This is a genomic window from Flavobacterium enshiense (assembly GCF_040750275.1).
Lineage (GTDB): Bacteria > Bacteroidota > Bacteroidia > Flavobacteriales > Flavobacteriaceae > Flavobacterium > Flavobacterium enshiense_B.
The window spans coordinates 288,057-345,727 of sequence record NZ_JBDOCV010000001.1; the positions used below are offsets into that span (position 1 = coordinate 288,057).

General features: G+C 38.8%; 48 protein-coding genes and 2 tRNA genes (2 of these 50 cut by a window edge). 23 read left to right on the forward strand and 27 right to left on the reverse strand.

Annotated features, from left to right (window positions below; translation table 11 throughout):
• The 8 genes from ABGT15_RS01380 to ABGT15_RS01415 form a co-directional block, all read right to left on the reverse strand.
• Nucleotides 1–591 carry the 5' portion of a sigma-70 family RNA polymerase sigma factor gene (locus tag ABGT15_RS01380; RefSeq protein WP_026979542.1) on the reverse strand. The gene continues 273 nt to the left of window position 1, outside the view, so only the first 591 of its 864 coding nucleotides appear in the window; its start codon is at nt 589–591; the stop codon falls past the left edge of the window.
• Nucleotides 592–679: 88 nt separating this feature from the next.
• Complete coding sequence (locus ABGT15_RS01385; protein WP_367229624.1) at nt 680–2,410, reverse strand: hypothetical protein; 1,731 nt, start codon at nt 2,408–2,410, stop codon at nt 680–682.
• The gene (locus ABGT15_RS01390; RefSeq protein WP_367229625.1) at nt 2,407–3,612 is read right to left on the reverse strand and encodes a DUF4249 domain-containing protein; all 1,206 of its coding nucleotides are present in this window, start codon (nt 3,610–3,612) and stop codon (nt 2,407–2,409) included. Before ABGT15_RS01390 ends, ABGT15_RS01385 begins: the two co-directional genes overlap by 4 nt.
• 10 nt (nt 3,613–3,622) lie before the next feature.
• Entirely contained in the window at nt 3,623–6,400 is a 2,778-nt protein-coding gene (locus ABGT15_RS01395) for a TonB-dependent receptor domain-containing protein (protein WP_367229626.1), read from the reverse strand.
• A 4-nt stretch (nt 6,401–6,404) separates the two neighbouring features.
• Nucleotides 6,405–7,133 carry a hypothetical protein gene (locus tag ABGT15_RS01400; RefSeq protein WP_367229627.1) on the reverse strand — a complete coding sequence of 243 codons (729 nt, stop codon included), beginning with the start codon at nt 7,131–7,133 and terminating at the stop codon, nt 6,405–6,407.
• Between the two features lie 168 nt (nt 7,134–7,301).
• Nucleotides 7,302–9,470: a polyribonucleotide nucleotidyltransferase gene (locus ABGT15_RS01405; protein WP_367229628.1), complete on the reverse strand. Its 2,169-nt coding sequence runs from the start codon at nt 9,468–9,470 to the stop codon at nt 7,302–7,304.
• A gap of 147 nt (nt 9,471–9,617) precedes the next feature.
• Nucleotides 9,618–9,887: a 30S ribosomal protein S15 gene (rpsO, locus tag ABGT15_RS01410; protein ID WP_023573491.1), complete on the reverse strand. Its 270-nt coding sequence runs from the start codon at nt 9,885–9,887 to the stop codon at nt 9,618–9,620.
• Nucleotides 9,888–9,990: 103 nt separating this feature from the next.
• On the reverse strand, nt 9,991–10,446 hold the full coding sequence (locus ABGT15_RS01415) for a GAF domain-containing protein (protein ID WP_367229629.1): 456 nt from the start codon (nt 10,444–10,446) through the stop codon (nt 9,991–9,993).
• Between the two features lie 71 nt (nt 10,447–10,517).
• Here ABGT15_RS01415 and xrtF point away from each other — a divergent pair, with 71 nt between their 5' ends.
• The 10 genes from xrtF (at nt 10,518) to ABGT15_RS01465 (ending at nt 21,011) form a co-directional block, all read left to right on the forward strand.
• Nucleotides 10,518–11,075 (forward strand): exosortase family protein XrtF, encoded by a 558-nt coding sequence (xrtF, locus tag ABGT15_RS01420; protein ID WP_367229630.1) that lies wholly within the window; start codon nt 10,518–10,520, stop codon nt 11,073–11,075.
• On the forward strand, nt 11,050–11,493 hold the full coding sequence (locus ABGT15_RS01425; RefSeq protein WP_367229631.1) for an exosortase F system-associated membrane protein: 444 nt from the start codon (nt 11,050–11,052) through the stop codon (nt 11,491–11,493). The genes xrtF and ABGT15_RS01425 overlap by 26 nt, the downstream gene beginning before the upstream one ends.
• 35 nt (nt 11,494–11,528) lie before the next feature.
• Nucleotides 11,529–12,386, forward strand: a complete 858-nt coding sequence (locus ABGT15_RS01430) for a restriction endonuclease (RefSeq protein WP_367229632.1) — start codon at nt 11,529–11,531, stop codon at nt 12,384–12,386.
• A 3-nt stretch (nt 12,387–12,389) separates the two neighbouring features.
• Nucleotides 12,390–13,748: an MBL fold metallo-hydrolase RNA specificity domain-containing protein gene (locus tag ABGT15_RS01435; protein ID WP_367229633.1), complete on the forward strand. Its 1,359-nt coding sequence runs from the start codon at nt 12,390–12,392 to the stop codon at nt 13,746–13,748.
• Between the two features lie 60 nt (nt 13,749–13,808).
• Entirely contained in the window at nt 13,809–14,240 is a 432-nt protein-coding gene (locus ABGT15_RS01440; RefSeq protein ID WP_367229634.1) for an HYC_CC_PP family protein, read from the forward strand.
• Between the two features lie 61 nt (nt 14,241–14,301).
• The gene (locus ABGT15_RS01445) at nt 14,302–16,542 is read left to right on the forward strand and encodes a TonB-dependent receptor (RefSeq protein ID WP_367229635.1); all 2,241 of its coding nucleotides are present in this window, start codon (nt 14,302–14,304) and stop codon (nt 16,540–16,542) included.
• A gap of 21 nt (nt 16,543–16,563) precedes the next feature.
• Entirely contained in the window at nt 16,564–16,905 is a 342-nt protein-coding gene (locus ABGT15_RS01450) for a heavy-metal-associated domain-containing protein (protein WP_367229636.1), read from the forward strand.
• A gap of 129 nt (nt 16,906–17,034) precedes the next feature.
• Nucleotides 17,035–17,754 carry a DUF2490 domain-containing protein gene (locus ABGT15_RS01455; protein WP_367229637.1) on the forward strand — a complete coding sequence of 240 codons (720 nt, stop codon included), beginning with the start codon at nt 17,035–17,037 and terminating at the stop codon, nt 17,752–17,754.
• A gap of 125 nt (nt 17,755–17,879) precedes the next feature.
• Nucleotides 17,880–18,788, forward strand: coding sequence for an ABC transporter ATP-binding protein (locus ABGT15_RS01460; RefSeq protein WP_367229638.1), 909 nt, complete (start codon nt 17,880–17,882; stop codon nt 18,786–18,788).
• Nucleotides 18,789–21,011 carry a redoxin domain-containing protein gene (locus tag ABGT15_RS01465; RefSeq protein ID WP_367229639.1) on the forward strand — a complete coding sequence of 741 codons (2,223 nt, stop codon included), beginning with the start codon at nt 18,789–18,791 and terminating at the stop codon, nt 21,009–21,011.
• A gap of 38 nt (nt 21,012–21,049) precedes the next feature.
• Here ABGT15_RS01465 and ABGT15_RS01470 read toward each other — a convergent pair whose 3' ends face one another.
• The 8 genes from ABGT15_RS01470 to miaB form a co-directional block, all read right to left on the reverse strand.
• A complete protein-coding gene (locus tag ABGT15_RS01470) occupies nt 21,050–23,425 on the reverse strand; it encodes a hypothetical protein (protein ID WP_367229640.1) in 2,376 nt (791 codons plus the stop codon).
• Nucleotides 23,426–23,511: 86 nt separating this feature from the next.
• A complete protein-coding gene (gene groL / locus ABGT15_RS01475; protein WP_367229641.1) occupies nt 23,512–25,143 on the reverse strand; it encodes a chaperonin GroEL in 1,632 nt (543 codons plus the stop codon).
• A gap of 11 nt (nt 25,144–25,154) precedes the next feature.
• Nucleotides 25,155–25,430, reverse strand: a complete 276-nt coding sequence (locus tag ABGT15_RS01480) for a co-chaperone GroES (RefSeq protein WP_026979528.1) — start codon at nt 25,428–25,430, stop codon at nt 25,155–25,157.
• 139 nt (nt 25,431–25,569) lie between these two features.
• Nucleotides 25,570–25,950, reverse strand: a complete 381-nt coding sequence (gene secG, locus ABGT15_RS01485) for a preprotein translocase subunit SecG (protein WP_367229642.1) — start codon at nt 25,948–25,950, stop codon at nt 25,570–25,572.
• An 11-nt stretch (nt 25,951–25,961) separates the two neighbouring features.
• Nucleotides 25,962–26,861 (reverse strand): tetratricopeptide repeat protein, encoded by a 900-nt coding sequence (locus ABGT15_RS01490; protein ID WP_367229643.1) that lies wholly within the window; start codon nt 26,859–26,861, stop codon nt 25,962–25,964.
• Nucleotides 26,862–26,941: 80 nt separating this feature from the next.
• Nucleotides 26,942–27,445, reverse strand: coding sequence for an LptE family protein (locus tag ABGT15_RS01495; RefSeq protein ID WP_367229644.1), 504 nt, complete (start codon nt 27,443–27,445; stop codon nt 26,942–26,944).
• Nucleotides 27,446–27,467: 22 nt separating this feature from the next.
• Nucleotides 27,468–28,727 carry a sigma-54 interaction domain-containing protein gene (locus ABGT15_RS01500; protein ID WP_367229645.1) on the reverse strand — a complete coding sequence of 420 codons (1,260 nt, stop codon included), beginning with the start codon at nt 28,725–28,727 and terminating at the stop codon, nt 27,468–27,470.
• A 22-nt stretch (nt 28,728–28,749) separates the two neighbouring features.
• Entirely contained in the window at nt 28,750–30,198 is a 1,449-nt protein-coding gene (gene miaB / locus ABGT15_RS01505) for a tRNA (N6-isopentenyl adenosine(37)-C2)-methylthiotransferase MiaB (RefSeq protein ID WP_367229646.1), read from the reverse strand.
• Nucleotides 30,199–30,411: 213 nt separating this feature from the next.
• On the opposite strand from miaB, the gene topA reads away from it, so the two are divergent.
• The 7 genes from topA to ABGT15_RS01540 all read left to right on the forward strand — a co-directional run bounded on the left by topA (nt 30,412) and on the right by ABGT15_RS01540 (nt 39,958).
• The gene (topA, locus tag ABGT15_RS01510) at nt 30,412–32,898 is read left to right on the forward strand and encodes a type I DNA topoisomerase (protein ID WP_367229647.1); all 2,487 of its coding nucleotides are present in this window, start codon (nt 30,412–30,414) and stop codon (nt 32,896–32,898) included.
• Nucleotides 32,899–32,901: 3 nt separating this feature from the next.
• The gene (locus tag ABGT15_RS01515; RefSeq protein WP_367229648.1) at nt 32,902–34,050 is read left to right on the forward strand and encodes a formimidoylglutamase; all 1,149 of its coding nucleotides are present in this window, start codon (nt 32,902–32,904) and stop codon (nt 34,048–34,050) included.
• Between the two features lie 141 nt (nt 34,051–34,191).
• Nucleotides 34,192–35,601 (forward strand): gliding motility lipoprotein GldK, encoded by a 1,410-nt coding sequence (gldK, locus tag ABGT15_RS01520; RefSeq protein ID WP_367229649.1) that lies wholly within the window; start codon nt 34,192–34,194, stop codon nt 35,599–35,601.
• A gap of 54 nt (nt 35,602–35,655) precedes the next feature.
• The gene (gldL, locus tag ABGT15_RS01525) at nt 35,656–36,294 is read left to right on the forward strand and encodes a gliding motility protein GldL (RefSeq protein ID WP_367229875.1); all 639 of its coding nucleotides are present in this window, start codon (nt 35,656–35,658) and stop codon (nt 36,292–36,294) included.
• Between the two features lie 45 nt (nt 36,295–36,339).
• On the forward strand, nt 36,340–37,887 hold the full coding sequence (gene gldM, locus ABGT15_RS01530) for a gliding motility protein GldM (RefSeq protein ID WP_367229650.1): 1,548 nt from the start codon (nt 36,340–36,342) through the stop codon (nt 37,885–37,887).
• Nucleotides 37,888–37,929: 42 nt separating this feature from the next.
• On the forward strand, nt 37,930–38,847 hold the full coding sequence (gene gldN, locus ABGT15_RS01535; RefSeq protein ID WP_367229651.1) for a gliding motility protein GldN: 918 nt from the start codon (nt 37,930–37,932) through the stop codon (nt 38,845–38,847).
• Nucleotides 38,848–38,905: 58 nt separating this feature from the next.
• Nucleotides 38,906–39,958, forward strand: a complete 1,053-nt coding sequence (locus tag ABGT15_RS01540; RefSeq protein WP_367229652.1) for an NAD(P)/FAD-dependent oxidoreductase — start codon at nt 38,906–38,908, stop codon at nt 39,956–39,958.
• A gap of 10 nt (nt 39,959–39,968) precedes the next feature.
• Here the strand turns inward: ABGT15_RS01540 and ABGT15_RS01545 are convergent, their stop codons facing one another.
• Nucleotides 39,969–40,358 carry a DUF983 domain-containing protein gene (locus ABGT15_RS01545; RefSeq protein WP_367229653.1) on the reverse strand — a complete coding sequence of 130 codons (390 nt, stop codon included), beginning with the start codon at nt 40,356–40,358 and terminating at the stop codon, nt 39,969–39,971.
• A gap of 64 nt (nt 40,359–40,422) precedes the next feature.
• On the opposite strand from ABGT15_RS01545, the gene ABGT15_RS01550 reads away from it, so the two are divergent.
• On the forward strand, nt 40,423–42,327 hold the full coding sequence (locus ABGT15_RS01550; protein ID WP_367229654.1) for an ABC-F family ATP-binding cassette domain-containing protein: 1,905 nt from the start codon (nt 40,423–40,425) through the stop codon (nt 42,325–42,327).
• Between the two features lie 146 nt (nt 42,328–42,473).
• Here the strand turns inward: ABGT15_RS01550 and ABGT15_RS01555 are convergent, their stop codons facing one another.
• The 5 genes from ABGT15_RS01555 to ABGT15_RS01575 all read right to left on the reverse strand — a co-directional run bounded on the left by ABGT15_RS01555 (nt 42,474) and on the right by ABGT15_RS01575 (nt 45,123).
• On the reverse strand, nt 42,474–43,619 hold the full coding sequence (locus ABGT15_RS01555) for a GNAT family N-acetyltransferase (RefSeq protein WP_367229655.1): 1,146 nt from the start codon (nt 43,617–43,619) through the stop codon (nt 42,474–42,476).
• 150 nt (nt 43,620–43,769) lie between these two features.
• A complete protein-coding gene (locus ABGT15_RS01560; RefSeq protein ID WP_367229656.1) occupies nt 43,770–44,258 on the reverse strand; it encodes a DUF1761 domain-containing protein in 489 nt (162 codons plus the stop codon).
• A 104-nt stretch (nt 44,259–44,362) separates the two neighbouring features.
• Complete coding sequence (locus tag ABGT15_RS01565) at nt 44,363–44,815, reverse strand: KTSC domain-containing protein (RefSeq protein ID WP_367229657.1); 453 nt, start codon at nt 44,813–44,815, stop codon at nt 44,363–44,365.
• Between the two features lie 130 nt (nt 44,816–44,945).
• A tRNA-Met gene (locus tag ABGT15_RS01570) sits at nt 44,946–45,018 on the reverse strand.
• A 32-nt stretch (nt 45,019–45,050) separates the two neighbouring features.
• Nucleotides 45,051–45,123, reverse strand: a tRNA-Met gene (locus ABGT15_RS01575).
• Between the two features lie 118 nt (nt 45,124–45,241).
• On the opposite strand from ABGT15_RS01575, the gene era reads away from it, so the two are divergent.
• The 3 genes from era to ABGT15_RS01590 all read left to right on the forward strand — a co-directional run bounded on the left by era (nt 45,242) and on the right by ABGT15_RS01590 (nt 50,483).
• Nucleotides 45,242–46,126 (forward strand): GTPase Era, encoded by an 885-nt coding sequence (era, locus tag ABGT15_RS01580; protein WP_367229658.1) that lies wholly within the window; start codon nt 45,242–45,244, stop codon nt 46,124–46,126.
• Nucleotides 46,127–46,289: 163 nt separating this feature from the next.
• Entirely contained in the window at nt 46,290–47,600 is a 1,311-nt protein-coding gene (gene der, locus ABGT15_RS01585; protein WP_367229659.1) for a ribosome biogenesis GTPase Der, read from the forward strand.
• Between the two features lie 102 nt (nt 47,601–47,702).
• Nucleotides 47,703–50,483, forward strand: a complete 2,781-nt coding sequence (locus ABGT15_RS01590; protein ID WP_367229660.1) for an outer membrane beta-barrel protein — start codon at nt 47,703–47,705, stop codon at nt 50,481–50,483.
• Nucleotides 50,484–50,893: 410 nt separating this feature from the next.
• Here the strand turns inward: ABGT15_RS01590 and ABGT15_RS01595 are convergent, their stop codons facing one another.
• From ABGT15_RS01595 to ABGT15_RS01615, 5 genes are all read right to left on the reverse strand, one after another.
• Nucleotides 50,894–51,691, reverse strand: coding sequence for a TPM domain-containing protein (locus tag ABGT15_RS01595; protein ID WP_437125348.1), 798 nt, complete (start codon nt 51,689–51,691; stop codon nt 50,894–50,896).
• Nucleotides 51,692–52,129, reverse strand: a complete 438-nt coding sequence (locus ABGT15_RS01600) for a TPM domain-containing protein (protein WP_367229661.1) — start codon at nt 52,127–52,129, stop codon at nt 51,692–51,694. It lies immediately after the preceding gene.
• Entirely contained in the window at nt 52,129–52,746 is a 618-nt protein-coding gene (locus ABGT15_RS01605; RefSeq protein ID WP_367229662.1) for a LemA family protein, read from the reverse strand. The genes ABGT15_RS01600 and ABGT15_RS01605 overlap by 1 nt, the downstream gene beginning before the upstream one ends.
• Nucleotides 52,747–52,809: 63 nt before the next feature.
• A complete protein-coding gene (locus tag ABGT15_RS01610) occupies nt 52,810–53,139 on the reverse strand; it encodes a MerR family transcriptional regulator (RefSeq protein ID WP_367229663.1) in 330 nt (109 codons plus the stop codon).
• Between the two features lie 63 nt (nt 53,140–53,202).
• The gene (locus tag ABGT15_RS01615; RefSeq protein WP_367229664.1) at nt 53,203–54,180 is read right to left on the reverse strand and encodes a M23 family metallopeptidase; all 978 of its coding nucleotides are present in this window, start codon (nt 54,178–54,180) and stop codon (nt 53,203–53,205) included.
• A gap of 272 nt (nt 54,181–54,452) precedes the next feature.
• Between ABGT15_RS01615 and alaS the strand changes: the two genes are divergently transcribed.
• Entirely contained in the window at nt 54,453–57,089 is a 2,637-nt protein-coding gene (gene alaS, locus ABGT15_RS01620; RefSeq protein ID WP_367229665.1) for an alanine--tRNA ligase, read from the forward strand.
• A gap of 139 nt (nt 57,090–57,228) precedes the next feature.
• Nucleotides 57,229–57,671 carry the 5' portion of a hypothetical protein gene (locus ABGT15_RS01625; protein ID WP_367229666.1) on the forward strand. 304 nt of this gene lie beyond the right edge of the window, so only the first 443 of its 747 coding nucleotides appear in the window; its start codon is at nt 57,229–57,231; its stop codon lies beyond the right edge, outside the window.

The following is a 57,671-nucleotide window of genomic DNA, read 5'->3' on the forward strand; positions in this document are numbered from 1 at the left end:
AACGTCGTATAAGTTTGAATCTTCTCCTTCCACAAGCGGAGCATCCATGGATAAGTGACGTCCGGAGTTTTTCATGCTCTCTTTTACGTCATTTACAGTCATGTCTAATTCCGCTGCAATTTCTTCGGCTGAAGGGGCACGCTCTTGTGATTGCTCCAACAACGCGTACATTTTGTTAATCTTGTTGATCGATCCGATTTTATTCAACGGTAAACGAACAATACGTGACTGTTCGGCTAATGCCTGTAGAATCGACTGACGAATCCACCATACGGCATACGAAATAAATTTAAAACCACGGGTCTCATCGAAACGTTGCGCGGCTTTAATCAAACCTAAATTACCTTCGTTAATTAAATCGGGTAAGGTTAAACCTTGGTTTTGATATTGTTTCGCTACGGAAACTACGAAACGTAAATTAGCTTTTGTTAATTTTTCTAAGGCTCTTTGATCTCCGGCTTTAATTCGCTGTGCTAATTCTACCTCTTCATCTGCCGTAATCAGGTCTACTTTACCAATTTCCTGAAGGTATTTGTCTAAGGAAGCAGTTTCACGATTGGTTACCTGCTTTGTAATTTTGAGCTGTCTCATTAATTGTTTCTCCTTATCTTTTTAAGTGTTCAGGTTGTTATACGTAAGAAAGGAAAAAAAAGTTACAAGAGTTTTGTTTTTTTATTTTTTACTCAACGGAAAATGTGGATTTTATCGATATAGGTTCGCCTTTTTTTGTAAAGCCTTCTAGAGAGATTTCGAAATTACCTTTAACATCTGACGTGAAAAAGTCGATGCTACTTTCTTGATTTTGAAAGTTTATCTCGGGAATCCAGGCTAATTGATATCGGAAATCCGGAATTCTTTGGTTGGGATTAACACTGTAATCGGGAGCAAAATATTTTTTTTCAATAAGTGGCCGTTGCAAGGTTACTTTTTTAATGAAATCACCGGAAGCGTTGGTTGTGTATGCGAAATTTTTTGTGGTAAAATTAATCAAACCATCAAAAGTTTTGGGTCCGTAAATATAGGTTTTGTTGATTAAACTTACTTTGTAAATATGTTGCATGTCAAGGGTGAATAATTCATCGGTATCTTGGATTAATAAGCCGTCTACCATAACCATGGGCTCGCCAAACGTTTCTCCTTTGGAATTGAAATCTCGCACATGTACAGAATATTTCTCTCCAGTTTTTTTATAATACATTTCGAAAAAAACTTCAACTATGCTTTCCTTCAAGGTTGGAAACCTGCTGTAGTCGTCTAAAATGTATTCAATTTGCAATGGGTGAAAAAACGGATATGTTTTGGACTGTTTTTTCAGGCTATCATTTTTTAATTGGTAATAATTGTTTTCTATTTGACTGGCAATTGAACGTTCTTCGATGTCTTTTTTCATTGAAGAATCAAGGTGTAATTCTGGTGATTCATGCAGTGATTTAAAAGTATTGGCCTCTTTTTTGTCCAACGAAATGATATAATTGTCTCTATTGTTTTCGACTACTTGAAGTACAGCATCCGATGAAGCCGGATCGCGATCTAGAATAAAATTGAATTTCCCCTCATGGTTGGTTTTTGCGATTTTTAAATCGAAATTTTTTCCGGGAAGTGAGAGTGCAACTGTTTTGTCTTTTACGTTTTCGTTGTTTGATTTAGAGCTGATGCTTCCGGAGATAATTTCACCTCTCAGTTCAGGAAGGAAAGTGCTTTTTTTGTCATTTTCAGCTGTTTTCCCATACGCTGAGTTTTGAAACGCTACCGCATTGATTGGCTGTATTACTGGTAAATTGTCAATTTTTCGGACGGAAACAGAGAAATTACCGTTTCTTACATCATCTGTTTTTGCGTTGAGGCGCAGATGAACTTTTTCACGATTCCCAAATTGTTTTTTTTCTGTAATCAGTTCGATTTTATCGTTTTCAGACGGTGTTGCTTCCTGGTTCTTTTTTACGATAGGTATGTCTTTGGTGATTGTGCTTGTTGGAGGAGTTTCATACGGATTGATAATAAAGAGATCCAGTCGCGTTACATTGGCAGCTGTTTTGTTGAGTGTCCAGTTGGTGTATGCGATTAATTTGTAACTTCCTGTTTTATAATTTCCGGAAATGAAAAAATCACCAACTCCGGAGCCGTTGTTGAATCCGATTTTTTGTTTTAAAAGGCTTTGATTGTCTTTGTCTAAAAGTTCGATATAGCCTATTTTACTGATGTTGCTGAAATTTTTGGAAACAGTATTAAGACAATATAATTTGTAATAAAGTGTTTCACCGGTTACTAAGGTGCTGGTGTTGCTGTGTATATAAACTGTTTCCTCAATGAATGGAATCGAGTTAAGTGGTTTTTCTGTATGAGTATTCTGTGCCCATACGGAAGTAACAAACAATAGGGTCGGAATCAAAAATAAGATTAACTTTTTCACTGCCAGAATGGGGGGATTACGTTAGACGAAAATGTAGTACAGTCACCGCAAGGAGGGGGAACAAATACATAGGTCATGCCTCCGATATACTGGTAAAAAAGCATTCTTTGTGTTCTAGCATAACTGATAATATTCCATCCGTCGCATACGTCGTTTCTAGGGTCAAAACAGAATACTAATGATTCTGATCCTCCTTCACAATCAACGAAATAGGGTGGTAAGTGTTCGTTGGGAAATAAATCGGTATAGTTAAAAAAGATCCTTTTTTTAGAAACAGAAGATACCTCGAAAAATCCGACAACTTTTTCTTTAACATTGTTTACGGATTTAATATTTCCGTTAAAAAAGCCGGGCTGAATAGGAGATAATAGTCCGCCATTGCCTGTACTTGATATGTTTTTTAAGTTTTTGTAAAAATTGTACGATTCCTGATTTTGGACATATTGTGTAACCAAAATGCTGTATCGGTGCATTATAATCGGATTCTGCTGGCTGATGAAACGAACAGGATGGTCTACCTGATCCTGCGTTTGACCTACTGTAGTGGTTAGTATAATGTCTTTAGATTTTTCGGTAGTATAGCAAACTCGTGCTTCATAATCACGTGGAACAAAGGCAATGGATTCCTCTCCGGTAGCAATCATTTTAACATAAACCCAATAGGGCGCAATAATTTTGTATGTTTCTTCATATTCGTAGCGGTAAAACTTGGATGAATTGGTAGGGTCATAACTGTGCGCTTTAAGGGAAACACCTCGAACACCTTCAAGCATATCAACAGTGGCGCTAACATCGTTAATCGGATTTGCCGTTGTGAGTTGTTGTTCGTTGGAAGTGTATTCTTTTCCGTCACGAGTAAAAATAAAAAGTTGGTAGCGTCTTTCCGGAACGGCTTGAAACTCCGCTTCGGATTCATATATGCTGTCTTGTTCAATAAAATCGTATCGGGTTCCTGTGTCGTCGAGAACATAAACTGTAGCACCTTCTTCAATAATCGGTCCTTCCTCCTCTAAACGATAGGTTCTGCTGAGTTTGATTTGTTGTTTTTTCAGTTCGTTGGTAAGTGTGGCTTCCACGACCAAGATGTTCTCAAAGGTATTTGTGGTCATCTGATAAGGTTCCGTGCAGCCTGGGGCAATACCGATACAGAAAAGCAAAAAGATTGCTATAGTGGTGAAGTATGATGTGTTTGCCTTTTTCATTTTTAATGTTTTAAAATTTGAAATTATACGTTACCGTAGGTATCGGGATGGAAAATATAGTGGTTTTATAGGCCTTTACTTCTCCATTTTTAGTTACGAAGAAAACGGAATACGGATTGTTTCTGCCTAGTACATTATACACAGAGATGTTCCAGAAACTATGAGCCAGTTTTTTGATTTTATGATTTCCTTCGATGTTAAATCCTAAGTCCAGACGGTAATAGTCGGGAATTCGCAATTGATTACGGTCGCTGTATAAAGTGTATTCGGCATTTCCGTAGGTGTATTTTCCGATGGGATAGGTAATGGGTCTTCCGGTCTGATAAGTAAAATTAGTGGAAAGGCTGTATCGTTTGGTGAATTTGTAGTTCAGAACAGCACTGATATCGTGGGGTTTGTCATAGTTGGCCGGAAAGTATTCGTTATTGTTTACTTTTTCAGATTCGAATTTACTGTCAAGCTTTATGAATGTTCTGGAATAAGTGTATCCAAGCCATCCGTTAAGTTTTCCGGCTTGTTTTTTTATTAGAAATTCAACACCGTAAGCTTTGCCTTTACCTTTGAGAAGTTCCGTTTCAATGTTTTGATTTAAAAGCAGATTGGCGCCTACTTTGTAGTCCAGGATGTCGTTTATTCGTTTGGTATAGCCTTCAAGGCTTACTTCGAAATCTCTTTGCGAGAAGTTTTTATACAGCCCAATCGAAAACTGATCTGCGTTTTGTGGCTTGATGTTTAAATCCGAAAGTTTCCATGCGTCTGTTGGGGACTGTGTGGTATTACTTGAGAGTAAATGAAGATATTGGTATGTTTTGTCGTATCCTGCTTTTATCGATAATTCATCGTTTATAAAATAGCGTACGGAAAGACGCGGTTCAAATCCTCCGTAAGTTTTAATAATTTCGTTGTTGCCGTATTGTCTGGTTTCCACTACTGATTCATCTGCTATTGGTGCGTCTTCCTGATAGATTCGCTGGGAAGTGTTTCCTAAAGCACCGTAGAACGAATATCGAATACCGGCATTAATCAGTAATTTGTCTGATACTTTATAGGAATCGGCAAGATAGATCCCGGTTTCAAAAGCCTTTTCTGTTTCCAGATAAACCGGATTTAAAACACTTTGGTCATCTGTTGGGGAAAGATAGCCGGGATTAATTTTATAGTGTTTTCCGGAAACGCCGTAGGTTAGTTTATGTTTGTCAGTCAAAGCGTAATTGAATTTGAACTGCACTTGTTTCTCATCAATTTTATAACCGAATTCAAAGGATTTCGGCCTGTCTTTCTCTTTGTCATACTCAATGTTAAAGTTGTATACGCTGTTGGAGAGTAGTAGGGCTCCCTGATGTTTCGGGCTGAAGTTATGGCTCCATTTTAGAGAGATGAGCTGGTTGCTGTATTTGTATAGGGAATCTGAGGATACACTGAAGACATCCTTGCTGTAATAGCCCGTTGCATCAATAGTGTTATTGTCGTTTATTTTGTGATTGTATTTTAAGATTGCATCATAAAAAGAGGCTTCACTGTTTTTTAGCGATTTCTCATTCAATGAGCGTAAAATCCAACCCGAATAGGTGCCCCTTGCGCCAACCAATACACTGGCTTTGTCTTTAACTACCGGAATGCTTGCGGTTAAATTGCTGGTAACGGCACCGATGCCTCCTTCTCCGGAGATTTTTGTAGTGTTGCCGTTTTTAGTAGTAATGTCAAAAACCGATGAAAGCCTGCCTCCGTGTTCTGCAGGGATGCTTCCCTTGTAAATATCAACGCTTCCTGTGGTAAATGGGTTTATCGCAGAGAAAAAACCAAAAAAGTGTGCCGGATTATAAATTACTGCGTTGTCGAGTAGTATTAAATTTTGGTCTGTTTTTCCACCCCGTACGTTAAATCCGGCAGAACCTTCACCAGCGGTTTTGACACCGGGAATAGTAGTGGCAATTTTTAAAATATCACGTTCTCCTAAGACCATAGGTATGTTTTTCAGCGCTTCAACGTTTAGTGAGGTTAAGCCCATAGTGGCACTTTTTAAGGTTTCCGTTTTTTTGGCTTTTACAATCACTTCGTTAAGCTGATTGATGTTTTCTGCAACAGAGAAATCCATTTTACCATTGCTGTACAAGATGACTTTTCGCGTTTTTTTCTGAAACAGGAAGCTTTCCGTTTCAAGTATGTTTAACCCTATAGGGAGTTTAATGGAGTAAAAGCCTTCAGCATCTGTGACGGTGGAATGTTCGGAGTTCTTGACTCTTATGATTACATCCGATGCAGGTTTTCCGGTTTTCTGATTTCGGACATAACCACTTAATTCAAAGGTTTTCTGATCGGATGCTTTATTTTCGCGACCGATCATTGCCGGAGTATTATCATTGGCGTCTTTATCATCATGTTCTTTCTGGAAAACAGGAGTGGTTCGAAAAACTGTTGCGCTTTCGGAATCCGATTTGGTTTTTTCAGGAGTGAAATAGTTTTCCGGCAGTTCGTTATAGATAATGCTGTTTTTAGTTAGAATGATTTTGTTATTTGTGATGAAATAATTAAGATTGGTTTTCTCAAACAGTTGTGAAAGAATTTGTTCCAGCGATGCGTTTGTGAAATTTAAAGTGAATGATTGCGGGTTTTCTTTTAGCCAATTTGTGTCTAAGTAGAAAGTGTAAGCTGTGTTTTTTTCTATCGTTTCAATAGCTTTTTCAAGATTTGTCTGATTGAAATCAAAAGAAAAAGTGTTCTTTTCTTCTTGTGCAAAACTGTTTTGAAGGAAGAAAATAAGTATAAGGGTAACGAGGTACTTGTTCATTTGGCTATTGAAGATTGTGGTCTATAACAGTATTGAGGTAGCTGAAGAGTTTTTCATAGAACAAAGGCAGGTTTTCTTTTTCCAATTGGCGGGATGCTAAGTAGAAATCGTTAATCTTTCTTTTGTGTTGGGGAAAGATTTTGATAACATCCTTTCGGGAGCTGATTTTGTGAAAAGCACCTTCTTTTTTTAAGAAATATTCGTAATTGTCGTCAAATTCAATAAGGATTTTAACGTCTTTAATCACCTCTCTTTTGTCACGATGATGGCGGATGTAAAAAGTAAAATTTGAATTGCAGATATTCTCTTCATAATAACCAGTTTTAATGGTGCTCATAGGGAAATCCAGATTATTAAGGTAAATGAATTTTCGCCCGTTTATTTTAAAACAACCGGTTTTTTGTGGTGTTAAATTGAAACTTACTACTTCAGATTCAATGGGTTGCAGGATAAGATTGTCCAGGTATATGTCGTATTTTACGGAGCGATTGAAGTAGTCTTGTCCTTCGTAATTAATCGTTCCTTTGCTGAATTTTTCAGAAGGATAATATTGGTGCTTATTGTTTGAAATCCTGAAAATATTCGTATGATAAACACCATTATTGATGTTGAGGTTTTCTTTTTCAATTGTCTGGTCAAAAGCTTCACTTAAGGTCTCAATTGAAGTTTGAGCTTTTGCAGTGTAAAAACTTAGTAACACCAGTAAGGGTAATGCCAATTGTTTTAATTTCATTTTTGCGGGGCTGGTTGAGTTTTATTTTAGATAAAATAATTCTTACGCAAATTAAGATAAAAACATTTTGAAAAGTGTTAATTTGTTAAAAAAATATAAAAAAAACTTATGTATAAAAAAACCCCACTTCGAAAAGCGGGGTTCAACCTATGAATTAATTAATTGCAATTAACCTTGAGGATTTTCTTTTTTATCGTCTTTCTTGTCTTCTCTTGGAGGACGAGGCAATAAAGCCTTTTTAGAAACTTTTTCTTTTCTTGTTTTAGGATCTACGCCAAGGTATTTTACCATGAAAACATCGCCCATTTTAACTACATCGGCAACATTTTCTGTACGTTCCCAAGCCAATTCTGAAACGTGAAGTAATACTTCGTTTCCTGGAGCTGCGGTGTATTCTACTACGGCCCCGAAATCAAGCATTTTAATTACTTTCACTTCGTATGCTTCACCCATAACTGGTTTGAAGATGATTGAATCGATTTTTGCTAATACAGCTGCAATTCCATCCGGGTTTGTACCTAAAATTTCAACCACACCTTGCTCGTCCACTTCGTTGATAACGATAGTAGTTCCTGTAGCTTTCTGCAATTCCTGAATTACTTTTCCTCCAGGTCCGATTAAAGCACCAATGAAGTTTCCTGGAATAGTTCTGGTAATGATTTTCGGAGCGTGATCTTTAACGTTTGCTCTTGGTGTAGCGATTGTTTCGGTTAATTTACCTAAAATGTGTAAACGTCCGTCGCGTGCCTGTCCTAAAGCCTGTTCCATGATGTCGTAACGCAATCCTTCGATTTTGATGTCCATCTGGCAAGCGGTAATACCATCAGTAGTACCAGTTACCTTGAAGTCCATGTCTCCCAAGTGGTCTTCGTCACCTAAAATATCGGATAAAACAGCGAACTTCTCACCATCTGTAATTAATCCCATGGCAATACCTGAAACCGGTTTCGTCATCTGAACACCAGCATCCATTAAAGCCATCGTTCCGGCACAAACCGTTGCCATAGAAGAAGAACCGTTAGATTCTAATACTTCCGATACAATACGGATCGTGTAAGGACAATCGGCAGGGATCATATTTTTTAAAGCGCGCTGCGCTAAGTTTCCGTGACCAACCTCTCTTCTTGAAGTTCCTCTTAAAGGTTTTGCTTCTCCGGTTGAGAATGGAGGGAAATTGTAATGCAAGTAGAAACGCTCTTCACCTTGTTCTGATGGAGAATCGATTACGTTAGCTTCTCTTGAAGTTCCTAAAGTAACAGTAGCCAAAGCCTGAGTTTCTCCACGTGTAAATAACGAGGAACCGTGTACAGAAGGTAAATAATCCGTTTCACACCAGATTGGTCTGATTTCGGTAGTTTTTCTTCCGTCCAAACGGATTCCTTTCTCAAGGATTACGTTACGAACGGCTTCTTTGTTGGTTTTGTAGAAATATTTTCCAACCAATCCTGCTAAATCAGCATTAGCAGCATATTCTTCTTCGGTAAATAAAGCTTTCGCTTCTTCTTTTACTGCGGCAAATTTCTCGCCTCTTTCACTTTTTCCTGAAGCTTCCTGAGCAATTGCATAGCATTTATCGTATGCCGCTGCTTTTACTTTTTTGTACACTTCTTCATCTTCCACTTCACCTTCATACGTACGGATTTCTTTTTTACCAAAAGCTTCCTGTAATCTTAATTGTGCGTGAATCTGAACTTTAATCGCTTCGTGAGCAAATTTGATAGCTTCTACCATTTCGGCTTCTGAAATCTCTTTCATTTCGCCTTCTACCATCGCAACAGAGTCCAAAGAAGCACCAATCATCATGTCGATGTCGGATAATTCTAATTGCTCACGGCTTGGGTTGATTACAAATTTACCGTCGATACGCGCTACACGTACTTCGGAAATTAAGTTGTAGAAAGGAATGTCTGAAACTGCTAAGGCAGCTGAAGCGGCTAAACCTGCTAAAGCATCCGGCATAACATTATCGTCATGTGACATTAACTGGATCATAATTTGCGTTTCCGCGTGGTAATCATCCGGAAATAGCGGACGCAATACACGGTCTACTAAACGCATGGTGAGCACTTCGCTGTCGCTAGGACGTGCTTCTCTTTTGAAAAAACCACCCGGGAAACGTCCCGCAGCAGCAAATTTTTCACGATAGTCTACTGTTAAGGGTAGAAAATCAATACCTGGATTGGCAGTACGGGCAGATACCGCCGTTGCTAATAACATTGCATCGCCCATACGAACCACGACAGAACCGTCGGCTTGTTTGGCTAGTTTTCCTGTTTCGATTGAGATGGTTCTACCGTCTCCCAAATCGATAATTTCTTGGGTAACCTTAGGAATCATAAAATTTAATTCTTAATTAAACAAAGGGTTTCAGTTGTGTGTTGTTGTGTTGTTGTTGTAGTTGTCTAATACCCAATGAAAAACCAAACTTTTTTCTGTCAAAATATACAAAACAAAAAGAGGCGCGCAGGCACCTCTTCTTCATGATTATTTTCTGATGTTTAATTCTTTGATAATCGCACGATATCTGTTGATATCTTTTTTCTTTAAGTAGTCAAGAAGGCTTCTTCTTTTACCTACTAATAAAACTAGTGAGCGCTCAGTGTTGAAATCGTGACGATTTTTTTTCAAGTGCTCAGTCAAGTGAGAAATTCTGAATGTGAATAACGCGATTTGACCTTCTGCAGAACCAGTGTTGGCTGCTGCGCCTCCGTGTTTAGCGAAGATTTCTGATTTAACTTCTTTAGTTAAGTACATGCTAATATTTTTAAAATGATTATTATGTAAATTGAGACAGTCTCAATACGGGTGCAAAGGTAACTTTATTTTTCAGAATCACAAATAATTTACCGAAACTTACTTAAAATAATTTGGCAACTTCCTGATTTACAAATTCTAAAAATCTTTCGTCGGCTTCAGTGAACGGATCAATGACATGGCTGTCGATATCGATTTGTCCAATGTTTACTCCATCAACAAAAAGAGGTACGACAATTTCCGATTTCACCGTAAAACTGCAGGCAATATAGTTGTCCTGTGCTTTTACATCCGGAACTACAAAGTTAGCATTGGATTCGGCAACTTGTCCGCAAATTCCTTTTCCGAAGGGGATTACGGTATGGTCAGTTTCCGCACCAACGTATGGGCCTAAATGGAGTGTTCTGGTGTTATGATCGGCAAAATAAAATCCAACCCAATTGTAATAATCGACGTTGTCCGTAAGTAATTGACATAAATGTTTAAGTTTTTCATCGCGTGAAATCCTTTCCTGTGAAAGTATTTCGATAACTTTTGGTTGTAACTCCTGAAAGCTCATGTTTTTTTGTTTTCTGCAAAAGTATTGAATCGCCGTCTTTTAATTTTTATATTTTTGTTAAAATCAAATTTGTGAAACAACTCCTGCTACAATACAAACCTTTTTTTATTTTCCTGCTCAAGTTTTTTGTACTTTATGCAGTGTTGTCGGTTGGTTATAGGGTGTATTTAAATCAGTTTGATGCTTCAAAGAATGAGTTAGACGGTTTTACCCAAACGGTTGCCTGGCAATCCAAAGAAGTTATTGTGTTTTTCGGCAAAGAAGCCAATATAGAGCCGAACTTGTTTGAACCTTGTATGAATCTAATATATCAGGGGAAATATGTGGCCCGAATTGTTGAAGGATGTAATGCGATAAGTGTTATGATTTTATTTGCGGCCTTTGTTTTTGCCTTTTCAACACGATGGGTAAAAACGGTAAGTTATATTCTTGCCGGATGCTTAATTATTCATATTTTAAACGTAATACGTATTGCACTTCTGGCTATGGCACTTTACGGTTATCCGGACTACGAACATATTTTACATGGTGTTCTTTTTCCGCTGTTTATCTATGCGGTAGTGTTTGTGTTATGGGTGTTGTGGTTATGGAAATTTTCGGGTTATGAGAAAGAAACTGCTGGAAAATAAAGCGAAGATTGCTGCCGTAATCGCTTTGATAGGAATGTTGGCGTGCGTTCGTTTGTTTGAGCAATCCCTTTTTTACGACCCTTTTCTTGAATTTTTCAAGGGAGATTTTAAGGATAAGCCTTTGCCGGAGTATAATGTCCTAAAGTTATTTTTAGGATTGGTTATGCGTTATGTCGTTAATATGGTGCTTTCTTTAGGGGTTATATACGTGGTTTTTAAAGACAGGCAATTGGTTAAGTTGACTTCATTTCTGTATGCGATATTTTTTGTATTGCTGATGCTTGCTTTTTTCGGTATGCTCTCGTTTTTTCAAAATCCGGATTATATGTTACTCTTTTATATTCGCCGGTTTTTGATTCAGCCGTTGTTTCTGGTGCTTTTTTTGCCGGCTTTCTATTATCAGAAAAAAGTTTCCTGAAAATAATTTCGTACCTTTAAACAAAGGACGCAAACATGAAAGTTGTCAAACAATCTGGGGATATTGTTTATTTCGACCGGGAAAAACTCCGTAATTCCCTTCAGCTTTCCGGTGCTACAAAAGAAAAAATCGAAGATATTTTAGGAGTCATCGAAAGGGAGATTTATGATGGGATGCCAACCCGTAAAATTTATAAAATGGCGTTTCAGTTGCTCAAAAAAACCTCGAAAGTACATGCAGCACGGTATAATCTGAAAGCAGCGGTTCAGGCACTTGGTCCGGCAGGATTCTTCTTTGAAAAGTACATCGCCTTGTTGTTTCAAAACGAAGGATTTACAGCAAAAACCAATCTTATACTCAATGGAAAATGTGTTTCGCACGAAGTGGATGTGGTGGTGAAAAAGGAAGGTTTTGTTTCGATGGTGGAATGTAAGTTTCACAGTAGTAATGAAATCAAATCCGATGTTAAGATTCCGATGTACATACTCTCACGTTTTAACGATTTGAAAGGGAAAGCGCATTCGGTGTTCAGTCAGAGTGATACCATCAGTAAATGTTGGGTGATTACCAATAATCGATTTACTTCTGAAGCGATACAGTTTGGAACTTGCTCTAATTTAAAAATGGTCAGCTGGGATTATCCCGCTAAGCAATGTCTGAAGTATAAAATTGAAGAAAACGGCCTGTATCCGGTAACCTGTTTGACCACTTTAACACAATACGAAAAAGAAAAACTACTAATACGGGATGTTCTTTTGGCTTCCGATTTGATTGGAAACAGTGAATTGCTTTCCGACATCGGAATCAATCGCAACCGCATCAAAAATGTTATTAAGGAAGCTTCGGATTTGTGTGACTACATCGGAAATAATTGTTCTATTTTTAAAGATTAGGAGATGAAAATACAATTTTTAGGAGCTGCCGGAACCGTAACGGGTTCAAAAACTTTAATCGAATCAAACGGTATTCGTATTTTAATCGATTGTGGCTTGTTTCAGGGTGGTCACGAATTACGGCAACAAAATTGGGAACCGTTGCCGGTTTTGCCTTCGAGCATCGATTTTGTATTGCTTACCCATGGGCATCTCGATCATTGTGGTTGGTTGCCACGATTGGTTAACCAGGGATTTGAAGGAAAAATTTATTGCACAAGTCCGTCCAAAGCGATTACCCAATTGATTTTGATGGATAGTGCGAAAATTCAGGAAGAAGAAGCCGAAAAAGCCAACCAAGAAAAATATTCCAAGCACAATCCCGCCGAGCCCTTGTACACCGTGGAAGAAGCCGAAAAAGTGCTTCCTTTTTTCAGGGTAATTCAATTGGAAAAAGAATTTAACCTCGATGCTGAAATTTCAGCCCGTTATTTTTACGCAGCTCATATTTTAGGTGCTTGCTCTATTGAACTCAATATTGAGGGAAGGAAGTTGGTTTTTTCAGGAGATATTGGTCGCGATAATGACGATTTGCTTTTTCCGTCGGTAAAACCCAAAAAAGCGGATTATGTTTTTCTGGAAAGTACGTACGGCAATAAACTGCATCCGGGCAATGATCCTAAAGATGAATTAGCGGAATACATTAATGAAGCCTTTGAAAATGGGGGTAATATTGTCATTCCAAGTTTTGCCGTGGAACGGGCACAAGCCATTATGTATCTCATCTGGCAACTCAAAAAAGAAGACCGAATTCCCGATATGCCTTATATTATCGATACGCCCATGGGAATTCAGATGATTGAACTTTTTACTGAAAATCGCGACTGGCATAAACTCCGAATCGATCAGTGTACTGAAATGTGCAAAATGTTTACCATGATTACGGATTATGAGGATACGATTGCTACCATTTATGACGATCAGCCGAAAGTAGTAATAGCAGCCAGTGGGATGTTAACCGGAGGAAGAGTGCTCAGTTATCTGGAGCGGTATATTGTACGTCCGGAAACTACGGTGGTAATAGTAGGTTTCCAATCAGAAGGGACACGCGGCAGAAAATTGTTGGACGGGGAAAAGGAAATCAAAATCTACGGAAAATATTATCCGGTGGAAGCAAAAGTTGTTGAAATTGAAGGCTTATCTGCACATGGCGATCAAGACGATTTGCTAAATTGGCTCTCACAACTTGAAAACAAGCCAGAGACGATTTTTCTGGTTCACGGTGAAGTGGAAGCGCTACAAACCCTGAAAAGCAAAATTGAAGAAAAGTATCAAATCCGCTGTGAAATTCCTTATCAGGGGCAAATGGTTGAGATCAATTAACGTGTTTTTTTGATTTTGTTTCAGAAAAAGATGTATTTTTGGTTCGATTTTTTAAAACAGATGAAAATAAATAAGCACATAAGTTTTGTTCTGGCAATGCTGATATTGGTTTCCAATGTTGGATTGGCGTTCAATGTGCATTATTGTGGCGGCGAGATGGCCGGTATTTCATTGGATTATAAAAAATACGAGCCTTGTGTCGAACAGAAGGTAGAGCAGGAAGATACTTGTTGTGCTTCATCCGACGAACACAGCAGTTGTTGTTCCAATGATAAAATCGACTTCAAAAAATCTATTTCTGAAGACGTCATTGTAAAAAGTTTCCAGCTTGATTTGGCTGCTTTTACAGTGGTTGACACGTGGAAACCGATAGCCCTTGAAGCGGTTGAAACAGTAATTGCAAAGAGTGATGCACCGTCCTTTTATTGCGACAGTAACGCGCCTCCGCTCTACAAACTCTATTGCCAATACATTTTCTACGACCAATTTTAATGCTTTTGAAACTCTGAATGCTTCGGAGTGAACTTTTATTCAAAACGTTAAAATTAAAATCATGTATAAATATTTTATGATTTTTCTGATGCTGACAGCCCAGGTTGTAGTTGCTCAGGAAAAAGTGTCGGGTACCGTAACCGACGAAAAAAATCAGCCAATGCTGGGAGCAACCGTAGCATGGAAGGACTCCACTGTAGGAACCATTACAGACGATAAAGGACAGTTTGAACTACCCATGAATCCCGGTAGTCATGAAGTTTCTGTGAGTTATGTAGGCTATGAAGCTGTGACTTTAATGGTGCACGAACCAAAAGTAATCAGTGTTCAGTTGAAACCGGTTAAGGCTTTGGATGGTGTAGTAGTGCAGACTAAGCGTAATTCGCTTCAGAAATCTTACACTAAAACGGCTAATGTTGTAACAATGAGCAGTAAGGAATTGTTGAAAGCCGCGTGTTGTAACCTTTCCGAAAGTTTTGAAACCAATCCCTCCATCGATGTGAATTTTTCCGATGCCATTTCTGGGAGTAAACAAATTAAAATGTTAGGGTTAACCAGTCCGTACATTCTAATTGCAGAAGAAAATATACCGTCGGTTCGTGGAGCTTCACAAGCTTACGGTCTGTCTTTTATCCCGGGAACTTGGGTGGAAAGTATCCAGATTACCAAAGGAGCAGGAAGCGTGGTAAACGGGTACGAAAGCATCTCCGGACAAATTAATACCGAATTGATCAAACCGGCAAACGACATTCCGTTTTATCTGAATGCTTACGGTTCTACCGACAGCCGTTTCGAGCTGAATACCCATTTCAACAAAAAAATTAATGATAAGGTAAGCACCAGTTTGTTTGTACACGGCAACACCCGTCTTTCTAAAAACGATATGAATGATGATATGTTTTTGGATAATCCGTTGGGAAAACAAATTAATGTAATGAATCGTTGGCAGTATAACAATCTGGAAAAAGGCTGGGTGAGTTTTCTGAATATTCGTTATATGAAAGACGAAAAGCAAACCGGACAGAAAATGTTCGATCCCGATCGCGATAAACTGACGACGAATCACTGGGGGTCAGAAATCAATACCGATAAATTCGAAATGTCTTCCAAAATCGGGTATGTGTTTCCGGAAACACCATGGAAAAGTATTGGTTTTCAGAACTCGTTTAATTACCACAGTCAGGAATCGTATTTCGGCTTGAACCAATATAACATTCAACAGAACAGTTTTTATTCGAATCTGATTTACAATTCCATCATTAGTAACACCATGCATAAATTCGCCACCGGGTTAAATTTTACGTCCGATGATTATAACGAATTTGTTACTGTCGGTTTACCGATGGATGTAAGCAGACGCGACAACTCTTTAGGCGCTTTCTTCGAGTACACCTATGACAATGCCGATAATTTCAGTTTGGTTGCCGGAGGGCGTTTCGATCTGCACAACCGATTGGGCGCTTTCTTTACACCAAGAATTCATGCGCGTTACAATCCTTGGGAAAAAGCGGTGTTGCGAACTTCGGTGGGCAGAGGAAAACGCAGTGCGAACATCTTTGCGGAAAACCAGAATCTTTTTGCCACCTCCAGAGATTTTACCGTTTTAAATACCAACGGAAAAATTTACGGACTGGATCCTGAAATTGCCTGGAATTATGGTGTGAGTTTTATGCAGGGCTTTCAGTTGTTCGGAAAAAAAGCAGAAGTAACGGTGGACTATTATCGTACCGATTTTCAAAATCAGGCCGTAGTGGATTTGGATTACAGTCCGCAGCAAGTTGTTTTTCATAATCTGGATGGGAAATCGTATGCGAACAGTTTACAGGTCGACTTCAATCTGGACCTGATGACGCATTTTACAGTACGTACGGCTTATAAATTCTACGATATTCAAACGGATTATCTTACTGGTACTTTCGAACGTCCGTTACAGGCGAAACACCGCTTTTTTGCCAATTTGGCGTATGAAACCCATATCAAAGAAAAGGGAAAACAATGGAAATTCGACTTTACGTACAACTGGATGGGGAAACAGCGTTTGCCTAATACAAGTTCTAATCCGGAACCGTACCGTCTGAAAGATTTTTCAAATCCGTTTTCGGTAATGAACACGCAAATAACCAGAACTTTCTCAAGTGTTTTTGAAGCCTATGTTGGCGGAGAAAACATCGGGAATTACAAACAAAAAAATGCTATTTTAGGAGCTGATAATCCGTTTGGTTCGTATTTTGATAGTTCTATGATATATGCACCGGTTTTTGGGCAAATGTATTATGCCGGTATTCGTTTTAAAATTAAATAATCAACACAAAAACAATATACAATGAAAAAATTAGTAATAGTACTTTTGGTTTCCTTATTCGGATTCGCAGTACAGGCACAACAAAAAAAGAACAAAAATGCTAAAGCCGATGTAGAAGTAAACGGCAACTGCGAGATGTGTAAAAAACGCATTGAAAAAGCGGCTTATTCAGTGGTTGGTGTAAAATCGGCAGTATGGCATTCCGATGATCAAATGTTGCATCTGGTGTATAATGAACAGAAATGTTCCACAACAGATGTTGAAAAAGCTATCGCTAAGGCAGGACATGATACCAAGGGTGTAAAAGCAGCGGAGGCAGATTATAACAGTTTGCACGGTTGTTGCCAATACGAGCGCAAATAGAATGTTAAATCCGTCTTAAAGGCGGATTTTTTTTATGGCATTTCTTTTTTACAACGATATTTTTGCAAAGAAAATGATTTTAAATATACTGTTGAAATGTTTTATAAGCCTACTTGCTTTATTTTTCTGATGAGTCTTTTTTTTGGAGTTTCCTTGTCGGCTCAAACCGTAAAAAGTCAAAATAATAATATTTGGTTTCATTATGTCGGGAAGAATATGTTAACCGAAAAACTGTCGTTCACCTTTGAAGGGACGATGCGTTATACTAACGGCTTTTCCGAAAAACAACAATGGTTTGTAAGGCCTTCCGTTGATTATCAATTTACTAAAGGTTTTATGGGAAGTTTGGGATACAGTCATTACAATACGTATGCTTACGGTGATCCGGCGATGAATAAAACCAGTATTCCAGAAGACCATGTTTGGATTCAGGGGACATATATACATAATTCCGGGGATTTTAAATTTATACACCGTTTGCGCAACGAGCATCGCTTTGTGGGCATTGCTAAATATGATGTTGCTTCCGCAGATTACGACATTGATCACTACGAATACAGAAACCGTCTTCGTTATATGTTTATTGTAAATTATCCGTTTACAAAGAAAGAGGGTAAAACCGAGTTGTTCGGAATCTTAGGGGATGAAGCTTTTATTAATATCGGTTCTAATGCCGGTAAAACCTTTTTTAATCAGAACAGACTTATCGGCGGTTTGGGCTATAATTTTAATGCTCAACATCAATTGCAATTGTTATACATTCATCAGAATATTTGGAATTACGGCAATACCATGCAGGAAAGCAATCCAACGGTCAGGATTTCGTACCTGACAAATTTTAAATGGTAATTATTGGTAATTCATTATGATATAAAAGCCGTCGGATATTTTCTGACGGCTTTTTTTGTAGAAAAAATAGTATGTTTGTGGTTCTTAAAATTTTACTTTCAGATTCATAAATTGTAGTGAAAAGCATGAAATATAGTATCCAGACCGATAATCTGAATTTCCGGTATTCAAAATCCAAAAAAATACTGGAGAACCTTTCTATAAATGTTCCTAAAGGGAGTATTTACGGTTTTTTAGGCCCAAACGGAGCAGGGAAATCCACCACAATGCGACTTTTAACAGGGATTATTCCCGACGATACAAATGCCGTAAAAGTATTTGGTACACCGTTAAACGAGCAGATGCCGGATGTGTTTAATAATTTGGGCGCTTTGGTGGAAAGCCCGGCACTTTACCTGCACTTATCGGGTGAAGATAATTTAAAATATATTGCCAAAATAAGAGGTGTAGCCGACGATAAAATCGATGAAGTACTGAACTTAGTCGATCTGGAATTTGCCCGTAAACAAAAGGCAAAACAGTATTCATTAGGTATGAAACAGCGCTTAGCCATAGCCATTGCCTTACTTGGCGACCCTGAGCTATTGTTGTTGGATGAACCTGTTAACGGGTTGGATCCTAATGGGATTGTTGAAATTAGAAAGTTGTTGGTGAAAATCAGCAAGGAAAGAGGGACTACTATTTTTATTTCCAGCCATTTGCTTAGTGAAATTGAGAAAATGTGCACCCATGTTGGGATTATTGCCAACGGAAAACTCAAATTTGAAGGGACCATGCAGGAATTAGCCGTAAAATTTGATGTTTGTAAAGTTACGTTCGTCATAAATAACGCAGCGGAATGGGTGAGAAATTTGGAGCAGGTCTATCCGGAAATTCGTCAGGAAGAGGAAAATGCTTTTTCCATAGAATTGCAATCGAAAAATGATATTCCGGCGCTAACCAAAAGGATTGTCCTCGGAGGCGGGGAAATCTTCGAAATAAAAATTCAGGAAGGATTGGAAGAATGGTTTATGAACTTAACAGAATCAAATTAAATGAACACGATGTTATCGAATTTTAAATCGGCTTTTGTGGCTGAACATATCAAGAAAAAAGGTGTGGGGATTTATTACACTTCGTTTGCTTTGGGAATTATAGCGCCCATTTTGTTCTTTATTGTGATCCTGTTTCAGGAAACGAATATCCCCAAAAAAATGCCGTATTTATACTATATGGAATTTTTGTATGATGTATCCGTACCGTTCATTTCCTTCTTTTTGCCGATTTTGATTATTATCAACGCCAGTAAAATAGCCCAAATCGATCATAAAAACGGCGGTTGGCAATTAATGGAAACCCTGCCGTTGCAGAAAACGTCTATTTATTTTTCTAAGTTTTGCATTTTATTGGTTTCCAATATTATTGCCATAGTATCGTTTATGCTTCCGGCACTTTTTTTTGCATGGCTGATTACCTTTTTTAAAGAAATTTCAGAGGTTGCTCTTTTCGATTTTCCTGCTATGGAGATGCTTAATTTAGCAGCCAGGATTTTTATGGCAACCTTGTTTTTGACAGCCTTTCAATACTTTCTTTCGGTTTTGATTTCGGGTTTTATATGGCCGTTGCTTATTGGTTTTTTAGGGTTGATTATGGCGCCAATACTGAAAAGTTTTGGATTAGCCATAGATTGGTTTCCTTTTGAAATCCTTATCAGGGTTTCAGATTTCAGCGATGGAAGTAATATCGGAAACTGGTTTTTGTATACGGAAAAAATCAGTTTTGTTGGCAGTGTGTTCTTTCTGTTGCTGGGGTATTTCTGGTACACGGGTAAAACCTTTGTGCGGGCTTTTTTGTTTTCAGGAAAAAAAATTGCGGTAAGTGTCTTTGTCTTGGGTAGTTTCGGACTTTTAATGTTTTTATTTTTGAAACCCAATACCTATGCGACGGTTGAAAAAACAGTGGTAGCCGGGCATGTTAAAACTGATTCAAAATTCAGAAAGGCTTTTTTAATTCATCCGTTTATTGGTGATACTCTAGCGCAAATTGCCATTCAGAACGGAACCTTTAATCAGTCAATAGCCGGTAAGCTACCTTTGGATACCTATAAAATGGTTTTTGACGGAGGTTTTTCTCTCGACCTTGTTCTTTCGGCAAAAGACAGTGTTTTTATAGACGTAGCCTTTTATAATAACAACTCTGAAGTGACAATTTCCGGCACACGATTAGCGGAAAATCAATACAAAAGCGATGGATTAGACGATTGGAGTATGGTTAATTATGATTTGGAAAGCAACCGAAATCTCGATCGTCCGGATTATATTATGAATGCGTTGTATAAGGAATGGAAAAAGAAATACGATCGCGCCAATGCGTTCAAAACCCGAGATAATTTTATTCCCCGTGAGGATTTTAGCGATAGAAAAAGAAAGGATATAACGGTGGCTTATCTGGGGTACCTGAATAAATTTCTTGACAAAAGGAAAGCATTGTATCCTAACGAAAAAACAGAACTCACGGAAGATATCCGCACTATGAAAGCTGCAATACGTTTGAATGATGAGTCTATGATTGGCAACAAGCCGTATGTGGATTATGTGTTGCATGAACTATCGCATTCAGGCAATGACGATACAGATTCCAGAACGAAGCAAATTGAGGCGATTGCAAAACTTCAGTCAGGAAATTTTAAAAGCCGATTGTTATTCAGTTGCCTTAAAGGTTATCTGGAAGAGGCGACTAGTGTCATAGAAAGGAAAAACCTGGTGGATAATTATGCTAACCAAATTGAAGACGAACATTTAAGAGCTAATATTCAGAATTATTATAATATTTATGAACGTTTGGGGAGAGGGAATGTTGCGAGAGACTTCGCGGCAACTTCTTTGTCTGGTCAACGGCTTTCTCTGGAAAATCTGAAAGGTAAATTTGTAGTAATTGATGTATGGGCTACCTGGTGTGGACCTTGTCAATATCAATCCCCTTTCTTTGAAAAAATGGCGCTTAAATACCAAAAGGAGAATGTGCGGTTTGTTGGGCTAAGTGTTGATAAAGATGCCAAGAAATGGTTTGTGGATGCTAAAAATAAGCCGAAATCTATTCTGCAGCTGCATGCTGATAATGCTGATAAACTCGCTGCAGATTACAATTTAGGATCCATACCGCGCTTTATATTGATTGATCCATTAGGGAAAATTTACAATTCCAGTTTGCCTTTTCCAGGAGAGGCTTCTTTTGAAATGATATTGCGTAAGGCATTGAAATTGGAAGAATTGGAGTAGTATAAAAAAAAGAGCCGTTCTTTGAACGGCTCTTTTTTTTATGGAATGGTAATCGTTTTTATTTCAGAAATGGTCTGTCCGTCACTTGAAATTCCTTCGATGATAACTTTAACCGAAGTCTGGTATAAATTTGGAAAAGCAAAAGTAAAATCGCCATTTTCATTCGTCTGGACTTTTGGTATCCAGTTTATGGTGCCGTAATGGTTGAATCCGGAATTTCTGAAGCTCGTGTATTTTGGTGTTTTAAAATTTGTGGCTTGTTGGAAACCACCGTCAATAAGTAAGGAGCCGGATTTGATTTTTATACCGGAACGTGCTCCATTAACCCCAGTTTTAGAATAAATGCGGATGATTCCGTTTGCCGCATCCATACCGCCTCCAAAACCTCTTTTATTGATGTAGATTTCGTCAATATATTCCAGGCTGTAATTCATAAGCAGATTAAAATCATGAACCGGTGCATCGTCTAAAAAAACTTGAGGACTTTTGCTGCCCAATACTGTGGTAAAAGATTGGCTTACAATTGTAACAGTGCCGGCTTGAGTACTTACATTATAGCCATGACTGGCAATAAATTGTAAAACATCACGGTAGGAGGTTTGTTCCTTATCTGTAATCTTATACCCTTTGGCCATTGCGTTGCTGAACTTTAACTTTTTAGTTAATTCATTTTTCCTTTTTTGGGTATTGATGGTTATACTGTCCAGCATAGTTGCGTCTACACTGATTGGAAAAGCGGTTTCCGAAGTTGTTTTTTCAAAGGTGTCGCTGCAAAGTATAAGTTGCGGCTTGAAAGGTTTGTTGAATTTTCTCTTGCCATTACTAACTGCGCTGTACATTTTAAGTTCTTTGGTTTTTGCGTTCTTATTGAGCAGGTTGAAATGGATTGTAGCAGAATCGGTTACGTAAAGATTTTTAAAATAAAATTCGTTTTTATCGTTTAAGGAAGTGAATTCATTAAAACCCAATACGATAGAATTCATATTTATTTTATAGGAAGCACGGTCACTTAAATCGGAATTTACGGTACCTCTTATGGTCAGGCCGACATCAAATTCATGCTTTTCCTGTGGTGTGTTGTTTAGGATGTTTCTCCATTCGTATTTTGATTGGGAAGTCATAAGAATGTTGTCGAGTTCATAATGTTTCTTTTTGGAGAAATCGTTAATGAAATGTCGTTCGTTGGGAAGGCTTTCTTTCAGGTCATTAAAAATTTTATTTCCGTAAAAGGAAGTCGTGTTGTTGTCGAATAAGGTTTTTTCCGGTAAAACAGAAATACTGATTTCGGCTAATTTTAATGACGTGTTTCCTTTAATATGTATGGAGTCCGAAGCTTGTTTCAGTATGGACAGACTTGTCTGCCTGTTGAAATATGGAGCCCGGTAAACTACTCTTTCGCCAATCTGAAGTAAATCTTTGTCCAAAAGTCTAATCGTATTGATGCCAAAAGAAAGCGAATTGGAGGGGAGTGTAATTGTTTTTTCGGTTTTCTCATCGAATGAAAAATCCAGAGACGTGGCGGAATTGTCCTTTTGAATGATAATCGTGTAAGGTAATTTTCCAATTGTTTCCAAAGAACGGCTGTTTGTTTTTAGCTTAAGGATTACCTTGTCTTGGAAAGTGTAACTGTTTGCCGAGAATGTAATGCCTGTCAACGAGGGCTGCGGCAGCGTTTTTTCGATTGTTTTTTTATCTGTATTGATGATGATTTTGTAGGTCTCGGAGTGATTAGGTGTAATGTCGAACTTTCCGTAGCCAAATTCATTGGTGGAGAAGTCAGTGATACTGTTGCCTTTTGAATCAACAACTTTGGCATTTTGAACCATCATACCGTTGTTGTGGCAATCACTCAGTTTAACGGCAATGGTATTGAAGGTGTTTTCCAGGAAGGATCCGCTTTCGGGAAACAAGGTTATGGTCAAGGAAGCGTAATCGATTTTTCTTTCAGTTGCAATTTTTTCTTCCGCCGGATTGATAATGACGATTTTGTATTTGGATGATTCATCTTCAGAAAAATTGTTCATGTAATTGGTATAGGTCTGAAGATAATAGACACCGGTTTTAAAGTTTTTTTTCAATTTGAAGCTGCCTTCAAACGTGCTGTTTTCCGCATAAAAAAGTTGCGATTGTAGTATAAGACCATTTTCATCCAATAAATTTACGTAGGTATTAGAGGTTAAGTCGTAGGGTAAGCCGCTTTTTTTCTCAGTGATGTAACCTTTAAACCAAATGTCGTCTGTAGTTATAAACTGGTTTTTGTTAAGATGAAGATGGATTTTTTCGCGATCGAGCTTGTAATAGCTTTCAAGAGCGTCGTTAATCCTTATTTTATTTGTGTTTGTGTTGTTTTGTGAAATACTCTGTAATGAAAAAAACAATGTAAAAAGAGGAAATAGATGCGAAAAGCGTAACATGAGTAATTATTTGTATGATTTGTAATACAAAGAAAGCCTAAATAATAAATATTTAGGCTTTCTTATAGTTGTTTTTTTAAGAAATCTTACATCATTCCTGGCATTCCACCGCCCATTGGCATTCCGCCAGCAGCGTTTTCTTCTTTGATGTCCACTAAAGCACATTCCGTTGTTAAAATCATTCCGGAAACCGAAGCTGCGTTTTCTAACGCTACACGGGTTACTTTTTTCGGGTCGATTACACCGGCTTTTAGCATGTCTACATATTCGTCGGTTTTGGCATTGTATCCGAAGTTGTCTTTTCCTTCTGAAACTTTTGCTACTACTACAGAACCTTCTAAACCAGCATTCTCAACGATTGTTCTTAAAGGAGCTTCTACAGCGCGGGCTACAATTTGAATTCCGGTTGCTTCGTCAGCGTTGTCTGCTTTTACTTTGTCAAGCACTTTTTTGGCTCTCAATAAAGCTACACCACCTCCGGCAACGATTCCTTCTTCTACGGCAGCTCTTGTGGCATGTAAGGCATCATCAACGCGGTCTTTTTTCTCCTTCATTTCTACTTCAGAAGCAGCGCCCACGTAAAGAACAGCAACACCTCCGGCTAATTTAGCCAAACGCTCTTGTAATTTTTCACGATCGTAATCGGATGTGGTAGATTCCATCTGCGCTTTGATCTGGTTGACACGGTTTTTGATTAAATCCGCTTCTCCGGCACCGTTTACGATGGTTGTATTGTCTTTGTCAATGGTAACTTTTTCGGAAGTTCCAAGCATTTCCAAAGTCGCGTTTTCTAGGTTATAACCGCTTTCTTCTGAAATAACGATTCCACCGGTTAAGATTGCGATGTCTTCCAACATGGCTTTTCTTCGGTCTCCGAAACCTGGCGCTTTTACGGCTGCGATTTTTAAGGCACCGCGTAATTTGTTTACCACTAAAGTGGATAAAGCTTCACCGTCAACATCTTCGGCAATAATCAATAACGGTTTCCCGGATTGTGCTACCGGTTCTAAAATCGGTAATAATTCTTTTAAGGAAGATACTTTTTTGTCGTACAATAAAATGTAAGGGCGCTCTAATTCCACTTCCATTTTTTCCGTGTTAGTAACGAAATAAGGTGATAAATAACCTCTGTCGAACTGCATTCCTTCCACCACATCTACGTAAGTGTCGGTTCCTTTTGCTTCTTCTACAGTGATTACCCCTTCTTTTCCAACTTTTCCGAAAGCGGTTGCAATCAAATCACCGATTACATCGTCGTTGTTGGCAGAAATTGAAGCAACTTGTTTGATTTTGTCGGTTGAAGAGCCTACTTCTTTGGCTTGTTTTCCTAAATCGGAAACAATAGCTTCAACGGCTTTGTCGATTCCGCGTTTTAAATCCATTGGGTTAGCTCCGGCTGCTACGTTTTTCAAGCCTTCTTTTACGATGGCTTGTGCTAAAACGGTTGCCGTTGTAGTTCCGTCACCCGCTAAATCGTTGGTTTTGGAAGCTACTTCTTTTACCATTTGTGCACCCATGTTTTCCAAAGCATCTTTCAGTTCTACTTCTTTCGCTACAGAAACTCCGTCTTTAGTAACGGTTGGCGCTCCAAAAGATTTAGAGATGATTACGTTACGACCTTTTGGTCCTAAAGTTACTTTTACTGCATTGGCTAATGCGTCTACTCCGCGTTTTAAACCGTCGCGCGCTTCAATGTCGAATTTAATATCTTTTGCCATTTTTGTATGTTTTAGATAATCGCAAGAATATCGTCCTCGCGCATGATTAAATAATCTTTTCCTTCAAATTTCAAATCAGTTCCGGCATATTTTCCGTAAAGAACCGTGTCGCCAACTTTTACTGTCATCGCATGGTCTTTAGTTCCATTACCAACAGCAACAACAGTTCCTTTTTGCGGTTTTTCCTTAGCAGTGTCCGGAATGATGATTCCTGAAGCGGTTTGGGTTTCTGCAGCGGCAGGCTCCACAAGAACGCGGTCTGAAAGAGGTTTGATTTTTAATGCCATAATTATATGCTTTATGTTATTATTAATTTGATGCTATGGCTCATTTCAGAAATTGTGCCAAGGCTTATAAACTGACAAAATTACTAAATAAAAATGCCAGCACTGACAGGCTGGCATTTTAAAGCAAATTTGCTTGAGATTATTTTTTAGCTTCTTCTGTAGCAGCCGGTTGAGCAGCATCAGTTGTGGCTGGAGTTTCAGTTTTTGCATCGGTAGCTGCTGGAGCGGCCGGAGCTGTTGTAGCTGCTGGTGCAGGAGCGCTTCCGTCAATTATTTTAGAACCGTTGTCACTTAAATTTCCTGTAAAACTTAAACTTGATAATAAGATTAAAACGATTAACAAACCGGCTAATGTCCAAGTACTTTTGTCAAGAAAATCATTGGTTTTCTGTACACCGCCCATCATTTGTGAACCACCGATAGAGGAAGATAAGCCGCCACCTTTAGGATTCTGAACCATGATAACTACTACAAGTAGGAAACAAACGATTGTGATTAACACTAAAAAAATTGAAAACATATTGTAAATCTTTAATTGTTATTTTGTTGTAAAAGTCTAATATCCGAAATTCGGTCTGCAAAGAAACTACTTTTTTCCGGATATTTCAAAATTAAAATTTCATAAGCTTGTATGGCTTTCTGATATTTTTTTTGTTCCAGGTATACTTTGGCCAAAGTTTCGGTCATGAAATAGGAGCTTTCCTGAGTGGATTTCTCAATATTTACTGGGATTACCGGCGCATTTTTAACTGGAACTATTTTTGGATTCGATTCGATAAATTTATCAATTAAATCGATTTTTTTCTTTTTTTCTTCGTCAATTTCAGGCTCTTCTGGAGTGGTTTCTCTGTCAATCGGTGCGAATCGGGTCAATTGCAACCATTCCTGAAACGAATGTTTTTCATTATTTGAAAATTCCAGCGGTTTTCCGATTTCCAGTTTTTCTTCTAAAGTAGGTGTTGTTTCTTCTTCTTTCGAGGTTTCAACAGGAGTGATTTCCGGAGCAGTGGTTATGGTTTGTTTTTCAAAGGCTTCAGGTTCTGCAATCTGTATCGAATGTAAGATAGATTGTTCTAGAGGATTTATTTTTGGCTGTACTTCGATTTTGTCTGATACTACAATTTTGTATTGGTTGACGATAATTTCGTTGATAGCAGCTTCTTTTTCCTCTAAAAAAGCCTTCTGTATAGAAGTAAAGCCTTCTGAAGTGATGAATTCGAAAAGAACACTTCGGTCAGTTGTGTAAGCGGCTGTTTTTTTTAATTCCTGATTATAACGAAAACTATTCTGATTGTATAACCCTTTAAGATGTAACGCACGAACGGACTGGAAATAGGGGAATTGGTCGAGTACCGTTTCCAGTTCCAATGTTTGTTTTGCATTTATTGCCTCGGGTTTGGCGATTAGATATGTTAAATCGTGTATGTTCAAGTTTTAGTGTTTTGTTGGCAATTTTACTTTTAAAGATACTTAAATCTGTGGACTAATTGTGGAATACTTACAACTTTGTATTACCATTTTGCTAATGAAGCATTGAAAATATCCTGAGTAATTCTTTCAAAAATTTCGTCTAAGGCTGTAGAGAGGCGTGCCCCTACTAATTGGTCGTTGCCTGGGAAGTCATGGTAAAAAGAAAAACTTTTTTCAAAATCATCATCCGGTTTTTTCTTATTGGTAAAACGCACTTTTACCGTAATGGTTAAGCGGTTTTGTGCAGCTAACTGATCGGCAGTAGCGGTCATCGGTGTAATCCGGTAGTCGGTGATCTCACCTTCGTAAACCAAATCGCCATTGTTGTTGGTAAGGTTTAGGTTGGTTTGATTTTGCAGAATTTCCTGAAGTTCTAAAGTAAAAGTTCTTTCAATACCCGGTTCGATTAAAGGAGCCGTATTTTGAAAATAGTTTACCTGAAACGTTTTAGCATCAATTTTTCCGGTTCCAGTAAAATTGTAGTAGGAGCAGGAACTGATGCTGAAAAATGTTAAAAAGATAAGTATGAAGTGTAATTTTTTCATCAGATTGTAAAACTCAAATATACTATAAATCAAATTGTTTTATCTTGCGGTAAAGCGTCCTTTCGGAAATTCCCAATTCATCGGCGGCGGCTTTTCGCTTTCCTTTGTTACGTTCCAACGCTTTTTTAATGAGTTCGATTTCCTTTTCGTCTAATCGCAGTGAATCTTCTTCTTCCACAGTTTCGGCAAAAAGATAATTTTGATCATCATCATCATCGAATTCTTCCTGAAGTTGTTCTTCTTGTACCGGAATTGCTCTAAGGGAAGGTTCTTCAAACGGTATTTCAGTTTCTTCTTTTTGGCCGTAAATGCGCTGAATCAGATTTTTATTGCTTTCCTGAACATTTTTTACGTTACCGCTCTGCATTAAATCTAAAGTCAATTTCTTTAAATCGTTCAAATCGCTTTTCATGTCAAAAAGGATTTTGTACAAAATTTCACGTTCTGAGCTAAAGTCACTTTCCGACTTTTTACCGATTACTGAAGGGAGATTGCTTCCTTCAACAGGTAAATATCCGGATAAAGTAGCTGCTGTAATGTCGCGGTTGGTCTCCAAAACCGAAATCTGTTCGGCTACGTTGCGCAACTGACGGATGTTTCCGCTCCAGCGGTATTTTATAAGGTACTGAACCGCATTATCGTCCAGTTTGATAGGTGGCATTTTGTATTTGTGTGCGAAATCCGAAGCGAATTTTCGGAACAACAAATGAATGTCGTCTTTTCGATCACGTAATGGGGGTAAGCCGATTTCAACGGTACTCAAACGATAGTATAAATCTTCACGGAATTTTCCTTTTTCAATGGCTTCCTGCATCTGAACGTTGGTTGCAGCAACAATACGTACATTGGTTTTCTGAACTTGAGAAGAACCAACTTTGATGAACTCGCCATTTTCCAAAACGCGTAACAAACGCACTTGAGTGGTTAGTGGTAATTCGCCCACTTCGTCTAAGAAAATGGTTCCGCCATCGGCTACTTCAAAATACCCTTCACGAGTGGAAGTAGCTCCGGTAAACGATCCTTTTTCGTGTCCGAAGAGTTCGCTGTCAATGGTTCCTTCCGGAATGGCACCGCAGTTTACGGCTATGTATTTTCCGTGTTTTCTGTGGGAAAGCGAATGGATGATTTTCGGAATACTTTCTTTACCAACACCACTTTCTCCCGTTACCAATACGGAAATATCGGTCGGGGCCACCTGGATGGCTTTTTCTATGGCGCGGTTGAGTTTCGGGTCGTTCCCGATGATCTCAAAGCGTTGTTTTATGGCTTGAACAGATTCCATTTTAATTACTAATGAATAAGTGTTAATTCATTTCCGGAGAATACCCAACAGCTTCACCAATAAGGGTTGCCGAAGTACAATCGCTGATTTTTACCAGTACAAAATCACCTGGTTTGTAATTTTCTTTCGGGAAAACGGCAACGGTGTTTTGGGAATTTCTTCCGCTCCAGTGTGCATCGGAACGTTTGGATTCTTTTTCGATCAAAACTTCAACGGTTTGACCAATGAAACGTTGTGAACGCTCTAAAGACGTTTTTTGCTGTAAGTCGATAATCTCGTTCAAACGACGTTTTTTAACATCTTCCGGAACATCGTCTTCCATTTTTCTTGCGGCTAACGTTCCTGGTCTTTCCGAGTAAGCGAACATGAAACCGAAATCGTAGCGCACGTGTTTCATCAAGCTTAAAGTGTCTTGGTGGTCTTCTTCGGTTTCGGTTGGGAATCCGGAGATCATATCCTGAGACAAGGAAATATCTGGGATGATCTGGTAAATTTTATCAACTAACGTCATGTACTCTTCACGAGTGTGCTGACGGTTCATTTCTTTTAAGATTCTTGTGCTTCCCGATTGAACCGGTAAGTGGATGTATTTACAAATGTTATGGTGTTTGGCCATTACTTCGATTACTTCCACGTGCATATCCTGAGGGTTGGAAGTCGAGAAGCGAAAACGCATTTTAGGGAACTGTGTGGCACAAGTGTCTAACAACTGGGCGAAATCTACAGCGGTTGCTTTTTGCATTTCGGTCGCTTTGTCAAAATCTTTCTTTAGACCACCTCCATACCAAAGGTAACTGTCGACGTTTTGTCCTAAAAGCGTGATTTCTTTAAAACCTCTATTCCATAAATCCTGAATTTCCTCTATGATGGATTGTGGTTCACGGCTGCGTTCGCGTCCGCGGGTAAACGGAACCACGCAAAACGTGCACATGTTGTCGCATCCACGGGTGATGGAAACAAAAGCGGTTACACCATTACTTTGTAAACGAACCGGTGAAATATCACCATAGGTTTCGTCTTTGGATAAGATTACGTTGATGGCATCGCGACCTTCATCGACATCTTTTAAAAGATTAGGAATGTCTTTGTATGCATCAGGGCCTACAACCATGTCTACGATTTTCTCTTCCTCAAGGAATTTGCTTTTCAAGCGTTCGGCCATACAGCCCAAAACGCCCACTTTCATTCCTGGGTTGATTTTTTTAATCGCGTTATATTCTTGCAAACGTTTGCGTACCGTCTGTTCTGCTTTATCACGAATGGAGCAAGTGTTTACCAGTACCAAGTCAGCTTCTTCTAAATTCTGAGTGGTATTGTATCCTTCGTTTGCCAAAATGGAAGCTACGATTTCACTGTCGGAGAAATTCATCTGACAGCCGTAACTTTCAATGAAAAGCTTCTTTTGGTTTTCCGTTTTTTGATCCATCACAAGGCTGGTTCCTTGCTTGTTTTCTTCGATAATCTTTTCCATAAATCACTTCAAAGTGTAAAAATCAGTCCGCAAAGATAATACTAAATTTGACTTTATGACAAGATGGCAGATTTGTTTAACATTTTCATTGCAAAATCATACCTATATATATAGGTGTAGTTTTCCGCTTGTCGGGAAAATTGACTTTTAAAATTGTCAAAACTGCAATATTTAAAAAATTCCTATACTTTTGCGGTTCAAATAAAAGAGTAAATGGCAAAGAATTTAGTAATCGTTGAGTCGCCGGCTAAGGCAAAAACCATCGAGAAATTCCTGGGGAAAGATTATCAGGTAGAGTCCAGTTATGGGCATATTGCGGATCTTCCGTCTAAGGAAATAGGAGTGGATGTAAACAATAATTTCAAACCGAAATACGAAGTTTCTTCCGATAAGAAAGCGTTGGTGAAAAAACTCAAAGATTTATCTAAATCGGCTGAAACCGTTTGGTTGGCTTCCGATGAAGACCGCGAGGGAGAGGCTATTGCATGGCACTTGGCGGAAGAGTTGAAACTGGATCAGAGCAAGACGAAACGAATCGTTTTTCACGAGATTACCAAAACGGCCATTCAAAAGGCGATCGAAAATCCGCGTGGCATCGATTATAATCTGGTGAATGCACAACAGGCGCGAAGAGTTCTTGACCGTTTGGTGGGATATGAATTGTCGCCGGTACTTTGGAAAAAAGTAAAAGGAGGCTTATCAGCAGGACGTGTGCAATCGGTATCCGTTCGTTTGATCGTGGAGCGCGAAAGAGAAATCCAGAATTTCAAACCGGAAGCTTCGTATAGCGTAACGGCGGAATTTACCAATGAAGCGGGAAAAACCTTCAAAGCCAAATTGCCTAAAAACTTTGCGACCAAACAAGAAGCGGAAAACTTCTTAAAACAAAATATAGGTTCTCTATATAAGGTGTCGGATTTAGAAACCAAACCGACCAAAAAATCTCCGGCAGCTCCGTTTACCACGTCAACCTTGCAGCAGGAAGCGGCTCGTAAGCTGTACTTTCCGGTTGGAGTTACGATGATGATGGCCCAGCGTTTGTACGAAGCCGGATTGATTACTTATATGAGAACGGATAGCGTGAACCTTTCCAACGAAGCGATGGCAGCGGCAGAAGCGGAAATCATCAAGTCGTATGGTAAGGAATTCAGCAAGCCAAGAAATTTTGCAACGAAATCTAAAGGAGCACAGGAAGCGCACGAGGCCATTCGTCCGACGGATATGTCGCTTCATTCGGTAAATATTGACCGCGATCAGGCACGTTTGTATGATTTAATCTGGAAAAGAACATTGGCGTCTCAAATGAGTGATGCGCAATTGGAGCGTACCAATGTAAAAATTGAAGCGAACAACCATAAAGAACTTTTTGCGGCAACCGGAGAAGTTATCAAATTTGAAGGATTCCTGAAAGTGTATCTTGAAGGTCATGACGATGAGGAGGAAGAACAAGAAGGTATGCTGCCCGCTTTAAAAGTAAATGAGAAGCTTGCGAATAACTATATTACGGCTACCGAGCGTTTTACAAGACCGGCTGCCCGTTACACGGAAGCAGCTTTGGTGAAGAAGTTGGAGGAATTAGGAATCGGACGTCCGTCTACTTATGCGCCGACGATTTCTACCATCATCAATAGAAATTATGTAGAAAAAGGAAATTTTGAAGGGCAGGAGCGTAAATACCAAATGCTTACTTTGAAAGGTTCTGAAATAAAAGCACAAGAATTAAAAGAAAATGTTGGTTCCGATAAAGGGAAACTGGTTCCGACCGACATTGGTATTATTGTGAACGATTTCCTTGTGAAAAACTTCGAAACGATTTTAGATTATAACTTCACGGCGAAAGTAGAGCAGGACTTTGACGAAATCGCTGAAGGAAATATCGAATGGGCAAAAATGATGAATGATTTTTATAATCATTTCCACCCGATCGTATCCAAAGTGGAGACTACTGCGGAGAGAGAAACCGGAGAGCGTATTTTGGGAGTAGATCCGAAGTCCGGGAAACAGGTTTCGGTTCGTTTGGGTAAATTCGGGCCGATGGCACAGATTGGCGACATCGACGAAGAAAACAAACAATTTGCCAGTTTGCGCCCGGAACAAAACATTGGAAGTATCACTTTAGAAGAAGCTTTGAACTTATTCTTACTTCCTAAAATATTAGGTACTTATAAAGGTGAAGAGGTAGAGGTGAACAATGGGCGTTTCGGCCCTTATGTTCGTTTCGGGAAAACCTTCATCTCGCTGCCAAAAGGAGAGGAGCCTTTGGATGTAACTTTTGAACGTGCTTCGGTACTGATTCAGGAGAAAGAACAAGCCGATGCGCCGATTGCTATCTATAAAGGTATGGAAGTGCAAAAAGGAGTGGGGCGTTTCGGGCCTTTCATTAAATGGAACAGTATTTTTATCAACGTAAGTAAAAAATATAATTTTGATAATTTGTCGCAATCGGATATTGCCGAATTGATCGAAGATAAATTACAAAAAGATATCGATAAGGTAATCCATAATTGGGAAGACGAAGGGATCCGTGTGGAAAAAGCGCGTTGGGGACGTTCGGTAATCCTGAAAGGAAAAGTTAAAATCGAATTGAGTAAGGATATTGATGCGTCTAAAATGACTTTGGAGCAAGTAAAGGAACTTATTGAGAAAAAAGCCCCTGCTAAAAAAACTGCGGCAAAGAAAGCAACTCCTAAAAAGAAATAAGCTATGGTATTTGATTTTTTTCAGCCTTTGGAAGACGATTTTCTGGAATTCGTTCAGGGTTTGAGTAATCAGGCTTTGGGGAGGAAAGTGGTTTTTCACAGTGCAACAGATTTTCCTAATATTGAAGTAGCTTCGATTGCTATAATAGGTGTATTGGAAAATAGAGGTATTGCACAGGATGATGATGTGATCGAATTGTCGCATATCCGCAAAGAATTTTACAGTCTTTTTCCTGGAAATTGGGACGCACAGATTGTGGATTTAGGGAATATTGTTGCTGGAAGTTCGATTGAGGATACGTATTATGTGTTGAAAACAGCGGTCGCAGAACTGATAAAAAATAAAGTAATACCGATTGTGATAGGTGGTTCGCAGGATTTGACCTATGCTATGTATCGTGCTTACGACCAATTGGATCAGATGGTGAATGTGGTTGCGATTGACAGTCGTTTTGATTTTGCCAAAGAAGAAGGTTTGCCGGCGCATTCGTATCTCTCCAAAATGATAGTGGAAGAGCCGAACAACTTGTTTAACTATAGTAATTTAGGGTATCAGACGTATTATAATTCTCAGGAAGAAATCGATTTGATAGAAAAATTGTATTTTGATGCTTACCGATTGGGTGAGGTTTGTAATAATTCAGCGATTGCCGAGCCTGTTTTCAGGGATGCGGATTTGGTTACTTTGGACTTGAATTCAATAAAATCATCAGATTCGGGTAATTTTGTGAATTTTATCCCTAATGGCTTTAATGGTAAAGAAATTTGTGTACTTTCGCGCTATTCCGGAATTAGTGATAAAGTGAGTTCTTTTGGGATTTTTAATCATAATGGTTCTAAGGCAGAGTCAGTGTTGATTTCGCAAATTTTATGGTATTTTATTGAAGGGTATCATTATCGTTCTAAAGAATATCCATACGGAAGCAAAGAAGAGTATTTGAGATATATCGTTCCGCTTGAAGATGAAGAGTTGATTTTCTATAAGAGTGATAAAACGGAAAGATGGTGGATTGAAGTGCCTTTTTTAACAAATATTAACAATAAAATTAAAAGAAGCGCGTTATTACCGTGTACCTATGATGATTATATAGGGGCAACCAATCAGGAAATTCCTGAGCGGTGGTGGAAGGCACAGAAAAAAAACCTCCTATAAAAGGGATAAAGTATTGATTTTACTTGAAAAAAGAGTGATTGATACTTTTTTAAGTTTTTTTTAGGAAAAAAATTGTTTTTTTAAAAATAAATAAATAGGTTTACGCCCTTAAAAATGTGTATATAATTAACCCAAATTTATATGAAGAAGTTCATTGCGTTAACAGCACTTTTATCATTATTCTTTAGCAGCTGTCACAAGAACGACAGAGGAGAGCTAGTAGGAGTTAAAGGAAGAAAATGGCATCCGGAAAAACCTTTCGGAATGACGTTGGTTCCTGGTGGTGCATTTATTATGGGTAAATCAGATGATGATTTGGCCAATGTGGGAGATGCTCCAACTAAAACTGTTACAGTTCGTTCGTTTTACATGGATGAGACAGAGATCACTAATAGTGAGTACCGTCAGTTTGTGGAGTGGGTAAAAGATTCAACAATCAGAACAAGATTAGCTATTCTTGCTGACGAGCAAGGCCAGAAGCCTGGTGCCGGAGGTAAAGGTGGTAAAGGCGGAAGCATCGGAGATTTTGCGTTTAAGGATCAGGATCCAGCGAAAATGTCTGCTTACGACAAATATATGTATGAGAATTACTATAGTGTTGGAACAGATGAAGATCCGTATGCCGGAAGACGTTTGAATAGAAAAATCAAATTGCATACAGATGTGCAGAAATATCCGGATGAGTATTACGTAGAAGTAATGGATTCTTTGTATTTGCCTGCGACTGAATCATATAACGGGTTAAGAACTTTTGATGTTTCGAAATTGAAATTCAGATATACTTGGATGGATATTCAGGCTGCAGCTAAAGATAAAACAGTTGGAAACAGCAGAAAGAAAAGAAGTAAGTATATGAAGACTGAAAATGTTGAAATCTATCCGGATACAACAGTTTGGATTAAGGACTTCGCGTATTCTTATAATGAGCCAATGCATAATGATTACTTGTGGCACCAAGCTTATGGGGATTATCCGGTAGTGGGTGTGTCTTGGAAACAAGCTAAAGCATTTTGTGCATGGAGAACTTCAAACAAAAATGCTTACATTAAGAAGAAAAAAGGTAGAGATCAAGTGAACTCTTTCCGTTTGCCTACAGAGGCAGAGTGGGAATATGCTGCTAGAGGTGGTCTTGAGTCTGGTACTTATCCTTGGGGAGGTCCTTATGCTAAAAATGACAGAGGTTGTTTCTTGGCAAACTTTAAACCGAATCGTGGGGATTATGCCGCAGACGGAGCTTTATATACAGTAGAGGCGAAATCATACGAGCCAAATGAATATCATTTGTATAATATGGCTGGTAACGTAGCGGAGTGGACGGATTCTTCTTATGATCCAGCAGCTTATGAGTACGTTTCGACAATGAATCCAAATGTTCCGGATTTATCTAACCAAAGAAAAGTAACTCGTGGAGGTTCTTGGAAAGATGTTGCATACTTCTTGCAAGTGAGTACGCGTGATTACGAATATGCAGATTCTGCAAGATCTTATATCGGATTCAGAACTGTTCAGGATTACATGGGTACTCAGAATACGGGTACTGAACCAAAATAACAATTTGAAAAATTAACCAATTTTTATATTAACTTAACTATCTAAAATTTTATTATTATGGCATTACCTAAAAAAGTTATGAATTTTGCCTACGGTATGGGGGCAGCGGTTGTAATCATCGGAGCTTTATTCAAATTAATGCACTGGCCAGGGGCAAGTTTGATGTTGATCGTTGGTTTGACTACAGAGGCGTTAATCTTCGGTTTATCTGCGTTTGATCCAGTTGAAAAAGAATTAGATTGGACTTTAGTTTACCCGGAATTAGCTGGTGGTGAAGTGAAAAAGAGAGATGCTAAAAAAGCTGAAAACCCAACTGAGGCTCAAGGTTTATTATCTCAGAAATTAGACAACATGTTGAAAGAGGCTAAAATTGACGGAGAGTTAATGGCTAGCTTAGGTAACAGTATTAAAAACTTTGAAGGTGCTGCTAAAAACATGGCTCCTACAGTTGATGCTATTGCTTCTCAGAAAAAATATGCTGAAGAAATGGGTACTGCTGCAACACAGTTAGAGACTTTGAACAGTATGTATAAAGTACAGTTAGAAAGTGCTCAACGTAACGCAGAAATCAACAAAGAGGTTGCTGAAAACAACTTGAAATTGAAAGATCAAATGCAATCGTTGACTGCAAACTTATCTTCATTAAACAATGTGTATGGCGGAATGCTTTCTGCAATGAGTAATAGAGGCTAATTAGTTTCATTATTATTAATTAATTCTTAAAACTAATTAGAAGAAATGGCAGGAGGAAAATTAACCCCTAGACAGAAGATGATTAACCTAATGTACTTGGTTTTCATCGCGATGTTAGCATTGAATATGTCAAAAGAAGTATTATCGGCTTTTGGTTTGATGAATGAAAAATTTGACACTTCAAATGTTACTACATCAGAATACAATAAAAAATTATTAACATTCTTAGAGGCTAAAGCTGGTGAGGATCCGTTGAAGTTTAAAACTCCTAATGATCAGGCACAGCAAGTTTCTAAGTTATCCGAAGATTTTTATAGCTATTTAGGTAGTTTGAAAAAAGATATCTCGGCTGATTTTCCAGCAGACGAAAAAACAGGTAAATTGCCTTATGAGTCTATGGATAAAGGAGATAAAATTGACGAATTATGGTTTGAAGGTGATGGATATTCTCCAAAAGGGAAAGAAGTTGTTGGAAAATTTGACAAATTCGTTGCTGACATGAAAGCAGTATTTGGAAATGATGTGAAATTCCAACCAGTAATTAAAGAATTGGAGCAAAAATTTAATACTGCTGACATTAAAGACGGAGAAGGTGTAAATAAAAAATACTTGGATTACCACTATAAAGGTTTCCCTGCTATCGCATCTTTGACAAAATTGTCTGCATTACAGAATGATATCAAAATGATGGAGTCTGGTATTTATAACGTTTTGATGGGTAATACCTTTAAAGAAGCTGCTTCGATGAAAAATTTCCAAGCGATCGTAGCTCTTGACAAAAACGTATATTTCCAAGGAGAGCAAGTAACTGGTAAAGTTGTATTAGGTAAATACGATGCTAATACTAAACCGACTTCATTCCAAGGTCCTGGTAAAATTGAAAACGGACAAGCTGTTATTGCGATGACTGCTGGTGGAATTGGTGAGCAATCGTTTGGTGGTACTTTTACATTCTTAGAAGATGGTAAAAACATTCCATTGAAATTCGAAGGAAAATATGTTGTTGTACCGCGTCCAAATTCAGCTAACATTTCTGCTGATAAAATGAACGTAGTGTATAGAGGTTTACCAAACCCAATGACTATTTCATTTGCTGGTATCTCTGAGGATAAAGTATCAGCTTCTGGTACTGGTTTAACTTCAGCTGGAGGTAAAGGTAAGTATAACTTAAATCCAGGTTCTGGAACTGAAGTTACAATTACTGCTACAGGTAAAATGGCTGATGGGAAAACGGTTTCTGATAAAAAAGTATTCCGTATTAAAAACATTCCTGGCCCTGTAGGTGCAATTGGAGGTACTGACGGTGTTGTTAAAGGAACCAAATCTCGTTTAGAAGTTTCGCAGGTATCTGCTGTTTTGAAAGATTTCTTATATGATTTGAACTTCCAGGTTACACAGTTTACTTTTAAAGTGCCTGGACAGGCTGCAGTTATCGTGAATGGAGATAGAGTAAATGCTCAGTGTAAAGCTGCTTTAGCTAGAGCTGGACGTGGAGATCAGGTTACAATTTCTGACATCAAGACTAAAATTGTTGGAGTTCAATCTACTGTTGTTCCACCTAAAACTGCTCCGGTTATTTACGAAATTCAATAATTTTAGGTTACAAGTAGCCTCAAATAACTTTAATTTTATAACATGAAATTGAGAAAATTTTTAGTAGTATTTTTTGCAGTGGCAGGAAGCTATGCGTCTTTTGCGCAATCGAATCTGTTAAATGCCAAAACTCCTGATGAGATTGGTAAAAAAACAGCTGCTCAGATGAATGCGGATAATGATAAGCCATTACCTTATGGATACGTTCATGACCGTGATGTATTGATGGGTAAAACTACTTGGGAAATCATCGATTTGGATGAGCGTGTAAACTTCCCTTTATATTATCCAATTGATACTGCTAATATTGGTAAAGATCGTCGTTCTTTGTTCGATGTTCTTTTGAAAGGAATCAAAGCAGGTGAAATCACTGAAGTGTACACCGATGATTATTTCAATACGAAGAAAACGTTTAAAGATATGGCTTCTTCTTTTACTTATGTAGATACGACTCAGGCAGGTAGAGACGAGATCAATACTTACTATGATGACTATATGGTGAAGAAAACAAGAACGCTAGATCCTCAGTTTATCGATAGAAGAGAATTGGCTGCCATTGATATTTCAGGTTACAAAGTAAAAGGGTACTGGTATTTTGATAAACGTCAAGGTGAATTAAAATACAGAATGTTAGGTTTATGTCCTGTATCGCCTGAGGCAAGAGATATCGGAAATGATAATGCCGATGTAATCGAATTGTTCTGGATTTATTTCCCTGCAATCCGAAATGAATTGCATGGTTCAAAAGCCTTTAACGACAAAAACTCTGCTATGCCTCTTACGTTCGACCACTTGTTAAATGCACGTCGTTTCAGCGGTGTGATATACAAAGAAGAGAATGTTTACGGAGACAGAACAATTGAGCAATACATGAAAGAAAATGCTCAGATGCAGTTGTTGGAATCGGAAAGAGTAAAAGAGAAAATCCGCAACTTCGAAATGGATATGTGGAATTACTAATATTCTCAAATTATATAAAAACTCCTGTCATTTGGCAGGAGTTTTTTATTTTTGTACCATGATAGATTACCTTATAGTCGGTTCTGGTTTGGCTGGCATTTCTTTTGCTGAGACAGCTGTTCTCAACCAAAAAACATTTCGGATTGTTGATGATTTTAGTTTTTCTTCTTCCCGAGTAGCGGCCGGGTTGTACAATCCGGTTATTTTAAAACGCTTCAGTCAGGTATGGAAAGCGACGGAGCAATTAGAGTATGCTTTGCAGTTTTACAAGGCCATTGAAGAACGCTTAAATGTAAAATTCGATTTTGTAATGCCGGTTTACCGAAAATTTGCTTCGGTTGAAGAACAAAACAATTGGTTTCATGCAGCAGACCAACCCAAATTGTCGCACTTTCTTTCCGCTAAAATCATCACAAAACAATTTTCAGGTATTGTTTCCGAATATGGTTATGGTGAAGTTTTGCATACCGGTTATGTTGATACCGATGTGCTTTTAACGGCTTACAATAATTATCTTGAACAAAGCGGGTGCCTGATTAAGGAAAAATTTGCTTATTCGGATTTAGTTTTTCACGCAGATAGTGTAGAGTATCAATCGGAACATTATAAGAAAGTGATTTTTGCTGATGGGTTTGGCTTAAAAAGCAATCCCTACTTCAATGATTTACCACTTGACGGGACTAAAGGGGAACTCATAGTTATTAAATCTCGGGAATTAGATTTAGACGTGGTTCTGAAATCCAGTGTATTTATACTGCCGATGGGGAATGACTTGTTTAAAGTTGGTGCTACGTATAATTGGGACGATAAAACGGATATCCCGACTGAGGATGGGAAACAGGAATTGATAGCAAATCTCAAAGAAATTATCTCTTGTGATTATGAAATTGTCGAACATTTGGCCGGAGTACGTCCAACAGTTAATGACAGAAGGCCTCTGGTTGGAACGCATCCGGAATTTGAAAATCTTCATATTTTAAACGGTTTGGGAACCCGAGGTGTAATGCTTGGGCCTTGGTTGGCGAAGGAACTATTTGAGCATCTTGAGTTAGGAACAGAGTTGGATCATCAAATTGATGTGAAACGTTTTTATAAAAAAAAGAGGAGCTAAATAGCTCCTTTTATCTTTGGGGATTTTTCCAGTCTTTATCGTAATTGATAAAGATGTTGATCCAAATGTTTCGCGACAATCGCATGATAACCGGCATGAAAACAATCAGTGTGGCAATAATTGCAATGAAGGCTGTCTTTAAATTAGTGCCAATAAACAAATAACTAATTATAAAAGCTGCTACACCAAAAGCAATTCCAACGCCGTAACTTACATACATGGCGCCGTAAAAAAACGACGGTTCTATTTTGTATCGGGTTCCGCAATGGCTACAGGTTTCGTGCATTTTGAAAATAGAGCCCATATTGTAAGGGTTGTTGTCTAAATACATACTTTCTTCCTGACATTTAGGACAACTTCCTGTTAAAATGCTGTTTAGTTTCGATCCTTTTTTTAACATTTGCAAATAATTTTAGTAAAGGTACTTCATTTTGAAATCTGCCTGGTAACATTAGTCACAAAATATGCTTAATATACATAATTTATCGGTTTCCTTTGGAGGGACGTATTTGTTTGAAGAAGTAACATTTCGTTTGGGAGCTGGAGACCGCGTAGGTCTTGTTGGAAAGAACGGTGCGGGAAAATCGACTATGTTGAAGATTCTTTCGCGAGACATGCAACCCGACACCGGAAGTATTGCCACCGAGAAGGAAGTGCGTATCGGATTCTTACGTCAGGATATTGACTTTGTTCAGGGAAGAACTGTTTTGGAAGAGGCCTATCAGGCTTTCGAAGAAATAAAGCAAGCGGAGTTCAAAATTGAGGAAATCAACCATCAGTTAGCTACCCGTACCGATTATGAAAGTGAGAGCTATTCCGAATTGATTGAGCAGTTAAGCGATGTAACACACCATTATGAAATTTTGGGCGGATACAATTACGTAGGCAATACCGAACGTGTTCTATTAGGTTTAGGTTTCAAACGCGATGATTTCGACAACCAAACCGACACCTTTTCCGGAGGATGGCGTATGCGTATTGAATTGGCAAAACTATTGCTTCAAAGTAACGATATATTGCTTCTGGATGAGCCTACGAACCACTTGGATATCGAAAGTATCATCTGGTTGGAAAGTTTCTTAAAAACCTTTCCGGGCGTGGTGTTGATTATTTCCCATGATAAAATGTTTTTGGATAACGTAACCAACCGTACCATTGAAATTTCTTTAGGGAAGATATACGATTATAACAAACCGTATTCTCAATATTTAGTTTTGCGTCAGGAGATTCGCGAAAAGCAGTTGGCTACCCAAAAAAATCAGGCAAAGAAAATTGAGGAAACTGAAAAACTAATCGAAAAATTCCGTGCGAAAGCTTCCAAAGCTTCCATGGCGCAATCTTTAATCAAGAAGCTGGACAAAGTCGAACGGATTGAAGTCGATGAAGATGACAATTCCGTCATGAGTATTTCCTTTCCTGTTTCCGTGACGCCGGGTAGGGTAGTGATAGAGGCGGAGCATGTAACCAAAAGTTACGGCGAGAAAACTATCCTGAAAGATATTTCGTTATTGGTGGAACGTGGTAGTAAAATTGCCTTCGTGGGTCAAAACGGTCAAGGTAAATCCACATTCGTAAAAGCCATTCTGAACGAATTTGAATACGAAGGCGTGATCAAGTTGGGTCATAATGTGCAAGTTGGGTATTTTGCTCAAAATCAAGCCGATTATCTGGACGGTGAAAAAACACTATTGGATACCATGACCGATGCGGCAACTGACACCAACCGTTCCAAAGTGCGCGATATGTTAGGAGCCTTTTTGTTCCGAGGAGATGATGTGGAGAAAAAAGTGAAAGTGCTTTCCGGTGGGGAACGCAACCGTTTGGCGCTTTGTAAACTGCTTTTGCAGCCGTTTAACGTGCTGATTATGGATGAGCCGACGAATCACTTGGATATTAAGTCGAAAAACGTTTTAAAGGCCGCTTTGCAGCAATTTGAAGGAACGCTGTTGTTGGTGTCCCACGACCGTGATTTTCTTCAAGGTATGGCGAACATCGTTTATGAATTCAAAGATCAGAAAATAAGGGAATATTTGGGCGATATCAATTTCTTCCTGGAGCAGCGTAACGTGCAAAACATGCGCGAAGTAGAAAAAAAAGATGTAGTAGCCAAAGAAGCACCGAAAGAAAACAAGTCGCTTTCTTACGAAGAGCAGAAGAAAAACAAAGCGCTTCAAAACAAACTAAGTAAAATCGAAAGCCAGATCCAGCAATTGGAAAAAGACATTCAGGCTGACGATAAAGCTTTGGCAACCAATTACGATAAACACATCGAAGATGCGAAGTTTTTCGCGGCTTACGAGAAAAAGAAAAAAGACCTGGATCAGTTGCTCGAAGATTGGGAAACCGTTCAGATGGAATTAGAGGCGTAATACAATTTGGAGCGACCTGAGCGATAGCGAATTGGCGAAGCAAACGTCTGGGAAAAGAATATGTCATTTTCCCGCTGTCCGCTCTACGCGGTGCCGCTCCCATCGGGGCTATAGGAAAACTTTTGAGTGTTTTTTTAACTTCGGTTCTATTTAAAAGGGTGACGTTGTTGCCACTGTACTTCCGGTTCTAGATTTTTAAAAATTTTACCGATATACTTGTTGATGAATTTGTTGCGGTGGTAAATAAAACCGGACATCATAATCGGTTCGGCACCAATCGAACTTTTAATTTCCAAAGCCGTTCTTCCGAAAATGATTCTTTTGTACTGTTTTTGAATGCCGAATTCTGTCATGTTGTACAGCATGTTCAGGTACAGCATTTTTTCTTTCTGCACATCCGAATCGTATCCTAAAAAATACGTTTCCAAAACCGTACCGTTAAGTAACAGCGTGTGAAATCCTACTAATTTGTCGTCCAGAAAATAACCCATCAGTACAAATTGGTTTTTCAATTGTTTTTTGAAACTCGAAAAATGATTTTTAGCTAAGAAAAAAGTATTGAAAGGTGCGTTTTTGGCCACATGATGGTACAAGTCGTAAATGCGCGTTTCTTGAGTGATAATTTCTTCCAGACTTAATTCCCGAATACGGATGTCGTCACATTTTTTACGCGCTCGTTTGTATTGGTCACGGTATTTTTTTGAAAATGCGGCAACATAATCTAAATCGGATTTCCATTCTTCGGAAAGTTCGAAGATCATATTCGGTTGTGCGTTGAACTCGTAAATATCTTTAAAATCAAAGGCCTTCAGTTCGTCGGCACAATGCGGATAGAAATCTTTAAAGGAAACCAAATGAATGTTGATTTTCTGCTTTTTGAAATAAGCTGTAATTGCTGCAGCACATTGCACCAAAACTTCGCTAATGTGCTTAAATTCGATTTCTTTGTTAAAAGTGTAGCCGTTTTGTCCGGTAATCATGTTGTTGCCTAAAAACAAAACATGGGAGGCAAAGTTTTTAAATACGAAATTCCGAACAGCGGTTTTTAAACACTTGTCCCGTTCACCAAACGATTCCAGTTTGTTAAGGTTCAGGTATTGTGCCAAAGCCACTCCAATTAATTCCGAATGTTCGTAAATGCCAATGTAAAAACACTGCATGTTTGACGGTGCCGAAGCTTCCAGAACCGTAAGGTAAGGCTTTTGCAGAAAGGCATTGTGTGCCGCTACTTCGTCCCAGTTGGCAGGAAGTTCTGAAATTTTAGAATAAATGGTGAAAGTTGTTGTGTTCAAAGTCAAAAAAATCGCCCTACAAATGTAGAGCGATTGTGCTATAATAAAATGTTAATTTTTCACTTTATGTGGCGTCTTTATTGTTTGTTTAGCGGTCACATAGAATTCGCAAAACCCTATTTTTATTACCATAGAAGTTTTGAATTAGGCTCATTTCCATCCGCAGATGATGGCACCCATAATGGTTAGGGAAACCATCCAGTATCCGGCATTCACCAGAATATATTTCCATGATTTTTGTTCAAAAAGCCCGTTGATGGCGGTAATTGGCAGTGCCAAAAACAGTCCTGTCATAAAACCGTGAAGCGCTCCGTGCTGAAAGGTGCGGAAAGCGTCGCCGTAATCGGCCATGAAAGCGGCATAAGATGGTTTTGCGGTTTCAATAAATTCAGGCCCTCCAATCATTCCTAAAGCACCCATTTGGTGGATGGTCAGAGCAGGCATTATGAAGGCCAGCATTAAGGAATAGAAAATTGTTAAGCCGAAAATTTTTGCCATATTACTTTGCTTGGCTTTTTCTTCGGTCATGCCGGTTTCGTTCATCCAGATTGTTCCGAAAACTTTAGGATTGTACCAGACAAATCCCACCAATAAGGTAGTTAAAGCGGCTACCAATACTGCTAAAAAGTTAAAATCCATACTGTTTTTTGTTTTTGGTTATTCTCAAATTTAACAAATAAAAACACATCCAACAAAAAACCACCAACGAAAGTTGGTGGTTTTGTTATTAAAAAAAAATGGATTTATTCCGCGGCAACCAGTTTACTGGAGCTTCTGTAAGTAAACTCGTTGTAGATATGGCGTTTGGCAAAACGATTCGGTGATTCGGCATTAATCATTTTGATGTACGTGTTTTTCGGAACACCGAAATATTCAAACTGGTTCCCGTCCAAAAAGTTGATGAACAATACACCATTGTCCATATAGAACTCTAAAATGGTAGAAGTGGTTGTGGTTTTGATGTATTCTTCTTTGTCTTTTTCCAGTGTTTCCGGAGCGATACTTACTAAAAAATGGTACGCTTCGATAACCAGTTTGCTTCGTTCTTCTGCTGCAAGACGTTCTACAGGGTCGGCAATGGTGTCCGGATGGTCTTCCTTCATGCTTTTTCTGTAAATCGTTTTTAATTCTTTTAAGGTTGCGGTTTTAGTGACATCAAGCAGTTTTCGGTACTCGGCTATTTTCTTCGTGTTCATGTTTTGTCCAATAAAAAGTGATTCTTTTCTTTAAAAATCTGATTAACAATTTTATAGCTGTTAAAATCAGGAAAATCATCAGCTAATGTTTATTTAAAAAAAAAGAGAACCAAAATGATTCTCTTCTTAGTAGCGGGAACAGGACTCGAACCTGTGACCTTCGGGTTATGAGCCCGACGAGCTGCCTACTGCTCTATCCCGCGCTGTACGGTTTGTATTCTCAATATTTTCTTAGTAGCGGGAACAGGACTCGAACCTGTGACCTTCGGGTTATGAGCCCGACGAGCTGCCTACTGCTCTATCCCGCGATGTTTCGAGTGCAAAAGTACAACGTTTATTTGAATAAACAAGTTTTATTTAGAATAATATTGATTTATTTCGTCTATTCGCTTGATATGACTACCTTTGTAGGCTAATTTTTTTACCATGTCGCACAAAGCAGGTTTTGTAAACATCATTGGAAATCCTAATGTTGGGAAGTCCACCTTAATGAATGCGTTTGTTGGGGAACGTCTTTCTATTATTACGTCGAAAGCGCAAACCACCCGTCACAGGATTTTGGGGATTGTCAACGGAGACGATTTTCAAATCATGTTTTCCGATACTCCGGGAATTATTAAACCGGCGTATGAAATGCAGGAATCGATGATGAATTTCGTGAAATCCGCGTTTGAAGATGCCGATGTTTTGGTATATATGGTGGAAGTTGGCGAGAAGGAACTTAAAGATGAAGACTTTTTCAATAAGATCATCCATTCTAAAATTCCGGTGTTGTTGTTGTTGAACAAGATTGATAAATCGAATCAGGAGCAGCTGGAAGAACAGGTGAATTTATGGAAAGAAAAAGTACCGAATGCCGAAATCTTCCCAATTTCCGCGTTAGAAAACTTCAATGTGACTGCCGTGTTTGACCGAATTTTAGAGTTATTGCCGGAATCACCACCGTATTATCCGAAAGATGCGTTAACCGACAAACCGGAACGATTCTTTGTAAACGAAACCATCCGCGAAAAAATCTTGTTGAATTACGACAAAGAAATCCCATACGCCGTAGAAATTGAAACGGAAGAATTTAAGGAAGACGACGACATCATCCGAATCCGAGCGATCATCATGGTGGAACGGGATACCCAAAAAGGAATCATTATCGGACACAAAGGTTCGGCAATCAAGAAAGTTGGGATTCAGGCGCGTGAGGATCTGGAAAAATTCTTCGGAAAGCAAATTCACATCGAGATGTTCGTGAAAGTGAACAAAGACTGGAGAAGCAACGCGTTCCAATTGCGCCGTTTCGGGTACAACCAAAAATAATCCTGAACGGATAAACCGGATCTAGCCCCGATAGCAGCGGCATCCTTTTTGCTTTTTCCGAATTCGTTTTAGAAGAAGAACGTGTGGCAAAAAGATACAGCGGATAGCGGGAACAAGCTTCATGTCAAATAAATAATCTAACTTTGCAGCAAAATAGCAGAAAATGAACAATATCGTAGCCATAGTAGGACGACCAAATGTTGGAAAATCGACATTTTTTAACCGATTAATTCAAAGAAGAGAAGCCATCGTAGACTCGGTGAGTGGTGTGACGCGTGATAGAAATTACGGAAAAAGTGAGTGGAACGGAAAAGAGTTTTCTGTGATCGATACCGGAGGATACATCAAAGGTTCCGATGATATTTTTGAAGGTGAAATCCGTCGTCAGGTGGAATTGGCCATCGATGAAGCGGATGCTATTATTTTTGTGGTAGACGTAGAAGAGGGAATTACCCCAATGGACGAGGAAGTAGCTAAACTGCTTCGCAAAGTGACTAAGCCGATTTTGTTGGCCGTGAATAAAGTTGATAATGCGATGCGTGAAAAAGACGCTATCGAGTTTTATAATTTAGGTTTAGGCGAATATTTTACCATTGCCGGAATGAATGGAAGCGGAACTGGGGAATTGTTGGATGCGCTTGTAGAAGTATTACCAGAATTGCCGGATGCCGTGGAAGAGGAAAATCCATTACCGCGTTTTTGTGTGGTAGGACGTCCTAATGCCGGAAAATCATCGTTCATCAATGCGTTAATAGGGGAAGATCGTTTTGTGGTTACTGATATTGCCGGAACAACCCGTGATGCGATCGATACCAAATACAACCGTTTCGGATTTGAGTTCAACTTGGTGGATACGGCGGGAATCCGTAGAAAAGCTAAAGTTAAGGAAGATTTGGAATTCTATTCGGTAATGCGTTCGGTGCGTGCCATTGAACATTCCGATGTTTGTATCTTAATGATTGATGCAACCCGTGGTTTCGAAGGCCAGGATCAGAGTATCTTCTGGTTAGCAGAGAAAAACCGTAAAGGCATCGTGATTTTGGTAAATAAATGGGATTTGGTGGAAAAAGATACGATGTCGGCCCGTGATTATGAGGCGAAAATCCGTAAAGAGATTGAGCCGTTTACCGATGTGCCAATTTTGTTTGTGTCTGCCTTAACCAAGCAACGTTTGTTGAAAGCTTTGGAAACTGCAGTGGAAGTGTTTGAAAACCGAAAGCAACGTGTTTCTACTTCGAAATTCAACGAGCTGATGTTGCCGATTATTGAGCGCACACCGCCACCGGCCTTGAAAGGAAAATATGTGAAGATCAAATATTGCATGCAGTTGCCAACGCCAACGCCACAGTTTGTGTTTTTTGCGAATTTACCACAGTATGTGAAGGATCCGTACAAGCGTTTTATTGAGAATCAGTTACGTCAGCACTACAATTTTACTGGGGTTCCGATCGATATTTACTTCAGACAGAAATAATTTGTTAAAAAAATCAAAACAATTATTTTTCTTACATAATAAAATCTTTAATTCGCGGTTAATATGAGAAATCATTTTTAACCGCTTTTTTTTATATCATTTATGTTCAAAAAACTTCTGTTGCTGGTTCTGGCAATGTATGCAACGTGTTCGTTCGCACAAAATTCTGTTACTTTTAAAGGGAAAATCATAGACGACAAAGTGAAGCTCCCGTTGGAAGCCGTGACGGTTTATATTTCCAAAGTCAAAGATTCTTCGCTGGTAGACTATACCATTACAGATAAAAACGGAAGCTTTTCCATTCCTCTAAAAAAAATGGAAGAACCAATAGCGCTTAAGTTTTCAATGACGGGTTTTCAAAATCATAAAATCGATATGAAAAGTGTGTCGGAAAGCAAAGATTTTGGTGTAATTACATTGCAGGAAGAGGCGCAAATGCTTGGAGAAGTAATTGTGAAAACCGAAGCACCTCCGGTTCGTATAAAAAAAGATACACTGGAATTTAACGCAGCTTCTTTCAAGGTAAGACCGGATTCCAATGTGGAAACGTTGTTGAAACAATTGCCGGGTGTGGAAATCGATTCGGAAGGGAAAATTACGGTAAACGGTAAAGAAGTAAATCAAATTCTTGTGAACGGGAAGCCTTTTTTCGATAAAGATGGAAAAATCGCTTTGCAGAACTTACCTTCTGATATTGTCAATAAAGTTCAGATAAGCGATACCAAGACCAAGAAAGAAGAGTTGTCCGGTCAGGCTGCTACGGGGAATAATACCAGCATCAATTTAACTATTGATGAAGATAAAAACAAAGGCCTCTTTGGGAGATTTATGGGGGGGTACGGTACTGACGAGCGTTATGAAGGCAGTGCTTTGGTCAATTACTTTAAGAACAAGCGAAAATTCAGTGTGTTGGCATCGTCTAACAATATCAACTCGGTTGGTTTTTCCATGGATGAAATTTTTGACAATATGGGCGGTGGCCGCAGCCGATCGGTGTATTATAACGACAACGGTTCTTTCGGGATTAACGGAATGCGTTTTGGTGGGGGTGCCGGAATCACGCAATCCGACATGGTAGGGATGAATTATTCTGATGAATGGTTTAAGAATTTTGAATCGACTGCGAGTTATTTTTTCTCCGATCAGCATACAAAGAATTCAAGAAGAACCAAACAGATTGAATTTTTGGAAGATCGTGTTTTTACAAGCCAATCCAATTCGGAAACAAAATCGGATCGTTTCGGACATCAGGCGAATATGGAGTTTGAGTATAAAATTGATTCCACAACCTCAATTGTTTACATTCCGAAATTTGCTATTTCATCGGGTAAGGACAGGGATAAATCGTATCAGTTTTCGGTAGATGAAACCAATACGCTGCAGAATGAGAGTACTTCGGAATCGTTTGATGAGAGTCAGGCCAATCAATTTAAAAACGAGCTTTATTTTAATAAATCGTTTAAGCGAAAAGGACGTTTTTTAAGCGCTATGGTTGAAAATTCGTCGAATAAGGATGAGATTACTTCAGCGAATAAATCGGCTACTGTATTTTATCAGGGAACCGATCCGGATGATTTTCGGGATCAGATTCGGAAGAGCAGAAACACCAAAGATAGCTATCGTGTCGATTTGACGTATTCAGAGCCTGTAACGGATTCTCTTAAAGTTAATGTTGGGATTGATTACCAGTGGAATAAAACGTCTGATGACCGTAAATCGTTCGATTATGATGGAGTAACCGATTCGTATAGTATCGTTAATGTTAATCAGACCAATAACATTTCGTCGATAGCCCGAATTGCTAAACCCGGAACAGGAATTTCTCTAAATAAGAAAAAATTTAATTTTGATTTAAGAGGAGGGACGACTATAATAGGTTTTGAAGGGAATTCTTTTTATCAGGGCAACAAGACCAAGCTGGATAAAAATTATGCGTTACCATTTGTTGATTTGAATTTAAGTTATGAATTGGGTAAATCAAAACATATTTGGATGAATTATTCTTATGAATTCGATTTGCCTTCTGCGAGCCAGTTGATGCCGGTTAACGATTATGCGAATCCCTTGAATACGGTTGTCGGAAATTCTGATCTGGACTTGAATAAAAGACATTATCTGTATTTCAGTTTCAATAATTACGATTATGTGCAAAAGTCAGGTTGGAGTTTTTATTTGGGTGGAAATTACTATGACAGTCAATATGTTTCTGCAACAAGAATCGGAAGTAACGGAAAACGCGAAACAACGTACAGCAATGTGCACGATACGTATTATACCTGGTCGGGTTTTAACATCAATAAAACGATTAAAAGAGAGTCACATACATTTAAATTTGGAGCGGGTAGTAGTGTGAATTTTTCTATGAATAAAGGATTTATCAACAACGAATTGTATGATGCATTCGGTATCCGTTGGAGAGCTAGAGCAAATTTTACTTATTCATACGGCGAATTGCTAACCATTAATCCAACCTACAGTTATATCCTGAGTAAAACGGATTATACAAATTATTCAATCAGTTCGGCATCAAACTTTCAACATCAGGTAGGTTTGCAAACTACGAATTACTGGCCTAAAAACTGGGTTTTCGGAAATGATTTCAGTTACAATTACAATTCGGATATTGCGGATGGTTTTAAAAAGAATTTCTATTTATGGAACACTAGTTTATCCTATAGTTTTTATAATAAGAAATTCACGGCGAAAGTTAAAGTGTATGACTTGTTGAATCAGAATCAGAGTGCTACGCGAACCATTTCGGCGACCACGATTCGCGATGAAGAAAATACGGTGTTAAAACGCTATGCTATGTTTTCTTTAACCTATAAAATTGAAAAATTTGCAGGTAAGGAAAAACCATCTCGAGGGATGTTTATGCATTAAGAAAAACAAAAAAGAGATTGCTATTCGCAATCTCTTTTTTGTTTTAGTATTTATCTAATAAGCGAAGAAAAGCAATTCATACAGTATGATCTTCATACCAATCCCGAAAAGTTTTTGTTGTAGTGTAGTCATCGATCAGGACATAATAAACCATTAAAGGAATTAATATGAACCCCAGTAGCAGCAAACCAATCAGAACTTTATACAGTATTGCGGTCTGACACAAAACGGCAAAAGTAAATACATAAAGTGTTGTTGCCCATACCCATTTCATTGCAACATTTTTCATGATTTCTTTTCTTTTAAAGTTACGATTTTAAAGAAAACATGTGCGTTAAGGAAGTGGTAATAAACAAAAAGAGATTGCGAAAGCAATCTCTTTTTGTTTATACTGTCTACTGAAAACCGTTTTACCAACTGCCGCCAGCGCCGCCACCAGAGAAACCTCCGCCGCCAAAACCACCACCGAATCCACCACCGCCAAAGCCGCCGCCAGAAGAACTTCCGCCGCCGAAACCGCCACGACCCAAACTGCTTAGGATGATGATGTCGCCTAAATCCGGTCCGGACATGCGACCGCCACTGCCTCCGCCGCCTTTGCTTTTGGATAGAATAATAATGATGATGATAAAGATGACAATAAAGAAAATGATTTTTCCAATGCTGGTGCCTTCCTGTTTGTCGGCGATGCGACTGCCTTTGTATTTGCCTTTCAGTACTTCGAAAATGGCATCGGAACCCTTGTCTAAACCGTTGTAATAGCTTCCGGCTTTGAATTCGGGAATAATGATGTTACGAATCAATTCTCCGTTAATTCCGGCGGTCAGTCGGTCCTCTACGCCATATCCGGGAGCAATCCATATTTTGCGATCGTTTTTAGAAAGTAAGATCAGAATACCATTGTCTTCCTTAGCCTGCCCGATACCCCATTGATGTGCCCATTTCGGAGTTAGGATACCGATGTCTTCCCCTTTTAAATCCTCTATGGTAATCACTACAATTTGCGTGGTTGTCGAATCGGAATAGCGAACCAGTTTCTCTTCCAGTTGTTTCTTTTCGGTTGTGCTTAGTAAATTAGCATAGTCGTAAACACTGGTTTGAAAACTAGGTTTCTCAGGAATGGTAAATTGTGCAAACCCCAATTGATGCAACAGTAAAAAGGTTACCGCAATCAGGATTTTTATCATTTTTAAAAGGAAGTTTGTCATTTATCCTTTGGATATTTCGTTAGATAATTCGTTGGTGTCGTCGCTTTCAAAAGGGAAATGTTTTTTCAGACGCTCACCTGCTCTTAAAATGCCTTCAACCATACCTTGTTTGAAGCGTTTGTTTTTGAAATGTTCGATGACGATGTCTTTGGTGCAATCCCAAAAATCAGCTTCTACGACTTTGTCAATACCTTGATCGCCAATAATCGCAAACGTGTGATCTTGAACACCTACGTAAAACAAAACACCGTTTCTTGCTTCCGTATTGTCCATGCCTAAAGCATGAAAAACCTCCTGAGCCCTTTCGAGCGGAGGTTTTTCAGTATGGGCTTCAATGTGGACTCTAATCTCGCCGGACGTATTTTTTTCGGCTACCGAAATTGCGTGCACAATTTCTTTTTCCTCTTCCGGGGTTAGAAAATCTTCAGTTAAAGACATTATTTTTTCTCTTCAGTTTTGTTGAAATCAAATTGTACATCAACCGGTTTTTCAGCACCAGCCACTGCATCGAAATACGCTTTTTCCGTAAATCCGAACATGCCTGCTAACAAGCTGTTAGGAAACGTTTTGATGTGCGTGTTGTATGGTTTTACCTGCTCGTTAAAACGGGTACGTGCTGTTAAGATCTGATTCTCCGTACTGGCCAATTCATCCTGTAATTTAAGGAAGTTTTCATTGGCTTTTAAATTCGGATATTGCTCCACAGTAACCAATAATCTTGATAAGGCAGAAGATACGCCGCCTTGCGCCTGATTGAACTGTGCCAATTGTTCCGGTGTAATATTGGTAGGATCAATTGTTACCTGAGTTGCTTTCGCGCGCGCCTCGATTACTGCGGTTAATGTTCCTTTTTCGAAATCGGCAGCCCCTTGAACGGTTTTAACCAAATTTCCGATAAGGTCATTTCTTCTTTGGTACGAAGTTTCTACATTACCCCAGGCTTCTTTGATACCTTCGCTCATTGTAACTGCGGTGTTGTTTACGCCTTTTGCCCAGCTGTATAACGCAAAAATTACTACTACAATTATACCTACGGGAATTAACCATTTTCTCATGTGTGTTTAGTTTTAAAGGTTATTTTATGTTTGTTATTAGTCGTTTATTTTGTGAATTGTTACTTACAACTCGTTTTTCATATTTGTCAATTGCACTTTGATAGCTTCTAATTTACGAATGATTTCGAATTTATCCAGCGTTTTTTTCTGGCCTTCTTTCAGATGTACTTTCGCACCGTCCAATGTAAAGCCGCGCTCTTTTACCAAATGGTAAATCAGTTGCAGGTTTTTTACATCTTCGGGTGTAAACATTCGGTTTCCTTTCGCGTTTTTCTTTGGTTTTAGAATGTCAAATTCCTTGTCCCAAAAACGAATTAAGGAAGTGTTTACGTCAAAAGCCTTGGCTAATTCGCCAATACTGTAATATCTTTTTTCAGGTAAGTCTAAATGCATTTCTGAATTATAAATTATAAATTATGAATGATGAGTGAGAAGCCAGCATCTATCTTCTTTCCTCTAATCCAGCGACTGATTCTCCTGGTTGGCAATTTGTGAAATTAAAACATATTCTTTGGCTGAAATCGAGCCGTAATAAAAATTCAACGGGTTCACCACTTTTCCGTTTTGGTACACTTCATAATGCAGGTGAGGTGCTTCACTACGTCCGGTACTGCCCACATAACCGATTATATCACCGCGTTTTACTCTTTGTCCCGGTCGTGCTTTGTATTTGCTCAAATGTGCATACAGGGTTTTGTAGCCATAGCCGTGACGAATTTCAATATGATTCCCATATCCGGAAAGTGAGGCATCCGCTCTTTCCACCACGCCGTCACCTGTCGCATAAATCGGTGTTCCGGTTCTGGCGGTAAAATCCATGCCTTTGTGAAACTTTCGTACTTTCGTAAACGGGTCACTGCGATATCCAAACCCGGAAGCCATCTGACGCAATTCCTCATTCTTAACCGGTTGAATCGCCGGAATCGCCGCCAACAACTTTTCTTTTCCTTTTGCCAATTTTACAATCTCGTCCAACGATTTCGACTGAAATGCCATCTGATTGGAAATCACATCCAAGCGTTTCGAGGTATTAATCACCAAATCCGAATTGTTAAATCCTTCCAATTGCTTGTAACGGTTTTTGGCTGGTTTTTCACCTTTTCGCAATTCTTCATCAGCAGGCGAGCTGTTGAAATACGCGCGGTAAACGTTGTTGTCCCTATCTTCCAAATCGCCCATCGTTTCGTTCAATACTTCAATCCGCTTGTTCAGAATGGCGTAATTGATTTTCATGTTGTCGATTTCCCGTGCCATCATCCGGTCTTTCGGCGTTTCAAAATACGAGGTGTTCAAAAGCACCACAAAACACAAAAAGCCAAACAGTGCCGAAGCCACCAAAAAAAGTGCAAAATAGCCGAACTTACGCCCTTTTTTCGGTTTAATTTTCCGATAGGCTAATTTTTCAGGATCGTAAATATATTTTACCTTCGACATGTTCTAAAATATACTATTTTTGCAGCTTGTAAAATGGTGTTGGTTAACCGGTTGTAGGGGTTATACGAACAAATTTAAAAAATGTTTCAAAGTAAAGTGCTTTTTGAAGCGAAACATTTGGCCTGTTTGGATACCTTTTTCCTGCCATCACTACTAGTCCCAATGAAAAATTGGGAGCTAACCGCTCTGTCAGGGCTAGGAGAGCAACCATTTTACTTTTTGGAATCAAATAAAAATACTGCGAATTAGACGTCGCAGCAAATAAATAAAAAATGAAATCACAAGACATTCGTAAGGCTTACCTTGATTTTTTTGAAAGCAAAGGACACTTAATCGTTCCTTCGGCGCCGATCGTTTTAAAAGACGATCCGACTTTGATGTTTAACAATTCCGGAATGGCTCAATTCAAAGAGTTTTTCTTAGGAAACGGAACACCAAAAAGCGCCCGTATTGCCGATACGCAAAAATGTCTTCGTGTATCCGGAAAACACAACGATTTGGAAGATGTAGGTTTTGATACCTACCACCACACCATGTTCGAAATGTTAGGAAACTGGTCGTTTGGTGATTACTTCAAAAAAGAAGCTCTGGCTTGGGCTTGGGAATTCTTAACAGAAGTGTTGAAGTTAGACAAAGACCGCTTGTACGTTTCCGTGTTTGAAGGCAATCCGGCAGAAAATGTACCGTTCGACCAAGAAGCATTCGACATTTGGAAACAATACGTTTCAGAAGACCGCATTATCTTAGGAAATAAAAAAGACAACTTCTGGGAAATGGGCGACCAAGGACCGTGTGGACCTTGTTCGGAAATCCATATCGATTTAAGAACCGATGCAGAAAGAGCAGCTGTTTCCGGCCGTGAGTTGGTAAACGCCGATCATCCGCAGGTAGTAGAAATCTGGAACAACGTATTTATGGAGTTCAACCGTAAAGCCGATGGTTCTTTAGAAAAATTACCGGCACAACACGTAGATACCGGAATGGGCTTCGAGCGTTTGTGTATGGCGATGCAAGGCGTAACCTCCAACTACGATACGGATGTGTTCACGCCACTTATCGAAAAAGTAGAACAAATCACAGGGAAAAAATATACCAACAACGAAATCAAAGAGATCAGCGACGAGCAAAACAAGACCAATATTGCGATTCGCGTAATTGTAGACCACGTTCGTGCGGTAGCGTTTGCTATTGCCGATGGTCAATTGCCGTCTAATGGTGGGGCAGGTTATGTAATCCGTAGAATTTTACGTCGTGCGATCCGTTACGGATTTACATTTTTAGGAACCAAAGAACCGTTCATCTATCAGTTGGTGGAGGTATTGAGCAATCAAATGGGGGCTTTCTTCCCGGAGATTACAGCACAGAAAAATCTGGTATCTAACGTGATCAAGGAAGAGGAAGCTTCTTTCTTAAGAACTTTGGATCAAGGATTACAGTTGTTGGAGAATGTGGTTGTTGAGACTAAAGGCGCTGAGGTATCTGGTGAAAAAGCATTCGAATTGTACGATACCTTCGGATTTCCAAAAGACTTGACGGCTTTGATCCTGAAAGAAAAAGGCATGTCGTTCAGCGAAAGCGAATTCGATAAATCTATGGCGGAGCAAAAAGCGCGTTCCCGTGCGGCTTCCGAAGTGTCAACCGAAGACTGGACTGTGTTGGTTCCTGGAAATGTGGAAACTTTCGTAGGCTATGACCAAACCGAGAATGAAGTAAAAATCACCCGTTTCCGTAAAGTGGATTCTAAAAAAGACGGAAAATTATACCAAATCGTTTTAGACAATACGCCGTTCTATCCGGAAGGTGGAGGTCAGGTAGGTGATAAAGGAACTTTGGTTTCGGCCAACGAGACAATCGAAATCATCGATACTAAAAAAGAAAACAACTTAATTCTGCATTTCGCAAAAAGCTTACCGGAAAATGTAAACGGAACTTTTCAGGCAAAAGTAAATACGGATTTAAGAAACCATACGGCGAGCAACCACTCGGCGACACACTTATTGCACCAAGCGTTGCGTTCGGTTTTAGGAACCCACGTGGAGCAAAAAGGATCGTTGGTGGCACCAAATTACCTGCGTTTCGACTTTTCGCATTTTGCAAAAGTGACGGAAGAGGAATTGAAACAGGTGGAAGATTTTGTAAACGCAAGAATCCAAGAGCAATTACCGCTTATCGAAAGAAGAAGTATTCCGTTTGCTCAGGCAATCGAAGAAGGCGCTATGGCGTTGTTCGGAGAAAAATACGGCGATAATGTGCGTGCAATTAAATTCGGAGAAAGCATGGAATTGTGTGGAGGCATCCACGTGAAAAATACAGGAGAGATCTGGCATTTCAAAATTACGAGTGAAGGTGCTGTTGCGGCGGGAATCCGTCGTATTGAGGCGATTACCAATGATGCCGTGAAACAATTCTTCGCGGCTCAGGAAAGCACACTGAAAGAGGTTAAAGAAACGTTGAAAAATCCACAAGATGTAATCAAATCGGTAGTTTCTTTACAGGATGAAAATGCCAAGTTGAAAAAACAGATCGAGCAGTTGTTAAAGGAAAAAGCGAAAAACCTAAAAGGCGAATTAGCTTCACAACTGCAAAACATCAACGGCATTGATTTCTTGGCGGTGCAAGTAGATTTAGACGCTAACGGTGCTAAAGATTTAGCGTATGAATTAGGTCAGAATAAAGATAACTTATTCTTATTATTAGCTACAGCAGCCGATGATAAACCAATGTTAACGTCCTATATTTCAAAAGAATTAGTGGAAAGCAAAGGTTTAAATGCCGGACAAGTCGTTCGTGAACTTGGAAAATACATCCAAGGTGGCGGAGGCGGACAGCCTTTCTTTGCAACAGCCGGAGGTAAAAATGTTGGTGGAATCAAAGAAGCACTTGAGAAAGCCGTTGAATTTGTAAAATAAATGTTTTTTAAAAACAGTTGTTTGAAGCTCAAATTATTGTCGATTTGAGCTTTTTTTTAACAAATAGTTATTATAAATATTTTTTTATAACAGTAGAATATTCTTTTTTTGTAAAAAATATTTTAAAAATATAGTTCCAATGAGAAAACTTATTTATGCTTTTAGTGCTCTGGCACTTTTGTTTGCTTCGTGTTCCAGTGATAGTGATAGTGGCAGTTCTTCTGATAATTCTTCCGGTAATTTACTGAAGAAAACAGTTACAGGTGCTTATGTAATGAATTTTAATTATAATGGAACTAAATTGGTTTCTGCAATAGATAATGATTCGGAAGAAGTAGATCTTTATTTTACGTATACAGGAGATAACATCACAAAGATTGAATATAAAACTAATGACGGAACTGTTGATCAAATAGATAATTATAACTATAATTCGGAAGGGAAATTAATATCTTATGTGAGATTGGATCCGGGAATGGATTGGGGAAATAAAGAAGTTTATACCTATAATGCAGACGGAACAGTATCTGTTGAACATTATATTGGAGACACTGTTGAGCAAACTCAACTGAACAATACGGG

Coding starts and splice junctions, on each gene's coding strand:
- ABGT15_RS01390 (WP_367229625.1), bottom strand. CDS start 3,612: ATGAAAAAGGCAAACACATCATACTTCACCACTATAGCAATCTTTTTG.
- ABGT15_RS01395 (WP_367229626.1), bottom strand. CDS start 6,400: ATGAACAAGTACCTCGTTACCCTTATACTTATTTTCTTCCTTCAAAAC.
- ABGT15_RS01400 (WP_367229627.1), bottom strand. CDS start 7,133: ATGAAATTAAAACAATTGGCATTACCCTTACTGGTGTTACTAAGTTTT.
- ABGT15_RS01405 (WP_367229628.1), bottom strand. CDS start 9,470: ATGATTCCTAAGGTTACCCAAGAAATTATCGATTTGGGAGACGGTAGA.
- rpsO (WP_023573491.1), bottom strand. CDS start 9,887: ATGTACTTAACTAAAGAAGTTAAATCAGAAATCTTCGCTAAACACGGA.
- ABGT15_RS01415 (WP_367229629.1), bottom strand. CDS start 10,446: ATGAGCTTTCAGGAGTTACAACCAAAAGTTATCGAAATACTTTCACAG.
- ABGT15_RS01425 (WP_367229631.1), top strand. CDS start 11,050: ATGAGAAAGAAACTGCTGGAAAATAAAGCGAAGATTGCTGCCGTAATC.
- ABGT15_RS01430 (WP_367229632.1), top strand. CDS start 11,529: ATGAAAGTTGTCAAACAATCTGGGGATATTGTTTATTTCGACCGGGAA.
- ABGT15_RS01435 (WP_367229633.1), top strand. CDS start 12,390: ATGAAAATACAATTTTTAGGAGCTGCCGGAACCGTAACGGGTTCAAAA.
- ABGT15_RS01440 (WP_367229634.1), top strand. CDS start 13,809: ATGAAAATAAATAAGCACATAAGTTTTGTTCTGGCAATGCTGATATTG.
- ABGT15_RS01445 (WP_367229635.1), top strand. CDS start 14,302: ATGTATAAATATTTTATGATTTTTCTGATGCTGACAGCCCAGGTTGTA.
- ABGT15_RS01450 (WP_367229636.1), top strand. CDS start 16,564: ATGAAAAAATTAGTAATAGTACTTTTGGTTTCCTTATTCGGATTCGCA.
- ABGT15_RS01455 (WP_367229637.1), top strand. CDS start 17,035: ATGAGTCTTTTTTTTGGAGTTTCCTTGTCGGCTCAAACCGTAAAAAGT.
- ABGT15_RS01460 (WP_367229638.1), top strand. CDS start 17,880: ATGAAATATAGTATCCAGACCGATAATCTGAATTTCCGGTATTCAAAA.
- ABGT15_RS01465 (WP_367229639.1), top strand. CDS start 18,789: ATGAACACGATGTTATCGAATTTTAAATCGGCTTTTGTGGCTGAACAT.
- ABGT15_RS01470 (WP_367229640.1), bottom strand. CDS start 23,425: ATGTTACGCTTTTCGCATCTATTTCCTCTTTTTACATTGTTTTTTTCA.
- groL (WP_367229641.1), bottom strand. CDS start 25,143: ATGGCAAAAGATATTAAATTCGACATTGAAGCGCGCGACGGTTTAAAA.
- ABGT15_RS01480 (WP_026979528.1), bottom strand. CDS start 25,430: ATGGCATTAAAAATCAAACCTCTTTCAGACCGCGTTCTTGTGGAGCCT.
- secG (WP_367229642.1), bottom strand. CDS start 25,950: ATGTTTTCAATTTTTTTAGTGTTAATCACAATCGTTTGTTTCCTACTT.
- ABGT15_RS01495 (WP_367229644.1), bottom strand. CDS start 27,445: ATGAAAAAATTACACTTCATACTTATCTTTTTAACATTTTTCAGCATC.
- ABGT15_RS01500 (WP_367229645.1), bottom strand. CDS start 28,727: ATGGAATCTGTTCAAGCCATAAAACAACGCTTTGAGATCATCGGGAAC.
- miaB (WP_367229646.1), bottom strand. CDS start 30,198: ATGGAAAAGATTATCGAAGAAAACAAGCAAGGAACCAGCCTTGTGATG.
- topA (WP_367229647.1), top strand. CDS start 30,412: ATGGCAAAGAATTTAGTAATCGTTGAGTCGCCGGCTAAGGCAAAAACC.
- ABGT15_RS01515 (WP_367229648.1), top strand. CDS start 32,902: ATGGTATTTGATTTTTTTCAGCCTTTGGAAGACGATTTTCTGGAATTC.
- gldK (WP_367229649.1), top strand. CDS start 34,192: ATGAAGAAGTTCATTGCGTTAACAGCACTTTTATCATTATTCTTTAGC.
- gldM (WP_367229650.1), top strand. CDS start 36,340: ATGGCAGGAGGAAAATTAACCCCTAGACAGAAGATGATTAACCTAATG.
- gldN (WP_367229651.1), top strand. CDS start 37,930: ATGAAATTGAGAAAATTTTTAGTAGTATTTTTTGCAGTGGCAGGAAGC.
- ABGT15_RS01540 (WP_367229652.1), top strand. CDS start 38,906: ATGATAGATTACCTTATAGTCGGTTCTGGTTTGGCTGGCATTTCTTTT.
- ABGT15_RS01545 (WP_367229653.1), bottom strand. CDS start 40,358: ATGTTAAAAAAAGGATCGAAACTAAACAGCATTTTAACAGGAAGTTGT.
- ABGT15_RS01550 (WP_367229654.1), top strand. CDS start 40,423: ATGCTTAATATACATAATTTATCGGTTTCCTTTGGAGGGACGTATTTG.
- ABGT15_RS01560 (WP_367229656.1), bottom strand. CDS start 44,258: ATGGATTTTAACTTTTTAGCAGTATTGGTAGCCGCTTTAACTACCTTA.
- ABGT15_RS01565 (WP_367229657.1), bottom strand. CDS start 44,815: ATGAACACGAAGAAAATAGCCGAGTACCGAAAACTGCTTGATGTCACT.
- era (WP_367229658.1), top strand. CDS start 45,242: ATGTCGCACAAAGCAGGTTTTGTAAACATCATTGGAAATCCTAATGTT.
- der (WP_367229659.1), top strand. CDS start 46,290: ATGAACAATATCGTAGCCATAGTAGGACGACCAAATGTTGGAAAATCG.
- ABGT15_RS01590 (WP_367229660.1), top strand. CDS start 47,703: ATGTTCAAAAAACTTCTGTTGCTGGTTCTGGCAATGTATGCAACGTGT.
- ABGT15_RS01595 (WP_437125348.1), bottom strand. CDS start 51,691: ATGACAAACTTCCTTTTAAAAATGATAAAAATCCTGATTGCGGTAACC.
- ABGT15_RS01600 (WP_367229661.1), bottom strand. CDS start 52,129: ATGTCTTTAACTGAAGATTTTCTAACCCCGGAAGAGGAAAAAGAAATT.
- ABGT15_RS01605 (WP_367229662.1), bottom strand. CDS start 52,746: ATGAGAAAATGGTTAATTCCCGTAGGTATAATTGTAGTAGTAATTTTT.
- ABGT15_RS01610 (WP_367229663.1), bottom strand. CDS start 53,139: ATGCATTTAGACTTACCTGAAAAAAGATATTACAGTATTGGCGAATTA.
- ABGT15_RS01615 (WP_367229664.1), bottom strand. CDS start 54,180: ATGTCGAAGGTAAAATATATTTACGATCCTGAAAAATTAGCCTATCGG.
- alaS (WP_367229665.1), top strand. CDS start 54,453: ATGAAATCACAAGACATTCGTAAGGCTTACCTTGATTTTTTTGAAAGC.